The sequence below is a fragment of the Ferrimonas sp. SCSIO 43195 genome, from assembly GCF_023716685.1.
GTDB classification, from domain to species: Bacteria; Pseudomonadota; Gammaproteobacteria; order Enterobacterales; family Shewanellaceae; genus Ferrimonas; species Ferrimonas kyonanensis.
Window position 1 is genome coordinate 4647021 of the sequence record NZ_CP072679.1, and the last position, 57671, is coordinate 4704691.

General features: G+C 56.3%; 51 protein-coding genes, 3 tRNA genes and 1 pseudogene (2 of these 55 cut by a window edge). 30 read left to right on the forward strand and 25 right to left on the reverse strand.

Annotated elements, in window-relative coordinates:
- The 3 genes and pseudogenes from fdhE to selB form a co-directional block, all read left to right on the forward strand.
- Positions 1-354: the 3' end of a formate dehydrogenase accessory protein FdhE gene (fdhE, locus tag J8Z22_RS21450; protein ID WP_028111232.1), read on the forward strand. Its footprint begins 561 nt before the window's first position; 354 of the gene's 915 nt are visible here — the last part of the coding sequence; its start codon lies beyond the left edge, outside the window; it ends in the stop codon at positions 352-354.
- A 55-nt stretch (positions 355-409) separates the two neighbouring features.
- On the forward strand, positions 410-1828 hold the full coding sequence (selA, locus tag J8Z22_RS21455) for an L-seryl-tRNA(Sec) selenium transferase (RefSeq protein ID WP_252008127.1): 1419 nt from the start codon (positions 410-412) through the stop codon (positions 1826-1828).
- Positions 1825-3600, forward strand: a pseudogene (gene selB / locus J8Z22_RS22270) (selenocysteine-specific translation elongation factor); the annotation flags it as partial. The gene selA and the pseudogene selB, both read left to right, overlap by 4 nt.
- Before the next feature lie 108 nt (positions 3601-3708).
- Here selB and J8Z22_RS21465 read toward each other — a convergent pair.
- Positions 3709-3803, reverse strand: a tRNA-Sec gene (locus tag J8Z22_RS21465).
- 141 nt (positions 3804-3944) lie between these two features.
- Between J8Z22_RS21465 and fdhD the strand changes: the two genes are divergently transcribed.
- Positions 3945-4778, forward strand: a complete 834-nt coding sequence (gene fdhD, locus J8Z22_RS21470; protein ID WP_252008129.1) for a formate dehydrogenase accessory sulfurtransferase FdhD — start codon at positions 3945-3947, stop codon at positions 4776-4778.
- A 96-nt stretch (positions 4779-4874) separates the two neighbouring features.
- On the opposite strand, the gene J8Z22_RS21475 is transcribed toward fdhD, so the two are convergent.
- Positions 4875-5348: a cupin domain-containing protein gene (locus tag J8Z22_RS21475; RefSeq protein ID WP_252008130.1), complete on the reverse strand. Its 474-nt coding sequence runs from the start codon at positions 5346-5348 to the stop codon at positions 4875-4877.
- A gap of 240 nt (positions 5349-5588) precedes the next feature.
- Here J8Z22_RS21475 and J8Z22_RS21480 point away from each other — a divergent pair, with 240 nt between their 5' ends.
- Positions 5589-6341: an outer membrane protein OmpK gene (locus J8Z22_RS21480; RefSeq protein WP_252008132.1), complete on the forward strand. Its 753-nt coding sequence runs from the start codon at positions 5589-5591 to the stop codon at positions 6339-6341.
- Positions 6342-6433: 92 nt separating this feature from the next.
- Here the strand turns inward: J8Z22_RS21480 and J8Z22_RS21485 are convergent, their stop codons facing one another.
- From J8Z22_RS21485 to J8Z22_RS21545, 13 genes are all read right to left on the reverse strand, one after another.
- Positions 6434-6634, reverse strand: coding sequence for a hypothetical protein (locus tag J8Z22_RS21485; RefSeq protein ID WP_252008134.1), 201 nt, complete (start codon positions 6632-6634; stop codon positions 6434-6436).
- 805 nt (positions 6635-7439) lie between these two features.
- Entirely contained in the window at positions 7440-8429 is a 990-nt protein-coding gene (locus J8Z22_RS21490) for a formate dehydrogenase subunit gamma (RefSeq protein ID WP_028111225.1), read from the reverse strand.
- Between the two features lie 67 nt (positions 8430-8496).
- Entirely contained in the window at positions 8497-9090 is a 594-nt protein-coding gene (fdh3B, locus tag J8Z22_RS21495; protein ID WP_028111224.1) for a formate dehydrogenase FDH3 subunit beta, read from the reverse strand.
- 23 nt (positions 9091-9113) lie between these two features.
- Positions 9114-11984 (reverse strand): formate dehydrogenase subunit alpha, encoded by a 2871-nt coding sequence (locus J8Z22_RS21500; RefSeq protein WP_028111223.1) that lies wholly within the window; start codon positions 11982-11984, stop codon positions 9114-9116.
- A 12-nt stretch (positions 11985-11996) separates the two neighbouring features.
- A complete protein-coding gene (locus J8Z22_RS21505; RefSeq protein WP_028111222.1) occupies positions 11997-12194 on the reverse strand; it encodes a twin-arginine translocation signal domain-containing protein in 198 nt (65 codons plus the stop codon).
- A gap of 729 nt (positions 12195-12923) precedes the next feature.
- Positions 12924-13961 carry a formate dehydrogenase subunit gamma gene (locus tag J8Z22_RS21510; RefSeq protein WP_028111220.1) on the reverse strand — a complete coding sequence of 346 codons (1038 nt, stop codon included), beginning with the start codon at positions 13959-13961 and terminating at the stop codon, positions 12924-12926.
- 25 nt (positions 13962-13986) lie between these two features.
- The gene (fdh3B, locus tag J8Z22_RS21515) at positions 13987-14565 is read right to left on the reverse strand and encodes a formate dehydrogenase FDH3 subunit beta (RefSeq protein WP_028111219.1); all 579 of its coding nucleotides are present in this window, start codon (positions 14563-14565) and stop codon (positions 13987-13989) included.
- Positions 14566-14577: 12 nt separating this feature from the next.
- A complete protein-coding gene (locus J8Z22_RS21520; protein ID WP_028111218.1) occupies positions 14578-17442 on the reverse strand; it encodes a formate dehydrogenase subunit alpha in 2865 nt (954 codons plus the stop codon).
- 12 nt (positions 17443-17454) lie between these two features.
- Positions 17455-17655, reverse strand: a complete 201-nt coding sequence (locus J8Z22_RS21525; protein WP_028111217.1) for a hypothetical protein — start codon at positions 17653-17655, stop codon at positions 17455-17457.
- Positions 17656-17783: 128 nt separating this feature from the next.
- Positions 17784-18413: a molecular chaperone gene (locus J8Z22_RS21530; protein ID WP_028111216.1), complete on the reverse strand. Its 630-nt coding sequence runs from the start codon at positions 18411-18413 to the stop codon at positions 17784-17786.
- A 12-nt stretch (positions 18414-18425) separates the two neighbouring features.
- Positions 18426-20051 (reverse strand): 4Fe-4S binding protein, encoded by a 1626-nt coding sequence (locus J8Z22_RS21535; RefSeq protein ID WP_252010508.1) that lies wholly within the window; start codon positions 20049-20051, stop codon positions 18426-18428.
- 175 nt (positions 20052-20226) lie between these two features.
- Positions 20227-20817 (reverse strand): DUF3306 domain-containing protein, encoded by a 591-nt coding sequence (locus J8Z22_RS21540; protein WP_252008136.1) that lies wholly within the window; start codon positions 20815-20817, stop codon positions 20227-20229.
- Positions 20804-21271: a DUF3305 domain-containing protein gene (locus J8Z22_RS21545; protein ID WP_028111214.1), complete on the reverse strand. Its 468-nt coding sequence runs from the start codon at positions 21269-21271 to the stop codon at positions 20804-20806. Before J8Z22_RS21545 ends, J8Z22_RS21540 begins: the two co-directional genes overlap by 14 nt.
- Before the next feature lie 273 nt (positions 21272-21544).
- Here J8Z22_RS21545 and J8Z22_RS21550 point away from each other — a divergent pair, with 273 nt between their 5' ends.
- The 3 genes from J8Z22_RS21550 (at position 21545) to J8Z22_RS21560 (ending at position 24841) form a co-directional block, all read left to right on the forward strand.
- Positions 21545-22360, forward strand: coding sequence for a formate dehydrogenase accessory sulfurtransferase FdhD (locus tag J8Z22_RS21550; protein ID WP_035414859.1), 816 nt, complete (start codon positions 21545-21547; stop codon positions 22358-22360).
- Positions 22357-23262, forward strand: a complete 906-nt coding sequence (locus J8Z22_RS21555) for a helix-turn-helix transcriptional regulator (protein WP_028111212.1) — start codon at positions 22357-22359, stop codon at positions 23260-23262. Before J8Z22_RS21550 ends, J8Z22_RS21555 begins: the two co-directional genes overlap by 4 nt.
- A gap of 97 nt (positions 23263-23359) precedes the next feature.
- Positions 23360-24841: a hypothetical protein gene (locus J8Z22_RS21560; protein ID WP_252008138.1), complete on the forward strand. Its 1482-nt coding sequence runs from the start codon at positions 23360-23362 to the stop codon at positions 24839-24841.
- Positions 24842-24880: 39 nt separating this feature from the next.
- Here the strand turns inward: J8Z22_RS21560 and J8Z22_RS21565 are convergent, their stop codons facing one another.
- The gene (locus J8Z22_RS21565; RefSeq protein WP_028111210.1) at positions 24881-26971 is read right to left on the reverse strand and encodes a HAMP domain-containing sensor histidine kinase; all 2091 of its coding nucleotides are present in this window, start codon (positions 26969-26971) and stop codon (positions 24881-24883) included.
- Positions 26971-28344: a sigma-54 dependent transcriptional regulator gene (locus tag J8Z22_RS21570; protein WP_028111209.1), complete on the reverse strand. Its 1374-nt coding sequence runs from the start codon at positions 28342-28344 to the stop codon at positions 26971-26973. Before J8Z22_RS21570 ends, J8Z22_RS21565 begins: the two co-directional genes overlap by 1 nt.
- A 212-nt stretch (positions 28345-28556) precedes the next feature.
- Between J8Z22_RS21570 and J8Z22_RS21575 the strand changes: the two genes are divergently transcribed.
- The 6 genes from J8Z22_RS21575 to moaA are packed head-to-tail and all read left to right on the forward strand — an operon-like array spanning position 28557 to position 34140.
- A complete protein-coding gene (locus J8Z22_RS21575) occupies positions 28557-29354 on the forward strand; it encodes a substrate-binding domain-containing protein (protein WP_028111208.1) in 798 nt (265 codons plus the stop codon).
- Between the two features lie 5 nt (positions 29355-29359).
- Positions 29360-30067, forward strand: coding sequence for an ABC transporter permease (locus tag J8Z22_RS21580; protein ID WP_028111207.1), 708 nt, complete (start codon positions 29360-29362; stop codon positions 30065-30067).
- Positions 30060-30737, forward strand: coding sequence for an energy-coupling factor ABC transporter ATP-binding protein (locus J8Z22_RS21585; protein WP_035414858.1), 678 nt, complete (start codon positions 30060-30062; stop codon positions 30735-30737). Before J8Z22_RS21580 ends, J8Z22_RS21585 begins: the two co-directional genes overlap by 8 nt.
- On the forward strand, positions 30725-31336 hold the full coding sequence (mobA, locus tag J8Z22_RS21590) for a molybdenum cofactor guanylyltransferase MobA (RefSeq protein ID WP_252008140.1): 612 nt from the start codon (positions 30725-30727) through the stop codon (positions 31334-31336). Before J8Z22_RS21585 ends, mobA begins: the two co-directional genes overlap by 13 nt.
- A gap of 2 nt (positions 31337-31338) precedes the next feature.
- On the forward strand, positions 31339-33138 hold the full coding sequence (locus J8Z22_RS21595; RefSeq protein ID WP_028111205.1) for a bifunctional molybdopterin-guanine dinucleotide biosynthesis adaptor protein MobB/molybdopterin molybdotransferase MoeA: 1800 nt from the start codon (positions 31339-31341) through the stop codon (positions 33136-33138).
- A 15-nt stretch (positions 33139-33153) separates the two neighbouring features.
- On the forward strand, positions 33154-34140 hold the full coding sequence (gene moaA / locus J8Z22_RS21600) for a GTP 3',8-cyclase MoaA (RefSeq protein WP_028111204.1): 987 nt from the start codon (positions 33154-33156) through the stop codon (positions 34138-34140).
- Between the two features lie 337 nt (positions 34141-34477).
- Here the strand turns inward: moaA and J8Z22_RS21605 are convergent.
- The 3 genes from J8Z22_RS21605 to rep all read right to left on the reverse strand — a co-directional run bounded on the left by J8Z22_RS21605 (position 34478) and on the right by rep (position 36813).
- A tRNA-His gene (locus J8Z22_RS21605) sits at positions 34478-34553 on the reverse strand.
- A gap of 38 nt (positions 34554-34591) precedes the next feature.
- Positions 34592-34668, reverse strand: a tRNA-Arg gene (locus J8Z22_RS21610).
- 129 nt (positions 34669-34797) lie between these two features.
- Entirely contained in the window at positions 34798-36813 is a 2016-nt protein-coding gene (gene rep, locus J8Z22_RS21615; RefSeq protein WP_252008142.1) for a DNA helicase Rep, read from the reverse strand.
- A gap of 128 nt (positions 36814-36941) precedes the next feature.
- On the opposite strand from rep, the gene J8Z22_RS21620 reads away from it, so the two are divergent.
- The 6 genes from J8Z22_RS21620 to J8Z22_RS21645 all read left to right on the forward strand — a co-directional run bounded on the left by J8Z22_RS21620 (position 36942) and on the right by J8Z22_RS21645 (position 43339).
- Positions 36942-37217 (forward strand): accessory factor UbiK family protein, encoded by a 276-nt coding sequence (locus J8Z22_RS21620; RefSeq protein WP_028111202.1) that lies wholly within the window; start codon positions 36942-36944, stop codon positions 37215-37217.
- A 385-nt stretch (positions 37218-37602) separates the two neighbouring features.
- Positions 37603-38253, forward strand: a complete 651-nt coding sequence (locus J8Z22_RS21625) for a thiol:disulfide interchange protein DsbA/DsbL (RefSeq protein ID WP_028111201.1) — start codon at positions 37603-37605, stop codon at positions 38251-38253.
- 133 nt (positions 38254-38386) lie between these two features.
- Positions 38387-39772 carry an ATP-binding protein gene (locus J8Z22_RS21630; protein ID WP_252008144.1) on the forward strand — a complete coding sequence of 462 codons (1386 nt, stop codon included), beginning with the start codon at positions 38387-38389 and terminating at the stop codon, positions 39770-39772.
- Positions 39769-40413 (forward strand): response regulator, encoded by a 645-nt coding sequence (locus J8Z22_RS21635; protein ID WP_252008146.1) that lies wholly within the window; start codon positions 39769-39771, stop codon positions 40411-40413. Before J8Z22_RS21630 ends, J8Z22_RS21635 begins: the two co-directional genes overlap by 4 nt.
- 153 nt (positions 40414-40566) lie before the next feature.
- Positions 40567-42183, forward strand: a complete 1617-nt coding sequence (locus tag J8Z22_RS21640; RefSeq protein ID WP_252008148.1) for an Ig-like domain-containing protein — start codon at positions 40567-40569, stop codon at positions 42181-42183.
- A 178-nt stretch (positions 42184-42361) separates the two neighbouring features.
- The gene (locus J8Z22_RS21645) at positions 42362-43339 is read left to right on the forward strand and encodes an SLAC1 anion channel family protein (RefSeq protein WP_252008150.1); all 978 of its coding nucleotides are present in this window, start codon (positions 42362-42364) and stop codon (positions 43337-43339) included.
- Here the strand turns inward: J8Z22_RS21645 and J8Z22_RS21650 are convergent, their stop codons facing one another.
- The gene (locus J8Z22_RS21650) at positions 43340-44638 is read right to left on the reverse strand and encodes an MATE family efflux transporter (protein WP_252008152.1); all 1299 of its coding nucleotides are present in this window, start codon (positions 44636-44638) and stop codon (positions 43340-43342) included.
- Between the two features lie 387 nt (positions 44639-45025).
- On the opposite strand from J8Z22_RS21650, the gene J8Z22_RS21655 reads away from it, so the two are divergent.
- From J8Z22_RS21655 to J8Z22_RS21700, 10 genes are all read left to right on the forward strand, one after another.
- Positions 45026-45766, forward strand: coding sequence for an outer membrane protein OmpK (locus J8Z22_RS21655; RefSeq protein WP_252008154.1), 741 nt, complete (start codon positions 45026-45028; stop codon positions 45764-45766).
- A gap of 296 nt (positions 45767-46062) precedes the next feature.
- The gene (locus tag J8Z22_RS21660) at positions 46063-47607 is read left to right on the forward strand and encodes an FAD-binding protein (protein ID WP_252008156.1); all 1545 of its coding nucleotides are present in this window, start codon (positions 46063-46065) and stop codon (positions 47605-47607) included.
- Between the two features lie 53 nt (positions 47608-47660).
- Positions 47661-48356 (forward strand): Crp/Fnr family transcriptional regulator, encoded by a 696-nt coding sequence (locus tag J8Z22_RS21665; protein ID WP_252008158.1) that lies wholly within the window; start codon positions 47661-47663, stop codon positions 48354-48356.
- A 14-nt stretch (positions 48357-48370) separates the two neighbouring features.
- The gene (locus tag J8Z22_RS21670; RefSeq protein WP_252008160.1) at positions 48371-49063 is read left to right on the forward strand and encodes a Crp/Fnr family transcriptional regulator; all 693 of its coding nucleotides are present in this window, start codon (positions 48371-48373) and stop codon (positions 49061-49063) included.
- A gap of 98 nt (positions 49064-49161) precedes the next feature.
- Complete coding sequence (locus J8Z22_RS21675) at positions 49162-49527, forward strand: cytochrome c3 family protein (RefSeq protein WP_252008162.1); 366 nt, start codon at positions 49162-49164, stop codon at positions 49525-49527.
- 438 nt (positions 49528-49965) lie between these two features.
- Positions 49966-51495: an FAD-binding protein gene (locus tag J8Z22_RS21680; RefSeq protein WP_252008164.1), complete on the forward strand. Its 1530-nt coding sequence runs from the start codon at positions 49966-49968 to the stop codon at positions 51493-51495.
- Positions 51496-51634: 139 nt separating this feature from the next.
- The gene (locus J8Z22_RS21685; protein WP_252008166.1) at positions 51635-52330 is read left to right on the forward strand and encodes a Crp/Fnr family transcriptional regulator; all 696 of its coding nucleotides are present in this window, start codon (positions 51635-51637) and stop codon (positions 52328-52330) included.
- 1 nt (position 52331) lies between these two features.
- Positions 52332-53030, forward strand: coding sequence for a hypothetical protein (locus tag J8Z22_RS21690; protein ID WP_252008167.1), 699 nt, complete (start codon positions 52332-52334; stop codon positions 53028-53030).
- 205 nt (positions 53031-53235) lie between these two features.
- Entirely contained in the window at positions 53236-53916 is a 681-nt protein-coding gene (locus J8Z22_RS21695) for a response regulator transcription factor (RefSeq protein WP_252008169.1), read from the forward strand.
- Positions 53909-55252: an ATP-binding protein gene (locus J8Z22_RS21700; protein WP_252008171.1), complete on the forward strand. Its 1344-nt coding sequence runs from the start codon at positions 53909-53911 to the stop codon at positions 55250-55252. The genes J8Z22_RS21695 and J8Z22_RS21700 overlap by 8 nt, the downstream gene beginning before the upstream one ends.
- Positions 55253-55256: 4 nt before the next feature.
- On the opposite strand, the gene J8Z22_RS21705 is transcribed toward J8Z22_RS21700, so the two are convergent.
- The 4 genes in view from J8Z22_RS21705 to J8Z22_RS21720 are tightly spaced (at most 9 nt apart) and all read right to left on the reverse strand, a layout consistent with a single transcriptional unit that may run on beyond the window.
- Entirely contained in the window at positions 55257-56561 is a 1305-nt protein-coding gene (locus J8Z22_RS21705) for an ATP-binding protein (RefSeq protein WP_252008173.1), read from the reverse strand.
- Complete coding sequence (locus J8Z22_RS21710; protein ID WP_252008175.1) at positions 56558-57262, reverse strand: response regulator transcription factor; 705 nt, start codon at positions 57260-57262, stop codon at positions 56558-56560. Before J8Z22_RS21710 ends, J8Z22_RS21705 begins: the two co-directional genes overlap by 4 nt.
- A gap of 2 nt (positions 57263-57264) precedes the next feature.
- Positions 57265-57654, reverse strand: a complete 390-nt coding sequence (locus J8Z22_RS21715) for a DUF3019 domain-containing protein (protein WP_028111193.1) — start codon at positions 57652-57654, stop codon at positions 57265-57267.
- A 9-nt stretch (positions 57655-57663) separates the two neighbouring features.
- Positions 57664-57671, reverse strand: partial view of a MipA/OmpV family protein gene (locus tag J8Z22_RS21720; protein ID WP_028111192.1) — the final stretch only. 844 nt of this gene lie beyond the right edge of the window; 8 of the gene's 852 nt are visible here — the last part of the coding sequence; the start codon falls outside the window, past its right edge; the stop codon is at positions 57664-57666.

Genomic DNA, 57671 nt, shown 5'->3' on the forward strand with positions numbered 1-57671 from the left:
CATCCGGTGGCCAGCGTGATAGTCGATGAGCCTCGCGCAGGGTTGCGTTATCTGCACTGCTCGCTGTGTGAAACCCAGTGGCACTATATCCGCGCCCACTGCAGCAGCTGTGGTCAGGATAAAGAGATGACGCTGTGGTCGCTGGACGATCATCAGGCCAAGGTGCGCATCGAAAGCTGCGACGACTGCCATGGCTACACCAAGATGCTGTTCCTGGAGCAGGATCCGCAGATGGATGTGGCCGCCGACGATCTGGCTACCCTGGTGCTGGACGCCCAGCTCAATGAGCAGGGCTACGGTGCCACCACCGTCAACCCGTTGTTGCTGGCGCACGAAGCCGACGACCATCACTAAGTCAGCGGGAGGGCTGCGGCCCTCCCCTTTTTACACCACCAACAAGAACCAGACGATGACCCAAACACCCGATACTCAGCGCGCCCTCTACCGGGCCCTGCCTTCCATGGACAGCCTGCTGGCGCAACCGAATCTGGCACCACTGCTGCGGCAATTTGGCAAAACCGCGGTAAAACACGCCGTGGATGCCTGTCTGCAACAAGCCCGAGTCGACATTTCGCGGCAACGTAGCCTGCCGTCATGGTGTGAACAGCCACAGCGGTTGTACGAGTGTTTGGCTGATCGCCTGTCACAGCAGCATCGGCACAGCCTGGTGCCGGTTTGGAATCTCACCGGCACCCTGTTGCACACCAACCTTGGCCGAGCACAGCAGTCTCAGGCGGCCATCGATGCGGTGACCTCGGTGATGCGCTACCCGACGCCACTGGAATTTGAGTTGCAGGCGGGCGTTCGTGGCCACCGCGACAACGCCATCAGTGATTTGATTCGACGCCTGACCGGGGCCGAAGCGTGCTGCGTGGTCAACAACAACGCCGCCGCGGTACTGCTGATGTTGTCCGCGGTCGCACCGGGAAAAGAGGTTATTGTCTCCCGCGGCGAGCTGGTAGAAATCGGCGGAGCCTTTCGCATTCCCGACATCATGCGCCAGGCCGGCTGCACCCTGGTCGAGGTAGGCAGCACCAACCGTACCCACCTGCGGGATTACCAAAACGCCATCACCGACAACACCGCCGCCATCATGAAGGTGCACACCAGCAACTATCACATCTGCGGTTTCACCGCCTCGGTTGCCGAGGCCGAGTTGGCGCAGCTGTGCCAGCAACAGAATATCGCCCTGATCTCCGATCTTGGCAGTGGTTCTCTCACCGATCTGCGCCGTTTCGGCTTAAAGCAGGAACCGTCCCCTCAGGCAATGCTGGCCGACGGCGTGGATCTGGTGAGTTTTTCCGGCGACAAACTGCTGGGCGGGCCTCAATCCGGGCTGGTGGTGGGCAAACGTCACCTGATCGACCGGCTTCAGCAGCATCCCCTCAAACGGGCACTGCGTTGTGACAAGCTGATTCTGGCCGCGCTGGAGAGCACCCTGATTCACTACCTGACCCCGGAGACCCTGGATCAACAACTGCCGATACTGGCCAAGTTTTCCCGCAGCCTGAGTCAACTGAACGCCATGGGCGAACGACTGCTACAGGCACTGCAACCGCTCTTTGCCGACCGCTACCTGCTGCAACTGACCGAGACCCGCACTCAGGTCGGCAGCGGCGCCCAGCCGGATACCACCCTGGCCTCGGTGGCCCTGACGTTTATCGGCCAGGGTCCGCACAGCAGCTCCGATCTGGAACAGCATTTTAAGCGGGCAACGCGACCGATCATCGGCCGGATCAGTCAAGGCCGGCTGCTGTTGGATCTACGCGGCGTCGATGACGAAGCCGAGCTGACCGAACAACTGTTGCAACAGGGACGTTCGCTATGATTCTGGTCACCGCCGGGCACGTCGATCACGGCAAAACCACCTTGATTCGTACCCTGACCGGCATCAATGCCGATCGCCTGCCCGAAGAGCAGCGCCGGGGCATGACCATCGACCTGGGCTACGCTTTCCTGCCGATAGACAACGGCCAACGGTTGGCCTTCATCGACGTTCCCGGCCATGAAAAGTACATCAACAACATGTTGGTGGGCGTCAGTCACGCTCAGCACGCCCTGGTGGTGATTGCCTGCGACGACGGCGTGATGCCACAAACCCGGGATCACCTGCAGATACTGTCACTGCTGCCGCTGCACAGCCTGACGCTGGTGCTGACCAAGCGCGACCTGGTGACCGAGGCGCGCTGTCTGCAGGTGCAGGCCGATGCCGAAGCCCTGCTAGCGCACTTCCAGCTGAGTGCCAACCGAATCTTTGCCGTGGCCGCCCACGACGGCAACGACACCGCAACCCTGAAGCGTCATCTTCAGGCGTTGTCACCACGCCAGGACAACCCGTCCATTCCCCACAGCTTTCGACTGAGCCTGGATCGCGCCTTTACCATTAACGGTGCCGGTTGGGTGGTCACCGGAACAGTAATCAGCGGCTCTCTGGCCGTCGGCGATGTCCTGCACAGCTCCGGTCAGCGAGGCCAGATGAAGGTACGCGGGCTGCGTTGCCAGGGGCAGCAAGCTCAACAGGCCGAAGCCGGCACCCGGGTCGCCATCAATGTCACCGGTGTCGACAACCACCGACCACCGCGTCGGGGCGACTGGCTAAGTAGCCAGGTTCAGCCGGCGGCGTGCCCACGCCCAGTCGTACAGATTCGTCCATTTGAATCCCTGAGCCACTGGCAAAGCGTGCACTGCCATCACAGCGCCGACCACCTGCTGGGCCGGGTGGCACTGCTGGGACCGGCCGACGACAACGGCCACTACCTGGCGGAACTGGCACTGGACAAACCGATGTTGCTGGCGCACGACGACACCATCGTATTGCGTCATGCCGATGGCAAACGCACCCTGGGTGCAGCCCGGGTCATCGCCCTGACCAGTCCCAATCGGAAAAAACGCACCGCCGAGCGCTTGGCGCGGCTGACGCAGTTGGCCCATTGCAACACCGTGACCGCGGCTCTGACGACCCTGGCGACTCACAGCGCCCTTGATGCCAAGGAGATTCAGTGGCGCTGGCAACTGACCGACGCCGGGCTGCAGCAAGCCGTGGATTGTGCCGGCCTAAGCCAACTGGGTGACCATCTGGTTGGCCCAGCTTACCTGCAGCAGCAACAGCAATTGCTGCTCACCCATCTGGGTCAGTACCACCAGTCTCACCCGGACCAATTAGGGCTGGGACGACAACGACTGTTGCGCATCAGCCATAGTCCGCTTGCCGATAGCCTGGCCAATCGCTTGCTCGCCATCTGGTGCCAGCAGGGCAGCCTGTGCCAACGAGGCTCACTGCTGCACCTGCCAAGCCATAGTGCCACCCTCAGCGCAGAAGGCGAGGCGCAGTGGCAAACGCTGAAACCGCTGTTGGCTGCCAGCCGTGCACCGGTGTGGGTCACCGAGATGGCGCAGTGGCTGTCGGTGTCGGCGGCCGATCTGCGGCCACTGTGCGTGCAGCTAGTACAGCAGGGGCACCTGACAGCCATCATCAAGGATCGTTACTTGCTGACCACCACCCTGTGTCATTACGCCGACGGCATTCGCACCCACCTGCAGCATCAACCGCAGCTGGAGACCCGGGAGTTTAAGACGATGATCGGCCTGGGGCGCAAAGTCAGCATTCAGTTATTGGAGTTTTTTGATCGCAGCGGCTTTACCCGCCGCAAATTTGGCGGCAGTCATCGAGAGATTCGTGATGGGGAGCTGTTTCAAAGCGAGCAGAAGTGGCGGAAGAACATAGGAGTCGAACCTACCTGGGACTGCTGGCAGCCCCACCCGGATTTGAAGTCCGGACGCCTCACCGGAGACGACGTTCTTCCATCTGAAGACGAGGTGATAATAAGAGCAGACCTCTAAAATAACAACCGCAATTTATATATTAGCTTGGATTTGAGATCGCGATCTCAATTTAAAATCCGAGCCAGACACTTATTACCTAAATTTGAATTCAGGACTGGTTTATGACTTATTTTAAAGATGTCATAAGTAAAAAAGAGATTATTTTGGTTGAGCATAAAGGCACCTCCAAATTAACCGACTTTGTCGCCAATGAAGTGCGTGTTGCCCTCGTCTATAATGGCATTGCCCACACCGTTATGCTCGCCAGCCCCAGGGATCTCGAAGCCTTTGCCATCGGCTTCAGCCTATCGGAAAGAATTGTCTCGAAAATTACTGATATCAAGAGTGTAGAAATTGAGCACGTCGAAGAAGGGGTGATCATTCAATTGGAAATCACCCAACGTTGCTTTATGGCTCTGAAACATCAGCGACGTAATATGGCAGGGCGTACCGGCTGCGGCCTGTGTGGTGTGGCGCAACTGGAAGAAGCAGTAAAGCCAGTAATAAAGTTAGAGTCCGATGTTAGTTTTGATATTCAAAACCTGCAAACAGCACTTGCGGAAATAAAGGACAATCAGAGCCAATTTGAATTAACCGGGGCCACTCATGCCGCCATGGGGCTCGATAACAACGGCACTATTATTGATGCCTATGAAGATATTGGCAGGCACATCGCTCTGGATAAACTCATCGGCGCGAGTGCCAGCCAGTCCATCCGTCCCCCCACCGCAGTGCTGCTCACCAGTCGCGTCAGCTTTGAGATGGTTCAAAAGGCCGCCAGCGCCAACATTCAGATTCTGTTTGCCTTGTCGGCCGTCACCTCGCTGGCGCTGGAACTGGCCCAGCGTAGCAACATCACCCTGGTGGGCTTCTGCCGCCAGGGCCGTGCCACCGTCTACAGCCATGGCCATCGCCTCAACCTGGAGCGACAACCACGCCTGTCCCAAGTGATCTAAGCGACTTCCATCAATGCCCCAGGCCTGTTTTACCGGCCTGGGAAACTACCCCGCCACGGTCGACTCAGCGGGTCAGCGGGTCAGCGGGTCAGCGGGTCAGCGGGTCAGCATTTCAATGATGCTGTGGTGCTGCGGGTACTGCGCCAGTAACTCCGCCCGTTCAAACAACTCGAAATCACCAAAAGTGAATCCGGGCGACACCATGCAACCCACCAGGGAATAGCCCGGGTTGTTCATGGCCGACCCAAAGATCACCCCTCTGGGCACCAACACCTGAGGCCGCTCTCCCGCTGCCAGATCCATTCCCAGTTGCACCTGCTGCAGTCGGCCGTCCGGGTGAATCATGCTAATGGTCATCGATTCACCGCCATGGAAATACCACATTTCATCGGCGCTCAAGCGATGAAAATGAGACACCTCGCCGCACTTAAGCAAGAAATAGATGCTGGTCCACAACCCTCGCTGCTCATCAAACGGGCGGTCGGAGGCGAAACTGGGGGCATAGTAACCGCCCTCCACATGGGGCTGCAGTTGTAACGACTGAATCAGGGCATCGGCGGTTGGCTTCATGGGGCTCTCTCTGAGTTTGCAAACGAGTCAGGGTAGGCCAACCGCACTCAAATTGCCATGACGCATAACAAGCCACTGAACTGCCGGAAAAAACGAAATACCGTCAATCACGAAATCTCTCAGTATTCGCCCACCCGGTAATTACGAAATACGGTGAAACGGCCGTTTTATTCAGCAATGGCCGCGCTGGTATACAACTTGCGCTGTCCGGCCTCACGATTAACGACAACAGGACAATCAATGACACGCATACGAAGTGGATGGGCAATACTGGTGGCAACACTGGCCGTTTCCGGCAACCTGGCTGCCAGTGGCATCACCGCCGCCGAGGTGGGCTATATGGGCTTCACTCAGGCCACTCTGAATCGGAACCCCGGCGCTTTTGATCAACCCTACCTGCTTCTCAACTACCTGAATGCCCAGGACCAACACCGCCTGTCCGCTTCACTGAAGCTGGAGAATCCGGGGGCGACTGCCCACAACCAGCAGCATCAGGCCGGCCGCCAGGCCGCCAAGGTCTCCGCCCGCTACCAGGGTAACCTGGCCTCAGTGCCGGCACAGTTGTGGCTGCAGCACTTCTCCATGCTCAGCGACGCCCTCATCGAGAACAACCTGTTTATGGGGCTGCGACGGGATGGCCACTGGCAGGGATTGGGATTGGGTATGGGCGCTGGCGCCCACTACTCCTTTGGGCGTTCGGACTTTACCGATCAGCATTACGCCGACTGGAGCGGCATGGTCACCAACATTCAACTGAACTGGGCGAACCGATCCACCCGACTCAGCCTGGATTGGATGGGACACTTTTTCCGCAGCGACGCCCACGCCTCCACCTTTGGTTACACCGGCACCGGCCAGCAACTGACTCTGCTGGCACAGCGGCAACTGTGGCCGGACTGGAGTGTTCAGGGCAAGCTGGTGGGGTATAAGAGCCTGGGCGCCAACCCCAACGACGGGCTGGAGTACTCCATGGGTGTCAACTACCAGTTCTGACTCGAGGCCAGCGCCCCCTTAAGGCCGGACACACGGCCAGCCCGGATAAACGCCTCCGAGGCTGGCCGACACAAGCAGAAATACCACCACAGTCACGGTGACGAGCGATCCCCTCGGCCTGTTCTTAATCGAACGCCGAAGAGTTTCAACGTCACCCCACAAAACGCCAACTGGAAGAAGAACATCATTCTTTCCAGATCCAACTCGCGGCCGAAATACTGATAGCCATAATAGATCACGAAGAACAACATCGTGTTAATAAAGGCCGCCAATAGTGCTTTAAAAATGTCCATATCTGTCCTTTAGCCTCTACACACTGCACGCCATGGATAACCTCAGTTCTCGCACATTTCCACCACGATCTCACCTGCAGATCCGCCAATACCGGCAGCACCAATTAAACCCCCGGCTCCCGTCATCGCTACCACTCCAGAAAAGGCGCCTCCTACTGCGGCCCCTAATGCGCCACATCCACTTGGCCCTCTACCTCCAAATGCTGACCCCACTCCTTTGCTGAAGAAGTACCCTCCTAAGCCCGCTGCAGCTCCGGCAATACCCGCACCGACAAAGTGCAAAAAGCCACCATTAACCGAACAAATCTCACTCTCAGTTAGTGTTCTCATGCTCACTCCTTGAACAAAAATTACATCATCACTAATAACTATAATCACCGCCGCCGCATTTATTGCCTAGGTTGAAATATTGCCAAATCGAAGTGACTGCAATGACAAGCGCTAGGGCTTTGTCTCTTTTAGGGAATCCGTTGCCTACTGAACATTATCAACCTGACGGTCGCGGCTTCTGCTGACACCCAATGACTAAAACAACTGACAGGTATCAGGTTAGGTGTCTCAAACTTTGCCACCGTGACACGAAAAAAGCCCCGTGCGCGATGCAAACCGGGGCTTTGGGTTTTCCCTTCCGAGGAAGTGGGGGACCGCCGAAGCGAACAGCGGGTGAAGCCTCCTGACCTGCTCCACCGATGCCGTATCGCGACAGCAGTCCAATCTGAGTCGTTGACCCTGACTTCCGGTGACCGTTGCCACCAGAGGCCAGGACGGTGAGTTATCGATCACCCACCCCGCAGCATTGGTCTAATTAAGACTTGTACTCCAGGGTGCCGTCGGCTTTGATTTCGTCGTACCACACATTGTGGTGTTGCTTGGCCCAGTTCTCATCACAGTAACCGGACTTCATGCACTCCATACCGCCTTCAGACATCACGGTGGCCATAAAGATGTGCACAATGGAGAAGGCACAGATGATGATCGCCGATGCGCCGTGGGCGATGATCGCCAGCAAGCTCAGGGTACGGCTGGGTTCAAAGACGGTCGGGAACAGCAGAACCAGACCCGAGGCCACAATCACACCGCCAAACAGCACAAAGAACCAGAACCACATCTTCTCACCGGCGTTGGCAAAACCCGCATCCGGGTGCTTGCCCTTAAACGGACCGAAGTTGATGTAGCCGCCCACCACCAGGAACCAGTCCAGGTCGTACTTGGCGGGAATCTGATTTTTGGCCCACTTCACGGTCATCAACGCCCATCCGAGAATGAACGGAATCGCCATGTAATCGTGGATAGGCTTCATCGCCGCCATCAGGGTGGCGAAGGTGCTCTGTCCCAGGGTTGGCTCAAAGAAATGACGACCGGCCATCAGCATCAATCCGGTCAGGATCAGCGTCAGGCAGGGAATGGCCCCCAGCCAATGAATCGCCACGTCGGCTTTGGACCAGCGCAGCACCATCTTACCGGAATAGCCGTCGTGCAACTTCGAGATGCCGTTAACCAGCACAAACAGCACAAAGATGCCGATCATACCGAACAGTGCCAGCATCAGTCCTGGAGCCAGAATCTGCTCCCGCAACGGAATAATGCGCTCATCGTAGGTGTTGATGGCCTGAGCATGGAATGGGCTCTGAGAGGTGGTGTACCCCTCCTGCCCCTGCTTCAACGCCTCCCACACCACCTCGGTCTGATTGCCAGCCTGTTGGGCAACAGTGCCGGGATCGTCGGCGGCAACGCCAACCAGAGGCAGTGCCAGAGCGACCAGCATCAACAGAGGACGTAACAGAGTTTTCAACATAGGTTGCTCCAAACGAGGAAAGGGGCACGGGCCGGAAAACCGGTTCGTGCCCCTTGGCCGATGCTACTTAAGCACCTGTCTTGGTGTTAAACACGAAGGCCTGGTTGCCACCACGGTTTACCACACGCTCACGGAAGATCTCCGATACGGTGTTGGCATCACCGGCCAGCAGCGCCTTGGTAGAGCACAGCTCGGCACACATAGGCAGCTTGCCTTCCGCCAGACGGTTGGCACCGTAGAGCTCACGCTCCTTGGCACTACCGGCTTCGGTGTTCGGGCCACCGGCACAGAAGGTGCACTTGTCCATCTTACCCTTGGAGCCGAAGGTCGACTGTTTCGGGAACTGAGGGGCACCAAACGGGCAGGCGTACAGGCAGTAACCACAACCGATGCAACGCTCTTTGTCGTGCAGCACGATGCCGTCGTCGGTCTTGGAGAATACGTTCACCGGGCACACCGCCATACAAGGGGCATCGGCACAGTGCATGCACGCTACAGACAGAGAGGCTTCTTTGCCCACCTGACCATCGTTGATGGTCACAACGCGGCGACGGGAAATGCCCCACTCCAGCGCGCTGTCGTTTTCGTTCTTACAAGCGGTGACACAGCCGTTACATTCGATGCAGCGCTTGGTATCACACATGAATTTCATGGTCGCCATTAGGCTAATCTCCTTTAACGGCCTTAAGCTTTAACAATCTGACACAGGGACACTTTGGTTTCCTGCATCTGAGTTACCGGGTCATAACCGTAGGTCATGGCGGTGTTGGCGGACTCACCCACAACGTATGGCTTGGTGCTGACACCGCCACTTTCTGGGTACTTCAGCTCTTCGCCTTCAAACACACCCGCAAAGTGGTATGGCATGAAGGTCTCACCTTCGATGACGCGCTCGGTTACCATCGCCTGAATGGTCAGTACTGCCCCTTCAGGAGATTGCAGCTTAACGGTATCGCCGTCACGAATGCCGCGGTCGGCCGCATCGGCAGGGTTGATCTCAACGAACATCTCCTGCTGCAGTTCCGCCAGCCATGGGTTGGAGCGAGTCTCTTCACCACCACCCTCGTACTCAACCAGACGACCGGTCGTCACCACCAGAGGGAACTTCTTATCCAGATCCTCTTTGATGACCTTCTGCTGAATGGACTTGTACAGGGTCGGCAGACGGTGAACCTGACGGTCATCGTAAGTCGGGTACTTGGCAATCAAGTCGCGACGTGGGGTGTACAGAGGCTCACGGTGCAGAGGAATCTCGTCCGGGAAGGTCCATACACGAACACGGGCCTTGGCGTTACCGTAAGGGATACAGCCGTGCTTCATGGCCACACGCTGGATACCACCGGAGATGTCGGTCTTCCAGTTCTTGCCATCGGCGTGCTTCTTCTCTTCGGCAGTCAGTTCATCCCACCAGCCCAGCTGCTTGAGCATGTCGGCGGTGAATTCCGGATGACCGTCACCCAGCTCGTTACCCTTGGAACCCGGGTCTTCGGCCAGAATGTTGACGCCATTGTGCTCAACACCAAAGCGGGCACGGAAGTTACCGCCGCCTTTCATGATGTGCTTGGAGGTATCGTACAGGATGTGAGTACCCGGGTGTTTCACCTCAGGGGTACCCCAACATGGCCAAGGCAGACCGTAGGTTTCGCCTTTAGCCGGACCACCAGGTGCAGCCAGGTCTTCCCAGGAGAAGGTGCCCCAGTTTTCCTGATGGGTCTTCAGACGCTCAGGGGACTGACCGGTCATGCCGATGGTCCACATGCCGCGGTTCCACTCACGAGTAGTGTCTTCCACGTTAGGCTGGTTGTTCTGAACCTTAATGCGCTTGGTGAACTGCTCAGCAAAGCCCAGTTTCTTGGCCAGAAGATACATGATCTCGTGGTCAGGCTTGGCTTCGAAGGCAGGCTCAATCACCTGGGAGCGCCACTGAATGGAGCGGTTCGACGCTGTCACGGAACCGTAGGTTTCGAACTGAGTCGCCGCAGGCAGCAGATACACACCGTCTTTACGCTGGTGCATCACACCGGCCATGGTTGGGTATGGGTCAACCACCACAATGGCATCCATCTTGTTCAGTGCTTCACGCACTTCACGGCCACGGGTTTCGGTGTTCACCGACTGACCCCAGAAGAAGGCCATGCGGATGTTGTCTTTCTGACCCAGTTTCTTCGGATCTTCCATCACACCATCGTGCCAGCGAGAACACGGAATGCCCGGGGTGTTCATTGGCGTCTTGCCCAGGTACTGACCCTGGTCGAAACGGCTCTTAACCCAGTCGTAATCCAGATCCCATACGTTGGCCCAGTGCTTCCAGGAACCGGTCTTCAGGCCGTAGTAACCTGGCAGGGTGTCAAACAGCAGACCGATGTCGGTCGCGCCCTGTACGTTATCGTGACCACGGAAGATGTTGGCGCCGCCGCCAGAGGTACCCATGTTACCCAGAGCCAGCTGCAGGATGCAGTAAGCACGAGTGTTGGCGTTACCCACAGAGTGCTGGGTACCACCCATACACCAAACGATGGTGCCAGGACGGTGCTCGGCCAGAGTCTTGGCCACGCGCTTCATCTGCTCACCGGTTACGCCGGTAATGTTCTCAACTTCCGCAGGGTGGTAGTTCTTCACTTCATCGCGGATCATCTCCATGCCGTAAACGCGGCGACGGATGAAATCAGGATCTTCCCAGCCATTTTCGAAGATGTGCCACAGCAGGCCGTAGATGAAGGGGATGTCGGTACCTGGACGGATGTGCACGTACTCGTCAGCGTGCGCTGCAGTACGGGTGAATCTAGGGTCGACAACGATCATCTTGGCGCCGCGCTCTTTACCAGTCAGGATGTGCTGCATCGCGACAGGGTGAGCTTCAGCAGGGTTAGAGCCGATGAAGATCATGCTCTTACAGTTGTGCATGTCGTTGTAAGAGTTGGTCATCGCACCGTAACCCCAGGTGTTGGCAACACCGGCTACTGTGGTGGAGTGACAGATACGAGCCGAGTGGTCAACGTTGTTGGTGCCCCACATGGCCGCAAACTTACGGTACAGATAACATTGTTCGTTGGAGAACTTGGCTGATCCCATAAAGAACAGAGAATCCGGACCGGACTCTTCACGAATCTTCAGCATCAGATCGCCGATCTCTTCGATGGCGGTATCCCAGGACAGCTTCTTCCACTTACCGCCTTCCAGCTTCATCGGGTACTTCACCCGCTTTTCGCTGTGGCCGTGGTGACGGATAGACGCACCCTTGGCACAGTGGCCGCCACGGTTGATGGGGTGATCGAAAGCCGGCTCCTGACCAGTCCAGACACCATTCTGTACTTCAGCGTAGATACCGCAACCCACGGAACAGTGGGAACAGATGGTACGCTTCACTTCAGTCGGTGCATTGGGATCGACAGCCTGAGAAGCTTCAGCCTTGCGAATCATACCGGCGCCCAACATGGAGGCAGCGGCAATGCCACCGGTAGTCACACCGGCATTTTTCAGGAATTGACGACGGTTAAGGCCTAACCCGACCTTTTTCTCTGCCGCGACAACCTTGGATTGACGTTCCAGTTTCATCTAAAACCTCGCTTATTGGCCACGCAGAGACGCGTAGTAGCTGCGGACATGATCAGACTCGCGGTAACCGCTGGGCTTCTCATCACTGTGGGCAGGGGTGGCAGCAACCGCCTGGGTGCTGGTCACGGCCGCGGCGGCAGTGGCAGCAGCGGTGCCCAATCCCAGATTTTTCAGAAACGCGCGTCGCGTCTGCTGGGTCTTGTTGGTCATTTGTTACCTCTTTCGTGGTAGCGGGGCCGAATGTGCAATTTGGAAACAACGCGCAGCGCCGCCTCAACAACCATCACACTCCGATCCATTTTTTGATTTTGCTCACATTGGCATTGGCGATTATGCCAACAAAGAGGCGGAAAAACGTGATTCAAATCAACTTTGTTTCAGTATGATTTTCCGAGAAAAACAAACAGATATGGGACATATTGGCCACAGTTGTAATCAGATTGTGAACAAGTGGACAGAGTGGGACAAATGCCCCCATAACCACAGTGGTTGAAGGTCATAACAGCGGCATATGGGTCAGACTATTTCTTCACCATCGCGAAGAATGCTTTCCAAAAAGATGTGATTTTTTTGACCTCGAACGGCCCAATTGCGGCTTTTTTGACCTTGGGCGGTGCTCAAAAAGCCATCGATTCGACCGAGATCACAAAACAAGGGTGGGAAATCAAAGTCAGGCGTTTGATAACCGACGTCCCAGGGTGGCTCAAAAAAGGGCCCCATCGGGGCCCTTTTGAGGGTTAGTTAGACTCAATCAGGTCCGGTACTCGCTGGAGCCGTCATCCTTGATTTCGTCGACCGGAACACGTTGCTGGTGCTACTCAGCGCCGCGCTCACAGCAACTATCATCAAGAACGGTACTCAATCGAGCCGTCAGCCTTGATTTCGTCGACCGGAACACGTTGCTGGTGTTACTCAGCGCCGCGCTCACAGCAACTATCATCAAGAACGGTACTCAATCGAGCCGTCAGCCTTGATTTCGTCGTACCACACATTGTGGTGCTGCTTGGCCCAGTTCTCATCACAGTACCCAGATACCATGCACTCCATTCCCCCTTCAGACAGCACCGTGGCCATAAAGATGTGCACCACGGTAAAGCCGGTGAGAATAATGGCACTGAGGCCATGCAGGGTGATGGCGATCAGACTGGTGGTTCGGGTCGGTTCCATCAGATTCGGGAACAACATGATGACCCCGGAACCAATGACAATCAGCCCAAAGAGGGTGAAACTCCAGAACCACAGCTTTTCACCGGCGTTGGAGAAGCCGGCATCCGGGTGCTTGCCTTTGAACGGCCCGAAATTGATGTAGCCCCCCACCGACGCAAACCATTTCAGGTCATAGCCTGCAGGAATGTTGTGCTTCATCCACCGAACCATCGCCAACACCGCCGCAATGGCAAAAGGGATCGCCATATAGTCGTGTATCGGCTTGGCCATGGCCGCCATGGCGCCCACCGCTTCCGGCCCCAACCAGTCGCCGAACACATACCGGCCAGCCAACAACATCAGCCCGGTAATGATCAGCAGCAAGCAGGGAATCGCCATCAGCCAATGGATCAGCACATCGGTCTTCGGCCACCGTTTCACCAGGGTATTGGAAAACCCCGCCGACAACTTGGCCGGACCGTTGACCAGCACAAACAGGGCGAACACCACAATCATGCCAAACAGGGCCAGGGTAAGAACCGGTGCGGTGGTGTCACTTCGCGTCGACACCAGCGCCGGATCATAGGCGTTGATCAATTGCCCGGCAAAAGGCCCCTGAGCACTGGTACGGCCGGACTCTCCGGCGCGCACCGCGGTCCACAGGGGATCGGGCTCATTGGTGGCTGAATCTGCAGGCGCCGCCTGCAACTCCGCCGCCTGGGCCGCCATCAACGCTTTGCCCGCCTGCTCATCGGCGTCTGGAGTGGCAGCCTGCACCACCCCAACGCTGAACAGCAGTGCCAACAGGGGCAATCGCCACCATCGGCTCATATTGCAACTGCGCATAATGATCTCCTTAGCCGTCCCAGCCGCCTTCCGCCGCACCCCGCTGTGCCACCCGCTGACGGAACACCTGAGACACCGTTTCGGCATCACCGGCCAGCAGCGACTTGGTAGAGCAGACTTCGGCACAAAATGGCAGTTTGCCTTCGGCGATGCGATTGGCCCCATAGAGCTCGCGCTCCTTTTCCGATCCCGGCTCGGCATCCGGACCACCGGCACAATAGGTGCACTTGTCCATCTTACCTTTAGAGCCGAACACCGACTGTTTCGGGAACTGCGGTGCCCCAAACGGGCAGGCATAGAAGCAGTAACCACAGCCGATGCACTTGTCCTTGGAATGACGAACAATGCCGTCGGCGGTCCGCTCGAAACAGTCCGCCGGACACACCGCCATGCAAGGCGCATCGGAGCAGTGCATGCACGCCACCGAAATGGAGGCTTCCTTGCCCACCTGCCCGTCGTTGAGGGTCACCACCCGGCGGCGCTGAATCCCCCACTCCAGAGCAGAGTCGTTTTTACTCTTACACGCGACCACGCAACCGTTACATTCGATGCAGCGTTTGGTGTCACACAAGAATTTCATCGTAGCCATCAGACTTCCTCCTTAAGCTCGATTAATCTGGCAGATGGACACCTTGGTTTCCTGCATCTGGGTCACCGGGTCGTAGCCATAGGTCATGGCCGTGTTGGCCGACTCCCCCTGGATGTACGGCACGGTTCCGTCCGGATAGCGAGGCACCAGACTTTCGCCCTCGAAAATGCCGGCAAAGTGATACGGCATAAAACACTCGCCGGGAATCACCCGTTCGGTCACCAACGCCGTAATGTGCAATACCGGTCCCTCCGGTGAATGCAGGGTCACGTTGTCGCCGTCACGAATGCCGCGGTCGGCAGCGTCCGCCGGGTTGATCTCCACGAACATCTGCTGCTGCAACTCCGCCAGCCAAGGGTTGGATCGGGTCTCTTCACCGCCCCCTTCATACTCCACCAGGCGGCCAGTGGTGACGATCATCGGGAACTTCTTATCCAGATTCTCGGCAATCACCTTGTCCTGAATCGATTTGTACAGGGTTGGCAATCGGTGCACCTGGCGGTCATCCAGGTTGGGGTATTTCAACACCAGATCCCGCCTTGGGGTGTACAACGGCTCCCGGTGCACCGGCACCTGATCTGGGAAAGTCCAAACCCGGCAACGGGCACGGGCATTGCCGTACGGAATACAGCCATGCTTCATGGCTACCCGCTGAATGCCACCGGACAGATCGGTCTTCCAGTTTCGACCTTCGGCCGCCTGTTTCTCCTCGGCAGTCAAATCGTCCCACCACCCCAATTGCTTGAGCATATCGGCAGTGAATTCCGGATGACCGGCTCCCAGTTCGTTGCCCTTGGAGCCGGGATCCGCCGCCAACAGGTCCTGCCCTTCAAACTCGACACCAAAGCGAGCTCGGAAGTTACCGCCGCCCTCCATGATGTGCTTCGAGGTGTCGTACAGGATGTGGGTTCCGGGATGCTTGAGCTCAGGGGTACCCCAGCACGGCCAGGGCAGTCCATAGGTATCGCCCTTGGCGGGCCCCCCTCTGGCGGCCAGATCTTCAAACTCGAACGTGCCCCAGTTCTGCTGATGCATCTTCAAACGTTCCGGCGACTGACCGGTCATGCCGATGGTCCACATGCCGCGGTTCCACTCACGGGTAATGTCTTCCACCAGCGGCTCATTGCCGTTGACCTTGATGTTCTTGCACAGCTGCTCGGCAAAGCCGAGTTTCTTGGCCAGCAGGTACATGATTTCATGGTCGGGCTTAGACTCAAACACCGGCGCCACCACCCGATCCCGCCACTGAATGGAGCGGTTGGAGGCGGTCACCGAGCCAGAGGTTTCAAACTGAGAACAGGCCGGCAGAATGAACACGTTATCCTTACGGGTGTGCATCACCGCCGCCATGGTTGGGTAGGGATCCACCACCACCACCGCGTCCATCTTGTCGAGGGCGTCGCGCACCTCGCGACCGCGGGTTTCGGTGTTCACCGATTGTCCCCAGTAGAACGCCATGCGGACATTGTCTTTCTGGCCCAGCTTGGTGGGGTCTTCCATCACTCCATCGTGCCAACGGGAGCAGGGGATGCCCGGAGTGTTCATGGGTTGCTTACCCAGATAGGTGCCCTGGTCAAAGCGACCCTTGACCCAGTTGTAATCAAGATCCCACACTCGAGACCAGTGCTTCCAGGCCCCGTCCGACAGGCCGTAATACCCCGGCAGGTTATCGAACAACAGCCCCAGATCGGTGGCGCCCTGTACGTTGTCGTGACCACGGAAGATGTTGGCACCGCCACCGGAGGTGCCCATGTTGCCCAGCGCCAGCTGCAAAATGCAGTAAGCACGGGTATTGGCGTTGCCGACGGTATGCTGAGTTCCCCCCATGCACCAGACAATGGTGCCAGGGCGGTTGTCCGCCAGCATCTTCGCCACCTTGTACATCTGGGCTTCCGGCACCCCGGTGATGTTCTCTACCTCCGCAGGCGGGTAGTTCTGCACTTCGGCCTGAATCGCTTCCATGGCCCAAACACGACGATCAATGAAATCCTGATCGTGCCAGTTGTTGGCAAAAATGTGCCACAGCAAGCCATAGATGTAGGGAATGTCGGTACCGGGGCGAATGTGCACGTACTCGTCGGCATGGGCCGCAGTACGGGTGAACCTCGGGTCGACCACGATCATCTTGGCGCCGCGTTCTTTACCAATCAGGATGTGCTGCAGAGAAACCGGGTGGGCCTCGGCTGGGTTAGAGCCAATAAAAATCATACTCTTACAGTTACGCATATCGTTGTAAGAGTTGGTCATGGCCCCATAGCCCCAGGTATTGGCAACCCCGGCGACCGTGGTGGAGTGACAGATCCGTGCCGAGTGGTCGATGTTGTTGGAGCCCCACATGGCGGCGAATTTTCGGTACAGATAACAGCCTTCGTTGGAAAACTTGGCCGAGCCCATAAAGAACAGGCCATCGGGGCCGGACTCCTTACGAATCTTCAGCATCAGCTCACCGACCTGATCGATCGCCTCTTCCCAACTGAGCTTCTTCCATTTCCCCCCCTCCAGTTTCATCGGGTACTTGACCCGTTTTTCACTGTGGGTGTGATGAATCAGCGACGCCCCCTTGGCGCAGTGAGCACCACGGTTGATGGGGTGATCGAACGCCGGTTCATGACCAACCCAGACGTCATTGCTGACCTCGGCATACACCCCGCAGCCCACCGAACAGTGGGAGCAGATGGTTCGCTTAGTTTCCACGGTACCGGATGCATTGCCACCTGCGGCTTCGGCCTTGCGAATCATGCCGGTGCCCAGCATGGACGCTGCCGCAATGCCGCCGGTAGTGACGCCCGCCCGCTGCAGAAACTGACGCCGATTCAACCCCAGTGAGACAGCCTCACGTGCGGATGCATTGGCGTGTGAATTGCGCATGAGTTTCATACTCGCCCTCCGTCAGTCCTTTAAGGTCTGGTAGTAGGATTGAACATGAGCCGTCACCTTGAAGCGGGTGTCGGGCTGCGCATCGGGTGGGGAAGCCTCGGCCGGGGAACTGGCCTGGGCTCTAACGCTGCCGCTGGCCAAAGCCAGGGCCCCTGCTCCCAGGCCAAAGGCCTTGAGCAGACTGCGTCGCTGTTGTTGTTGCCTGTCTTTCATAACACCTCCAAGGTGTTAGTGGATTAAGGTGGGGCTACTGCAGGCTGCCCCACCGCCGGGTGTTTCCGGTCTTACGGAATCGCTGGTACTGGCTATTCAGTGTAGAACAGCCTGTACACTTCACTCCTTTACAGGGTGCCCTCCTGCACCGGGGTCTCCAGGGTCAGGGCTGCAAACTCATCCTTCTCCTGAATAAAGAACTGCTCCGCCAGATGGGCCACGGCGGCATAGAAAGCGGCACCCTGGGCATTAGCCAGGTCGCTCCAAAGCCGATCGGCCCAGGGCTTCAAGTGCTTCTGCCAGAAGCTCAACTGCACGTGCTGAGGGTTTTCCAGCAGCAGTACCGACATCACTTCACACAAGGCGGCGATGTGATCTTCCGGCTCCTTGACCGCGTCTTCCCGGGCAAAACCAAGGCGCACCAGATCCTGGCGCAACTGCACCAGTTGAGTGTCCATCAAGGTCCCGGTCATGTACCAACTGGCGTAGGGAATCACCTCGCCATGGCCCAGACCGATAAACAGGTCGGTGTACTCCTGAGTCACGGTTTCCACGCTGTAGGTCTGCGCCGCCAGCTTAAGGCTGCTCCAGGCTTTGACCATCTCGCCGTCGTCGTCGCTGTTAACCTCAAGATTACCCAGAAAATCCAGCAGCTCCTGAGAGGGAGCGTCCCGCAACAGGCCCGCCAGCAGCTGATAGATGTCGGCGCGAAACTGTTGAATTTCGGAAACCACTCGATGGTGTTGTTGTTCTGTCATGATTACCTCTGTTTAGACGCGCAACTGTTTTTCTGGATCGTTCATGATGTCTTCAAACATGTCTTTAACTCGACAGTCTTCACACATCTGAATCCGCTTAAGGGCATCGCCGGCGAAGGCGCTGTGGTTCTCCATCTGAGTGGTGATCTTGGTGATCACCGCCTTGGTGGCAAACGGCTTGCTACAGCGAATGCACTCGAAGGGCTCCTCTTCGTGCAGCACTCTGGACTGCTGGCGATGCTCCCGATCCAGGGTCACCTGGCTGATCAAGGTGATCGCCTGCTCCGGGCAGGCCTTTTCACACAAGCCACACTGCACGCAAGCTTGCTCGGTAAAGTTCAGCGCCGGCATGTCACCGCCATCCATCAGGGCCCGGGTCGGGCACAGGGCGGAACAGCTCTGACACAAGGTGCACTTTTCAGCATCCACCACCACCGCGCCGTAAGGCAGGTGCGGAATCGACAGGGTCTCATCATTGGCGGCGGCACAGCCGTTTAGATGATCCAGGCCGTTGTAGAAGGCGTCCCGCTTGGGCAGGTTGGACGGGTAGGCAGCGATGGCCAGTTCCGGCCAGCTGGCACTCTGTTCCACCAATGCTGACAGGCTGTCCAACTCGGCGCTAGACAGCATCTGAATCCGATCTTCCAGACCGATGGCCTGCAGCAGATCCGACGCCAGCTTGTGCTCGCGCTGCAACAGGGCCATCAAGGTCGGCGGCGTCACTTCGGTGGTCAACACCACCACCTGGCGAGCGCCCCAGGCCAGTGCCGACATCCAGCTGTCGGTGGCGGCAACGGCAATCTCTTCCAATGCCACCGGCAGCACCGCACCCGGCAAGGCCTGCAACGCTTTTAACGCCTCATCGCCGGCGGTCATGTCATGAAACAGCACCACTGGACGGCTGTCGGCCAGCTCGATGTAACGGGTCACCAGGCGCTTCAGGTAGTCCTGCAACACCGTGGGGGACGGCTGATCATAACTGATGGCACCGGTGGGGCAGGCGTTGGAGCAACTGCCGGCACCGTGGCACAGGTTATGGTCTACCTCAATTTTGTGGTTTACGCTGGCAATGGCGTCCGCCGGACAGAAGTTCAGACAGCGATTGCAGCCATCGATGCCACTGCCATGGTGCGCACAAATGTCGGCGTTAATCTTCACGTATCTGGGCTTAGAAAACTCTCCGACCAGCTCGGGCAACTGCGCCACCGCGCCGGCCAGCTTGTCGGCATCGTCGGCGACATGAAAATACCCCGGTGGCAACAGCTCCAGCGTCAGGCTCGGTTGCTGGCCCAAATCCAGCACCAGATCGTAGTGGGGACGACGCACCGCCGCCGGTGCCAACTCCAGCTCTTTGCCGCTGTCGTCTTTGATGAACGCCTGGTACTGACCCAAAAAGCCTTTCACCTTGACCTGTTTGCTGTAGTAGCTGGGCAGAGTTTCAGTTTGTTCAACCGCCCGCATCACCTCGGCCAGATGTGCCTCATCCTGGCTGGTAATGGGGTCGGTGGCCACCAAGGTGATGCTGGCCATGCCATCGAGGCTGGCGGCGGCCAAACGAATGGCGTCTTCAGCACCGATGATCAACAGATGACCAGCGGTGGTATAGGTGACCGTTTGCGGAATCAGGTTCTCCAACATCTGAACCTGAGCCAGCGCCTGTTCGGCTACGGCGTGTTGAGGGTTGCTCACTGTGCGTTCCTGTTTTCTGTTGCCATCGCCATCGTCTCATGCAGCGGACGGGGTCGTGGCTGGTGGTCGGTAAGTTGCAAGGCCTGTACCAAGGCCTGGCGCCTATGGCTGACGGAAATGCCGGTCAGCTCTGCTGTTCTTTGCCGATGTCCGGATCGGATGGGTCATTTTGTCCATCCTCCTGGGCAACGATGGGTAATTCTGACGGTTTTTCGTCCAGTGCGGGCGCCTCGGCACGCGCCTTGGCCAACGCCTCCTGACGTCGCTCTTCCTCCAGCTTGGCATCCAGATGTCGGAACACCTTTTTCGCCACCTCTTTGGCCACCTGAGTGCTGAGCTTGGGCTGGTTGCTGTAATCCAGGGCGTACTCGGCCATGCCGTCGGTGACGTTGTACTGAGGCTGACGCCACAACGCCTGCAGGGCGCTCTTTTTCTTGTCCGGATCGATCCCTTCCGCCAGGAACTGGGCAAAACTGCCTCCCTCCTCAATGGCGTCGGGATCCGGCAGAGCGTCAGTCTCGACGGCTTCACCGCTGTCGCTGACCGACTCGGTCTCGGCCTGCGCCACAGCATCGGGTCCATTGTCCTCGGCGGGAAGCTCAACCTCGGCGGGCGCCGGCTGTTGCAACGACGCCTCCAGTGCCTGCTCCTCCTCCTTGACCTTGGTCAGGCGCTGCTGCCAGCGGGACAGCAAGCCGGATTTAGTATCGCTCATCGCGCTTCTCCCGCTTGGCCTTCAGCTCACCACGCACGTCGATGTGCTTGCGTCGATGAGCACAGATCGGCTGCTCGCCATGACGAGTAATATAGGCTTCAATCCAGCAACCAATGGCCTGAGGAATGGGGCAGGTAAACACCGGTTGATCGCTCTCCAGGCAACCGGCAGCGATGTTCTGGTTCGCGGTCACCAGCATCGGAACTGGCTCCCCAGCTTCGGTTTCATCGCACACCACAAACAACAGCGGGTTATCCAGATCCAGGTTCAACCGGTAGTTAGAGCGTTCGTCTTTAAACAGCTCCAGACCCACGATGGTGGCGCCCTCGATGGGATCCGCCGACGCCGGCAGCAGCTGATCCACCTCCCAGGTGGTCTGGCTCCAGCGGCCCATGGTGACCTGTTTTGATTTCAGCTTGACCTGCAGAGGCCAGATATTGTCGGTTCGTTGCATCGATTTTGTGCCCTAGATTGGGAAACCCGCAATAACAAAGCAAAAAGCGTTCCAATAAAAATAGCCTGTTTTTCGTGAACCGAGTCACGACTTTGGCCATCGGCAGGACATTTTGTCCCAAGCCCTTACCCGCAGTGGGTCATTGTGTTCCTAATCCCGTGACCCAGATCACGCCATCAGCGGCAAACACCCGGGTTATGGCTGGAACGAATTTTGCTAGTCTAATGCACTGATTCATTGTTTATTCCCTTACACGCGTAATTGAGAGCCCCTATGCCCCAGTTCAGTCGCACCGACACCGACGCTCCACTGACCAAGTCCGTGGTTGCCATCGACGCCAGTGGCCAGCCACAGGAACGTCAAATCGCCTGCGAACGCCCGTTGACCCTGTATCTTAACTGGCAACCCATCGTCACCCTGATGACCTTGGGCGCCCGGCCCGAAAAACTGGCCCTGGGCTATTTGAAGAACCAGGGTTTTATCAGCGACATCGACAAAGTTGAATCGGTGATTGTCGATTGGGACGTGAACTCTGCCGCGGTGATCACCAGTGAATCCACCGACGGGCTGAAAGAGAAACTCAGTGAGAAGACCGTCACCTCCGGCTGCGGCCAGGGCTCGGTGTTTGGCAGCTTCATGGCCGGCCTGGATGAGATCCAACTGCCGGTGCCCGCCATCAAACAATCCACCATCTACGGGCTGTTGAAAAACCTCGGGGAATACAACGAAACCTATAAAAACGCCGGTGCCGTGCACGGCTGCGGTGTCTGTCGCGACGCAGAAATCCTGTCATTCGTGGAAGACATCGGCCGCCACAACGCCGTAGACACCCTGGCCGGGGAACTGTTTCTGGGACGCCAGAACGGCGACGACCTGATCTTCTACACCACCGGTCGACTGACGTCGGAGATGGTGATCAAGGTGGCCAAGATGGGCATTCCGGTGCTTGTGTCCCGCTCCGGCATAACCGAGATGGGGCTGGAACTGGCACAAAAGATGGGCATTACCCTGGTCTCCCGGGCCAAGGGCCGCCATTTCCTGGTGTACAACGGCGCCGATACCATTGATTTTGACGAGGTCCAAGCATGACGACGGAACGCGATAACCTGTTTATGAATGCCAAGGAGGTGGCCGAGTATCTCGACCTGAACGAGAAAAAAGTCTACGCCATGGCCAACGAGCAGCAACTTCCCGGTACCAAGGTGACCGGGAAATGGCTGTTCCCCAAGCCGATGATCGACCGCTGGGTGATGGAGTCCTGCCACTTCGGCATGCTCAGCGACCGCCTGATCATCACCGGCAGCGACGATCCGCTGCTGCAGTGGGTAATCAACCGACTCGGCCGTCGCATCGAATCTGCCGGCCTGGTGAACTACTGCTCCACCGGCTCCCGTCTGGGCCTGAATCAGCTGGCCCGGGGCCATGCCGACGTCTGCGCCCTGCACTGGGGAGACGAAGCGGAGCGGGATCTGCGCCACACCGCCTTACTGAAGCGTCACCCGCAGTTTAAGCAGTGGGTGATGGTACACGCCTGCAGCCGTGAATACGGCATCATGCTGCGCAGCGAACACCAGCACCTGTGCCACGATCTGAATGAGACCCTGGCACTGCGCTACCGCTGGGTCACTCGTCAGGAGGGGGCAGGTGCCCGTCACCATTTCGACAACTGGCTGACCCGCATGCACCGCACCAGCACCGACCTGAATGTGGTCAGTACCGCCTACAGCGAGCGAGAGATGGCCGGGATGATCGCCCGCGGCGAGGCCGAGTTTGGTATGGGCTGCCAGGGCATTGCCGGCGAGTTCGGCCTGGCCTTCGTGCCTCTGGGGAAAGAGTCGTTCGATCTGGTGATGCCGCAAGGGGTGTACTTCCGCTACCTGCTGCAGCAGATGTTTGAGCTGATGCAGACACCCGACACCCTGGCGTTCGCCCAGCGTCTTGGCGGTTACGACTTGTCCGATTGCGGTCGTATCATCTGGAGCCCAAGCTAGCAGGCATAAGGCGGGCGCATGCCCGCCTTTTTCAACAATATCAGTGACTTTTACTAGATCCCTCCTTATGCTGGTCCTCCCATTCTAAGGAGGTCGCATGAAGTACCGCGTCGAACTGGAAGAGTTCACTACCACCCCTGAAGTCCTACTGATTGAGCCACAGCCCGATGGCAGCGAGCGGGTGATCTGGCACCTGGCGATGAAGACTGACGAAAAGTTGATTCTCATCGAAGTGGTGAACGACACCCACCTGGTGATCGCCGACTGGTATGGCAATCTGAGCCTCTATCACATTCCCAGCCGTCGCCAACAAGCCCAGCACAAATTTGACGCCCGCATCGCCATGAGCGCCCGGGTCAGCCTGGACGGACGCCAGATCCTGGTGGCCTACTGCGAAGAGTCCAACGGCCTGCAGGAGGTGCTGGAGGTCCTGGAGATCCCCACCCTCAAACCGGTGGCCCGGCATCTGCTGCCGGATTGGGACCAGATCGACGACGACTGCGACGCCGAGATTGAGCCAGACGTCCGCCTGTTTCAACAGCCCATCAACGGCCAAGCCTGGTTCTACTGCTGCGGCGCCAACTGCAGCTGGGAACTGCCGGAGTCCCACGGCTACTACCAGCTGGATCTGACCAATGGCCGCGGCACGTTTCGCTCCCTGCCCGGGCTGGGCAACGCCGATGACGACCTGTGCCGCCCCGCCCTCAACCTGGAGCTGGGCCTGGGGGCGATGCTGGACTGGTCCAGGGTCACCCTGGAATCTCAGCAAGATGGCGAACCAGGTGCACCGCTGTCGCTGCTGCTGTTCTCCCTCGACAGTTTCGAGCCGGTGGGCACCCTGACCGCCCGCGTCTTTTCAGACGAACAACTGGACGACCTGGAGCAACTTCAGGCCGGTCCCGAAGCTGACGGCAAAGCCTACAGCCGCGCCCAGCACGACCTGATGGAGCAGCTGCAGCAACTGGAGTGGCAGGGAGACAAGTTGGCCATGACGTTCATGGACCAGCAGCAATGGCAGCTGGATCTGCAAGGCGGCCTCACCGAAGTTAAGACCGAAGAAGAGAATAAGCCAGAGCGCAGTTGGAGCCCGGAAGCGGAGTTCAGCGCCCGTATTCAGGGACGCATTCCGCTGACCGTCAAAGAGAACATTGCCGACACCCTGAAGTGGATGGTGTCATTGTGCGCTGACATCGACCGCCAGCGGCGAGGCAAACGCTTCGCCTTTATGTTGACCGACTCACAAGGCACAGAACTGGATCAGGCCGAGTTCTTCCGCCAAGCGGCCCTCAGCCACCCGCAGCCACTGCTGGAGATGCTGGTTCACTTTACCCAGTATGAGGACGCCGAGGTGCTTTATGACGATCTCAACTGCGGCTACGCCGCCCTGTGTCACCTGGTGATGGGGCTGGTCAAAACTGGCAATCCCCTCTACTTGCCGGCGGTACACGCCTGGGTCAATGAGTTAGACCTGGACCACGAACTGTTTGTCCAGGAGGAGTTACTGGGAGCACTGCAACATCAGTTCGGTCGCGACCACCCCGAGGTCGAGGCCATCGTCGACTACACTACCGACTGGTAAGCCTCTGCCACAAAAAAGGGCGCCTGTCGGCGCCCTGTCTTACCCCTCGAGTCCGCGCAGATTGACGGACAGGGCGTCCTCTTTCAGCAACACGTCCGACGGCAAACGGATGGTAAAGGTGGTGCCTTCACCCAGCACCGAATCCACATCGATGTGGCCGCCGAAACGACGAATAATGCCGTAGCTCAGAGCCAGCCCCAGGCCGGTACCGGTCTTGCGGGTGGTAAAGAAGGGATCGAAGATTCGCGACAGCAGCTCAGGTTCGATGCCGACACCGGTGTCCGCCACCGCCAGCGTCACGCCTTTGACCTTGCCATCGTCGTCGAGCCAGTTGTCACTGCTGACTCGAATCTGACCCCGATCCTCCATGGCATGACTGGCATTGATCACCAGGTTGATCAGCACCTGCAGCAACTGCTGAGAGTTCACCACCACTCGAGCATCCGCCTTCAGATCCAGCGCCACATCGATGGCCTGTTTCTCGATGGAGTGGCGCACCAGTACCCGCATCTCTTCAACGATGGGGTTGATCTGCTGCCGCTCCAGCGGTGCATCAAAATCGCCTGGGCGGGCGTACTGCAGCAGAGATTGGATGATCGCTTTGATCCGCTGTACCTGCTGCAGCACCAGCTCGATCTCCTCCTCCACGTCGTCGGCACGATCGCCAAGCTCAAATTTCATCAGCTCCATGTTGCCGAGGATCACCGCCGTGGGGTTGTTGATCTCATGAGCAATACCGGCGGTCAACTCTCCCAGTGCCACCAGCTTTTCGTTGGTGACCATCTGCGCCCGGGTCTCTTCCAGCAATTTGAGGTTCTCTTTCAGCTCCTTGGTACGCTGTTTCAGGCTGCGGGTACGCTCATCCACCTTGAACTCTAACTGTTCGGCAGCGGCCTTAATTTCGCGGTTGCGTTGCTGCAGCAGATCCAGCATACGGTCAAACTGACGGGCCAGCTGTGACAACTCGTTGTCCGGATCCAACCCCAGGTTGCCGATGCGTCGCTCCTTGCCCGCCTGCATCGCCTGCACCACGGTATGAATGCGATCCAATGGCTTCAGCAGGCCGGTGGCGCCCTTGTATACCGCCAGCCCGGACAGGAACAGCACCACCATCAGGATGAACCCCAGCTCCAGAATGTTGAGCAGGTAGTTGTGGATGAACGGCGCTTCGGTGAAACCGGTGTACAGCATGCCGATGCGGCGGCCATCGATGTCGTACAGGGGCGCGTAAGCCGAGATGTACCAGTCATGGAACACGAAGGCACGGTCGATCCATACCTGGCCCCGCTCCAGCACCTTCATCTTCACCTGATCCGACACCAACGAGCCGATGGCCCGCCGTTCACCGCTGTCGCCACCGGGAACGTTGGTGCTGATGCGCACGTTATCCAGGAACAGCGTCACGGTCCCCACCGCCCCGTTGGGCAGGGTGCCCGGGGCGTACAGCAGATCGCGAATGTTATCCACCATGTCGCGGTTGCGGTTCAGCAACACACCGCCATCGAGGTAGCCGACCACGGTTCCATCGGTGTCTTTGACCTTCAGCAGGGTGCGCATCACCATGCCGCGGCTCTCCATCCCCTGAACGCTGTCGGCGGCCATCGGTGTCGATTGGATTGGCATCTGCGCCTGCCGCGCTAGCACCGGCCCCAGATCCGCCAGCTCCGGCTTGTCCAGCACCTGAATGCCGGAGCGGGCCCGCTCATGCTCCGCCGGAATCAGTTTACGAAGGCGTGGGTCCACCGAGGCCTGCGGCAATGAAATCAAGCGCAGAAAATCCAGACCCAGCAACTCGCGGTTGCGTTCCAGCAACTGATTGATGGCCACCCCATGGGAATCTTTGGCCCCCAGCAGGCTCTTCAGGCGCCAGGCACTCTGAACCTGAGAGATCACCTGCTCCTGATCATTGAGCTGCTCCAGGATCACCCCCTGAGCCACGCCGAGATCCGCCCGCACCTTCATAAACAGCTGGCTGCCGGTGTAGGAGACGTTCCAGTAGATGGTAATGAACACCAGGCTGGCCAGGGTCAGCAGCACCGGCAACAGCATCAGCACCAGCAAACGGTAACGCACGGTGCTGGTCAGCAGCCGCACATCCCCTTCGATTCGATCGCGCCAGGAGGACAGCATCACTCCTGCAAGCCCCACTCTTTGAATTTACGATCCAGGGTCTTGCGAGACACTCCCAGCACTCGGGCAGCGGCCGATTTGTTGCCTTGTTGACTGTCCACGACCTGCATCACGTGCATCCGCTCCACCTCTTTCAGCGGCATCTCGTTAGGGTAGCCACTCTCGGTAGCCTCGGCCGACGCCACCGGCACGCTCTGCTGCTGACGCCAGTACTCCGCCGGCGGCTTGCCCAGCAACAGGCAGCGCTCCACCAGGTTTCGCAATTCACGAATGTTGCCCGGCCAGTCGTGGCGAGTCATCAAATCCAGGTCTTCGTGGCTCCAGCTGACCTCTTTCAGGCCCAGTTCCGACGACAGTTGACGGGTAAAGTGATGCACCAGCTCAACGATGTCATCCTGACGCTCCCGCAGGGCTGGGATGCGCACGTTGAGCACGTTCAGTCGATAATACAGGTCGCGTCGGAAGCGGTTTTCATTGACCTCATCCATCAGCTCACGGTTGGTGGCGGCGATCACCCGCACGTCCACCGGCGTCTCCTTTTCCGAGCCTACCGGCCGAATGGCCCGCTGCTCCAGCACCCGCAACAGTGCGGTCTGCATCTGCAGCGGCATTTCGCCAATCTCATCGAGGAAGATGGTACCGCCGCTGGCAAAGCTGAACAGCCCTTCCCGTGCACTACGGGCACCGGTAAAGGCCCCGGCCACATGGCCAAACAACTCACTCTCCAGCAACTCCGGAGCGATGGCGCCACAGTTCACCGGCACGAAAGGCCCGCTGCGACCGGACTTCTGGTGCAGCATCCGCGCCACCAACTCCTTGCCGGTGCCCGACTCGCCTTCGATCAGCACCACCGAATTGGTGGGGGCGACCCGGCCAATGACGTCCTTCACCTGCGCCATGGCGTCGCTGATGCCAATCAGGGTGTTGTGGCCGACGTGGCTCTGCTCCACTTCCCGCTTCAGCAGCAAGTTTTCCCGGCGCAGCAACCGTCGCTCCAGGCAGCGATCCACCGCCTGCATCATCTGCTCCAGATGGAAGGGTTTCAGAATAAAGTCGGCGGCGCCGGCCCGCAGGGCGCGAATGGCGGTTTCCATGTCGGCATAGCCGGTCATAAAGATGATGTCCGAACGACGACTGCCCGGATCCAGCGCCTCGTTCCACTCGATGCCATCGCGGCCCGGCAGGCGAATATCGACGATCAACAGATCAAAATGGCAACGGCTGCGCAGACGCTCGGCGTCCTCGACACTGCCAGCAGCTTCCACCAGGGCAAACCGCTTCGACAGCGCTTTTTTCAAAAATGAGCGCATGCCCGGCTCATCGTCCACAATCAACACCGATAACGCCGGAGCCTGAAACGATTCTTGAGTCATAATCTCTTCTTTTCTCGAGGCAAATGGAGCCAATATGTCGCAAACTAGGGCATTTTGGCTAAGGCACCACAAAGGGTGCGTCATTTTGACCTAGTTGACCAGCCAAATCCTGTGACCTGGGTCATATTTTCCACCCGATACAGGTTGGCACCCTCCTTGCTATGTATTTTGAGTAGAACACAGCAACATCTATTCAAATGACGGAGAAATTGATGAAGCGCATACTGACTGGCTTGTTGGCCTTCACCCTTAGCTTTGCGGTTTTCGCAGCGCAGGACATTAAACTGGCCACCACCACCAGCACTGACAACTCAGGCCTGCTGGCTTACCTGCTGCCTACTTTCGAAAAAGACAGCGGTTACCACGTTCAGGTGATCGCCACCGGTACCGGTAAGGCCCTGCGCCACGGCCGTAACGGCGATGTGGATGTGGTCATGACTCACGCCCCAGGCGCCGAGGCTAAATTTGTCGAGGACGGTTTCGGCCGCATGCCTCGTCAGATCATGGCCAACGACTTCATCATTCTCGGCCCGGACAGCGATCCAGCCAAGCTGGCTGACGCCAAGGGCATCGTCGATGCCATGAAGCGCATCCACGACAGCAACGCCATCTTCGTATCCCGTGGCGATGAGTCCGGCACCCACATGAAAGAACTGAACCTGTGGAAAAAAGCCGGTGTCACTACCGACTACGACGGCTACCGCGCCATCGGCCAGGGCATGGGTCCAGCACTGCTGACCGCCAACGAAATGCAGGGTTACCTGCTGGCAGACCGCGGTACCTACCTGGCTTTCATGCACAAGCTGAAGCTGAAGGTACTGTTTGAAGGCGATGCGTCGCTGATGAACCCTTACCAGGTGATTCTGATCAGCGATAAGAAGTACCCTGATCTGAACCACGAAGGCGCCAAGGCATTCAGCGACTGGCTGGCCAGCGACAAAGGTCAAAAACTGATCGACGCGTTCCGCGTTCAGGGTCAGCCTCTGTTTAGAGCAACCTACAATAAGTAGCGTGAATGAGTAGTACTCTCGAAACCCTACAGCAGGCCATTGGCCTGCTGCTTAGCTTTGACCCGAAAGTCTGGAGCATCATCCTGGTGTCCTTTTCGGTGTCCGTCAAAGCCATGGCCCTGTGCCTGATACCCGCCATCCTGGCGGGTTTCGTGCTTGCACAGGGGCGCTTTTTTGGCCGTGCCACCCTCATCGCCCTGTTTCAGACCCTGCAAGCCATCCCAACGGTGGTGGTGGGTCTGATGGTCTACCTGTTGCTGTTCCGTCAAGGACCGCTGGGCGATCTGCGGTGGCTGTTTACCCAAAACGCCATGATGCTGGGTCAGATATTTCTGGCCACCCCGGTGCTGGTGTCCACCAGTTATGCCGCCTTCAGTGCCGGCGACTGGCGCGCCTGGGAAACCGCCCGTACCCTGGGTGCCACCAAGCTGCGTGCCTTTATCACCTTATGCCATGAATTGCGGGTACCACTGATGGTGGCTATCATTGCCGCCTTCAGCCGCATCATCACCGAAGTGGGCAGCTCCATGCTGGTGGGTGGCAACATTCAAAACCTGACCCGAAACATGCCCACCGCCATCGCCCTGGAAACCAGCAAGGGCGAGTTCGCCCAGGCGGCAGCACTGGGAATGGTGCTGGTGTTTTTGGCGCTATTGCTAAACTTTTCTCTGAGCGCGCTGCGCGGCAAACAGGAGCACCGACAACATGGTTAAAGTTTCGCTGTCGGACCTGCTGATCAGCATCGATGGTCGGCCATTGCTCAATATCGACCACATCAGCATCGGCAGCGGCCAGAGTGTCTGGCTGCGAGGCGCCAATGGCGTCGGCAAAACCACCCTACTGAAAACCCTGGCCGGACTGCGAAAACCGGACCGCGGCAGTCGCCAAGTGGACGGGGCCAACGGCCCCTGGTGGCGACTGCGCATCGGCGCCGGTCAAATTGTTTATCTGCACCAGACTCCCTACCTGTTCGACGGCAGCGTCCAGCAGAACCTGGCCTATAGCCTCAGCCTGCAGTCCCTCAGTAAAGAGGAGCAGCAACGGCGAATCGAGCAAGCGCTGGAGGTAGCCGAACTGGCCCACCTGGTCGATCGTCCCGCCCAGGTGTTGTCCGGCGGTGAGCGGCAGCGACTGGCATTGGCCCGCGCCTGGGTGGTGCGGCCGGAGATTCTGATGCTGGACGAACCCACCGCCAACCTGGATGACCACTCCATCGAGGTGGTCGCCAAGATGGTGACTCAACTGCAACAACAGGGGTGCGGCATTCTGGTTACCAGCCATCAAACCACCGAGGTCACTAAGCTGTGCCGGCAACGCTGGCAGTTGCATAATGGTCACCTGCTTCAATCTGTCAGCGAGGAACCCTACGCGTGTCAGCAATAGATCAACGTATTACCCTTGCGGTACTGGCCGGTGGCCGGGCCCGTCGCATGGACGGTGAAGACAAAGGTCTGATCACCGTCGCCGGAAAGCCCATGGTCAGCCATGTTCTGGATCGCTTCGCCGACGACGCGGCCCAGGTACAGATCATCGCCAACCGCAACCAGGACCGATACCGGCAACTGGGCTACCCGGTTCATGCCGATGACCTGGAAGGCTTTCAAGGGCCGATGGCGGGCATGCGCACCGCGCTGGCCCACTGCACCACTCCCTATTTAATGGTACTCCCCTGCGATGTCCCCATGGCCCCCCGTGACCTGGTTCACAAACTGCTCGAGCAATTGCAAGCCACCGATGCAGAGATCGCCGTAGCCTGCGACGATGAGCGCGAGCACTCCGTCATCCTGCTGATGAAAGCAAACCTGACGGACTCCATTGATGCCTTTTTGGCCAATGGCGATCGCAAGATTTTACTTTGGTACAACCAACATCGAGTCACCAAAGTGACCTTTGCAGGCCAAGCGCAGGCCTTTGCCAATATCAATACAGCCGAGCAGCGAGATCAGCTAGAGCAACTGCTGCTGGCAGATAAGGATTCGTAACTATGAATGTGGATCAAATCCTGGCGGATTGCCGGGTTCCGGTTCTGGGTATCTGTGCCTACAGCGGCACCGGTAAAACCACGCTGCTGAAAAAACTGATTCCTGAGCTCAACCGCCGCGGCAAGCGTCTGGCGGTGGTTAAGCACGCTCACCACAACTTCGATGTCGACATTCCCGGCAAAGACTCTTACGAGCTGCGCAAAGCCGGCGCCGAGCAGATGCTGGTCGCCTCACACGTACGCCGCTGCCTGATGGCGGAGAAAATCACCGACGGTGATCCGGACCTGAAAGAGTTGCTGGCGATGATCGACCAGAGCCGGGTCGACATGATTCTGGTGGAGGGCTTTAAAAAGCTGCCTCTGCCGAAGCTGGAACTGCACCGCGCCGAAGTCGGCAAGCCGTTCGTTTACACTCAGGATGACGCCATTCAGGCCCTGGCGGTGGATGCCGAGACTCAACTGCCTGCGGATCTGAGCCTGCCGGTGATGGACATCAACGACGTCGATGCCATCGCCAACTTCATCGAATCTTTCGTCGCCGACTGGAAACCGGTGGGCTACGCGCCACTGGGTAGCTGTGGTTGCGACGACGTCGAGCGCAAACAGCTGTCGGTTGCCCAGGGCATCGCCCGCATTCTGAAAGAGGTCAAACCGGTGTCCAGCACCGAAACCCTGTCGCTGCTGGATGCTCAGAATCGAGTGCTGGCACAGGACATGGCCTCACCGATCAACGTGCCTCAGCACACCAACTCCGCCATGGATGGCTACGCCATCTGTCATGACCCTCAAGCCAGCCACTACACCGTGGTCGCCGAGGTACTGGCCGGATACGGCTACGACGGCACGCTGCAGCCGGGCCAGGCGGTGAAGATCATGACCGGCGCGCCGGTTCCTGCGGGCACCAACGCGGTGATCATGCGCGAAGTGGCCGATCAGCAAGGGGATCAGGTGTGCTTCCAGACCGAGATCGAGCTGGGGCAGAACATCCGCAAGGCCGGCGAAGACATCGCCGAAGGCGCCTGTGCCCTGACCGCCGGCAAGCGCATCGGCCCCGCCGAATTGGGCCTGCTGGGCTCTTTGGGTCTGGGACAACTGCCGGTATTGCGTCGCCCTAAAGTGGCGGTGTTCTCCACCGGCGACGAGGTCTGCCAACCCGGTGAACCGCTGAAGCCCAACTGCATCTTCGACTCCAACCGATTCACCATTCAGGGCATGCTGGCCAAGTTGGGCTGCGAGGTGATCGATCTGGGTATCCTCGAAGACACCGAAGAGGCGATGGCGTCTGCCCTGCAGGAAGCCAGTGAAACCGCCGACGTGGTATTGACCTCTGGCGGCGTCTCCGTCGGTGATGCCGATTTCATCAAGCCGGTGATGGAGCGACTGGGCAGCATTGATTTCTGGAAAATCGCCATGCGTCCGGGCCGACCGCTGGCCTTTGGCAAGATCAACGACACCCTGTTGTTTGGCCTGCCGGGCAACCCGGTAGCGGTAATGGTGTCCTTCATGCAGTTTGTCCAACCTGCCCTGCGCAAGATGATGGGCGAGCCAAACTGGAAACCACAGATGATGCGGGCCACAACTTGTGAACCGCTTCGCAGTAAAGTCGGTCGAACCGAATTCCAGCGTGGCATAATGCAGCTCAACGCCCTGGGCGAACTGACGGTGACCACCACCGGCGCCCAAGGCTCCGGCATACTCAGCTCCATGGTAGAAGGCAACTGCCTGATCGTGGTCGAAGAGTGCCAGGGTGACGTCGCCGCCGGCGACAGCGTTTGGGTACAACCCTTCGCGGATCTGTTGTAGAGCGAGGAACACAGAATGAGCCTGATAGACGGCTTTGGACGCAAAATCGATTACCTGCGGCTGTCGGTCACCGACCGCTGTGACTTCCGCTGCGTCTACTGCATGGACGAGAATCCCACCTTCCTGAGACGGGACGACGTCCTGACCCTGGAGGAGTTGGGTACCATCGCCCGCGCCTTCACCGAACTCGGTGTTGAACGCATCCGCCTGACCGGTGGCGAGCCACTGGTGCGCACCGACCTGCCGGTGCTGGTGCGCAAACTCGGCAAACTGCCCGGACTGAAAGATCTGTCGATGACCACCAACGGTTCTCGACTGACCAAGTTCGCCCATGTACTGGCCGGCAACGGTCTGCAGCGCCTCAATATCAGCCTGGACACCCTGGAACCGGAACGCTTCACTCAGGTGACCCGCAAGGGCAACCTGGAGCGGGTATTGGCCGGCATCGACGCCGCCTGTGACGCCAATTTTGAGCGGGTTAAGCTCAATGCCGTGGTGATGAAAGGCAAGAACGACCACGAAGTGCTGGACCTGGTCAACTTCGCCCGTGACCGCAACATCGACATCAGCTTCATCGAAGAGATGCCGCTGGGCGCCTTCGACACCGATCGCCGTGAACAGACCCTGTGTACCAGTGAAGAGGTGCGAGCGCTGATTGAGCCAACCTACCCGCTGATCCCCAGCAGTGAGCGCACCGGCGGTCCGGCGCGTTATTACCGCATGGAAGGCAGCGAGTCGCGCATCGGCTTTATCTCTCCCCACAGCCACAACTTCTGTCATGAGTGCAACCGGGTTCGGGTCACCGTGAAAGGGGAACTGCTGCTGTGTCTGGGCAACGAGAACTCGGTGGATCTGAAACAGGTACTGCGGGACAACGACGGTGACGTAGAAGCGGTGAAGGCCGCCATCGTGACCGCCATGAAGGTCAAACCGGAAAAGCACCTGTTCGGCCACGACGACGGCACTCAGATTCTGCGCTTTATGAGTCTGACCGGCGGCTAACCCCGCCTTTGCCGATCAAAAAAACCGCAGTGCCATCGGCCTGCGGTTTTTTATTGCGCCCAACAAACGAAATCTCCCACATAGTGAGGCATTATGAAGCGATTCGTATGGGCGGTTTCCCAAGGCCATGAGCCTCAGTTTCCAAAGCCAGAAACCAAAAAAGCCAGTCTTTCGACTGGCTTTTCAGAATATGGGGTGGCTCCCGGGGATTGACCCACCTCGGCCCGACTCACAATCCGGGGCTCATTCGATTTGGCCTACAAGCCCCGAAGCGAAAGCTCCAGTTTCCAAAGCCAGAAACCAAAAAAGCCAGTCTTTCGACTGGCTTTTCAGAATATGGGGTGGCTGATGGGGATTGAACCCACGACAACCGGAATCACAATCCGGGACTCTACCAACTGAGCTACAGCCACCATAGAGATTTTTTTCGTCATGCCACGCGCAAAGAACATGGCGCGCCCAGGAGGATTCGAACCCCCGGCCTCACCCTCCGGAGGGGTGCGCTCTATCCAGCTGAGCTATGGGCGCTTCCTTTTGACGGCGGCCATCTTACGGTGAACGCCCGCCAACGTCCAACAATTTTTCAAGAAAAACCGTTCAACCGAGCAAAAAATAGCTAACCCGGCGCTTTTTGTCACTGACTCCGTTCGCAAAACCCTATTTTCCCTTCAACATCGCCCGCAACGCGGCAATATTGGCCTTGCCCGCCTGCTGCCGCTGCTGCTCGCTCTGACGCTTTTTGCCTCGATCCCATTCCAGATCATCCTGGGGCAATTCCGCCAGAAACCGGCTGGGCTCACAACGGATCTGTTCACCGTACTGGCGCCGTTCCCGACACAGGGTGAAAATCAGCTCTTTCTGGGCCCGGGTGATGCCGACGTAGGCCAGTCGCCGCTCCTCCTCGACGTTGCCTTCATCGAGGCTGCTCTGGTGCGGCAACAATCCCTCCTCCATGCCCACCATGAACACATAGTGGAACTCCAATCCCTTGGAGGCGTGCAGCGTCATCAGTTGCACCTGATCGGCCTCCTCCTCCTCCTGGTTGCGTTCCATCATGTCTCTCAGGGTCAGCCGGGTCACCACCTGAGGCAGGGTCATCGGCTCTTCCAGCTCATCGCCTTCGAGCATGTCGGTGATCCAGCGGTACAACTCGGAGACGTTCTTCATCCGCATCTCGGCGGCCTTGGGGCTGGGCGAGGTGTCGTAGAGGAAATCTTCGTAGTTGATCTCTCGCACCAGGTCCTTCAGCGCCGCCAGGGTATCGCCGCGCTGAGCCCGATCCGCCAGCTCCACCACCCAACGGGTAAACACCATCACCGACTCGGCCGCGCCCTTGGGCAGGTGCTGCTCCATGTCCGGCTCAAATGCCGCCGCAAACAGGCTGATCTGACGTTTATTGGCCAAGCGCCCCAGTTTCTCCAGCGTTGCCGGTCCCAGCCCGCGCTTGGGCACGTTGCAGATCCTCAGAAAGGCGTTGTCGTCATCGGCGTTCACCAGCAGTCGCAGGTAACCCATGATGTCTTTGATCTCCGCCCGGGAGAAAAACGAGGTGCCGCCAGACAGTTTGTAGGGGATGCGGTTGGTCATCATCGCCTTTTCAAACAGTCGCGCCTGGTGATTGCCCCGATACAGCACCGCGTATTCCTTGTAGTCGGTGCGATTCACAAACTTATGCCGAATCAGTTCGGCCACCACCCGCTCGGCCTCATGGTCCTCGTTGTTGGCACTGAGCACCTTGAGGGTGTCGCCATAGCCCAGCTCGGAGAACAGGGTTTTCTCGTACACGTGCGGGTTGTTGGCGATCAGAATATTGGCCGATTTCAGTATTCGCTGGCTGGAACGGTAGTTCTGCTCCAGCTTAATCAGATTCAGTTTGGGGAAATCCTTCTGTAACAGCACCAGGTTCTGCGGCTTGGCACCACGCCAGGAGTAGATCGACTGATCGTCGTCCCCCACCACGGTAAAGCGGGCTCGGTTGCCCACCAACAGCTTCACCAACTGATACTGGCTGGTGTTGGTGTCCTGATACTCGTCCACCAGCAAGTAACGAATGCGGTTCTGCCAGCGATCCCGCACCTCTTCGTTGCTGGCCAGAAGCAAGGTCGGCACCATGATCAGGTCATCGAAATCGAGGGCATTGTAGGCCTGCAGATGATCCCGGTAGCGCTGATACAGCTGAGCAAACAACGCCGTTTGTGCATCCTGGGCCAGTTCGGTGGCCTTGGCCGGCAGGATCAGATCGTTTTTCCAGTTGCTGATGGTACTGATCAGCTGGTTGAGCAGGTCCTTGTCTTCCTCCAGCTCATCGGCGGTCAGCTCTTTGAGCAGGGCCAGGCTGTCCTGATCGTCAAACAGGGTAAAGTTGGGCTTGAGTCCCAGCGACTTGTGCTCACGGCGAATGATCTCCAACCCCAGGGTATGGAAGGTCGACACCCACAGCCCCCGAGCCTCTTTCTTGCCCAGAGTCTGCGCCACCCGCTCCCGCATCTCGCGGGACGCCTTGTTGGTAAAGGTCACGGCAGCAATGTGCCGAGCCTGATAACCGCACTGCTGCACCAGGTGGGCGATCTTATTGGTGATCACCCGGGTTTTGCCACTGCCGGCACCCGCCAACACCAGACAGGGGCCGGATACGAACTCCACAGCCGCCTGCTGACCAGGATTAAGTCTCATTGTTGCTCCAAACCAAAATACCGCGTCATTCTACCTAAAACGACCGCTCAGCGCCGCAACCGAACAAAGGGGGAATCCCCAGGCAAACTTTGTTACCATAAATGCAAGCGTTACGGAGTAATGAAACCATGATCAATACGGATAAACTGGAACAAATCGCCAAGCAGATGAACGACGCCCTGCCCTCCGGTATCAAGGCCGCCGCAGACGACTTCGAAGCCAAGGCCAAAACCATTCTGCAAAGCCAGCTGTCCAAGCTGGACATGGTCAGCCGCGAAGAGTTCGATCGTCAAACGGCTGTGCTGGCCAAAACCCGCCAGATGGTCGAGGCACTGGAAGCACGCCTAGCAACCCTGGAAGGCCAGCCGACCGTTGACCAGGACGACCAACAGCCTCAAGCCTGATGGCCGCCACCACTGGCAGCGGGGTGGCTATCTAGTCAGCACCGACCGCTGCCGGTTGAATCGGCAGGTTATCCACCACTGCCTGAGTTAGGACGACTGATGTTGGCCACGGTCGATGCCCACAAACGCGACCGTGCTCTGGGCCTCGGCCCCAGCGCCCCCAACCGCGGTCGAAAAAAACCCTTCCCCAACCTGTACCACTCACTCGTTAAAACGCCAAAAAGTTCCGCCTGAAACCGAAGAGTTGGCAAAAAGCGAACCAGTTCAACATTAGTGCAGATTGAAAGCGATATTTATTGACCTTGCAGTAGCTCCATAGGTTAGCTTAGGCCCCTGAACGGTTCCCCCACTTATTTCTCCTGTAGAGACAACGAGGACACACATTGTGAGCAAGCGTATCGCCCTAGCCGTCGCCCTGATGATCGCCCCCCTGGCGACCTGGGCAGCCCAATTTACCGAAGGCACCCACTACAGCGTAGTGAGCCAGGGTCCAGCGACTGAGCAACCAACCATCAAGGAGTTCTTCTCCCTGTACTGCCACAACTGCATCACCATGGAGAAGCGCTACCTGCCGCTGATCAAACCCGGCCTGGACAAAAGCATCGACTTCCAACAGGCGCACGTTGATTTCATGAACAGCGACATCGGCAACGAGGTGATCCTGTCTTTGGCTGTAATGCAAGAGATGGGCGTGACCGACAAGGTCAAGATTCCGATGTTCGACATCCTTGCCGGCGGTGCCCACGATCACGCCCCGGGCGCCCACGACGCCGAGAAAGAGGATAAAATCAAGACTCGCGATGACATCAAAAAGGTGTTTACCGATAACGGCGTCGACGTCAGCGATTACGACAAGATCGCCACCAGCAAAGCGGTACAAAAGAAGGTGATGACCTGGATGATGGAACAGCAGAAGTTTCGCATTCAGAGTGTACCCACCTTCATCATCAACGATAAGTACATGATCAACATGCGCAACATCGAAACTCTGGGACAACTGACCGACCTGATGAACTACCTGGCTACCCAGAAGTAAATCGAAACGCCTCTTATTCCAGTAAAAAGCCTCCACCCGTGGAGGCTTTTTTGTGATCCTTACCGGCCTTTTTGCCCCCAGAACCCCAGAGCGGTCACAGCAGACACCTCAGGAATTGGCTAGCCTTTAGCCGATGAAAGAGCTGATCCTGTTCAATGTTTACCTGTTCTACGGTCTGGTGTTCTTCACCATCGGCTGCGTCATCAGCTTTCGTAACCTCAAATTCAGTAAGCTGGCCATCGCCTCGGCGCTGCCGGCGCTGGCATTGTTTGGCTTTACCCATGCCTTCCACGAATGGTCCGAACTGTACCTGAAACTGGTGGGCGGCGAACTGTCTCAGCAGTGGTGGATACAGGTGAAATTGCTGCGTATCGCCAAACTGCTGATTTCGTTCCTGGCGCTGGTGTGGTTTGCCTGGCAGATGCTGGACATCCTCGCGGCACCGCACCGGCGCTGGCTGAGCTACCTGGTGCCGATACTGCTGGCATTGTATCTGTCCGCCACCCTGATTCATCTGCTGATCTTCCCCGTGGAACGCTCACTGCTGCTGTCGGTGCAACTGACCCGCTGGATCTTCGGCCTGGCCGGCGGCAGCCTGGCCGGGGTCGCCATGATCTACTACGCCCGCGAACTGTCCGCCAACCATCATCAGGGGGCCCAGTGGTTTGGCTATTGTGGCGTGGCCCTGTTGTGCTACGCCATCGCTGCCGGTCTGCTCTCTTCCAACTGGGGCATCTGGGTGCCCATGGTGCGCATGCTCAGTGCCTTCGGCCTGCTATTAGGGCTACTGCAGGCGCTTAAGCTGTTTGATTTGGAATACCAGCAGCAGATTGAGGAGCAGCAACGACGGGTAATGCGCGGCGAAAAACTGCGAGCCATCGGAGAGTTGGCCTCCGGCATCGCCCATGAGATCAAGACGCCATTGAGCTACGCCACCCTGGGCTGCGACCTGCTTGAGCGCCAACTGCAACCGGATGAGGCTCAACAAAAACAGTTACAGCGCATTCGTCACGGCCTCAACCGGGCCAATCACATCAGCCAGGAGGTGCTGCACTTTGCCCGCAACAGCACCGCCGAAGTTCAGCCCGTCGATCTGGGTCAAGTCATCCATTCGGCCCTGGATCTGATGCAACATCGACTCAAGCCGTTTCAGGTACAGCTGGATCTGGAACCGAACCTGCGGGTGATGGGTGACGAAATCAAGCTGGAAGAGGTGATCATCAACCTGGTCAGCAACGCCATCGATGCCAGTAGCGACACCCTGAAACTGACCATCAGTGCCACTGCCGGCGCCAACGGCATTGAGGTACGGATCAGTGACTGTGGCAGCGGCATGACCCCCGCGCTGCTGACTCAGGCATTGAGCCCGTTTTTCACCACCAAACCTCAGGGGCAAGGCACCGGCCTGGGGCTGACCATCTGCCAGCAAATCATTCAACAGCATCAGGGCGAACTGACCCTGAGCAATGGAGACACCGGATTGGTGGCTCAGTTTACTCTGCCAAGGAGCGCTTCATGACCCTGTCGATTCTGCTTGCCGAAGACGACGTCGAACTCAACAGTGCTATCGAAGAGGCCCTGCACTGCGAAGGCTTCACCGTCGTCAGTTGTCACAGCGCCGAACAGGCGTTGGATCAGGCCGAACAGCAAAAATTTGATATTGCGCTGCTGGATCTGGTGATGCCGGGCATGACCGGAGTCGATGCCATCGCCGCCCTGCGGCGACTGCAACCCGGCATTGGCATCGTCATCACCACCGCCTTCGCCACCGTCGATACCGCCGTCGATGCCATGAAACGGGGCGCCGATGACTTTGTCACCAAACCCTTTAACCTGACGACCCTGGCCACCACCCTCCGACGGGTTCAGGCCCAGCGGCAACCGGCACTGTCGCTGCCGGAGGAGGAGGCCAACAAGGTGTTTTCGGCGCTGTCCAACCCCATGCGCCGGGCCGTATTGCAACAACTGTCCCTGCACAAGAAGCTGCGCTTCATGGATCTGTGCCGCTTGGCGGGCGTCGACAACCACACTCAGTTCAATTTTCACCTGCGCCAATTAAAGCAGAGCGGACTGGTGGAACAAAATGCGAACAAGATCTACTTTTTAACAACTCACGGCCAACAAATGGTGCAATTTATTGCCGCCTCATCCGACGAATAAATCCTTATAAAACATCACCCTGAATCAGTTCTGATAACAAAACTTATCAACCCGGTTCAGGGTGACAACTTCCCTAATCTGGCGACAAAAATTCACACATTCGATACTCCTTGCAGGATGTAGACAGTGGTCCACCACTGCAGGAGAATGATGATGAAAACCCACACCCGGCTTTTAGCCACCCTGATTGCAGCCAGTCTGATGACTGCCTGTAGCGACGACGATGACAACACCGTGGTCGTGCCCGATCCAAATACCCCACCGGTTGCCGCCGATCTCAGCGCCGAAACCACCGCCAGCGAGGCCATCAGCATCGATGTACTGGCTCAAGCCACTGATGCCGATGGTGATACTCTGACATTAAGCAGCGCCGTCGCCGATCAAGGCGTCGCCAGCATCTCCGACGGACTGGTGCACTACGACCCGGACGGGTTCGTGGGCAGCGCCACCATCGATTACACCATCAGTGACGGCAGTGATGACGCCAGCGCCAAGGTGCGAGTCACCGTCACCGAAGACGGTCAGGTCAGCCTCAGCTACGTGGGCTCCGAAGCCTGTGGCAGTTGCCACGCCCAGGAATTTGCCACCCACCAGTTAACCGGACATAACTTCAAGATCAGTGAAATTGACGGCGAAATGCCCGAGTTTCCCTACACCAACATGACCGGTGCACTGGAGATGGTCGGTAACGACGGCAACGGCAGCAACAACACCCTGGGAATCCCCGAAAGCTACGACGACGTGACTTACACCTCCGGCGGCTATGGCTGGAAGTACCGCTGGTTCGATAAAGACGGCTACGTCGTCACCGGCAGCGCGGTGCAATACAACATCCACGCCGAGAACCTGGGGCTGAACGATCAGGTGATGGGCGCCTACAAGGGTGACAAGTTCGACTACGCCTACGGTTGTGGTAACTGCCACAACACCGGCTGGAAACCCTTTACCGGCACCGAAGAGGGCAGCCTGAACCCCCACAAGCAAGATGACTTACCCGGTATCATGGGCACCTATGCTTACGCCGGAGTGCAATGTGAAGCCTGCCACGGCGCCGGTTCCGAGCACATTAAGGCGCCGTCAGCCGACAACATCGTCAAGACTGCGACCCCACGGACCAGTGAGCAACTGCGCGCCGATGACCAGGGCTATGGCCTGCCGGTGCACTGTTCTGAGTGTCACACTCGCGACGGTAACCGTACTCACAGCAACGACTACACCAACCCATACAAAACCGCCTTCCCCGAAGGAGAAGAGTTTGGTGGCCGTATCGCGGTCTCTGGCGGCTTACCCAAGCACCACCAGGGCCACGATGAGCTAATGGGCATCGACCCGGACAACGGTGAAGTGATGGGCGCACACTACAAGCTGGGTATGAGCTGCAACAGCTGCCACAACCCGCATAAATCAACCCTGAACCAGGACCAGCCGGAACACGCCGGTGCCGTCACCAAAGTCTGCTCCGACTGCCACGGTGACAAGCCAATGGAAACCGGTGGCATGCTCAGCCTGCACAACAACATGGAGTGCACCACCTGTCACATGCCAGACGCGGTGAAGAACGCCACCTACGTCGAGAAAAACGGGGTTAAATTCGGTGACGAGATGATTCACCTGTTTAAGATTGATTTGTACGATGATCGCGGCCAGTTCACCGAAGATGGTCACTTCATGTACCCCTATCTGCAGGAAGGTTTCGCCTGCGGTCAGTGCCACGAAGTCGGCGAGAAACTGGATCGCCTGACCGAGCTTGGCGGCAAGATGCACCAGTAACACTCATCATACGTCAAACCTGCAAGCCGCCCCTCGGGGCGGCTTTTTTGTGGATTCGGGGCAACCGTCGTCAGTTCACAGATTTACCAACTCGCAGCAAAAACTGTCCTATCGGTACTGGACTTGAATGTCGGTCAGGCATAGCGTATTAGAATATTCTAAATTACGGATGATGATTATGAATCAGCAAGCGGAACTCTCTCGCTCCTCGCAACTGGCGTATTTCCCGGTTTCGTTCTTTGCCATGATCATGGGCATGAGCGGGTTAACCCTGGCCTGGGGCAAGGCCGCACAGGTACTCGGCGCCCCGTCAATCATCAATCAACTGTTGTTGATTTTGACCCTGGTGCTGTTCACCGCCCTGTGTGGCAGTTACCTGATGAAGCTGTTCACCCAGCCCGAGGCGGTACGCGCCGAACTCAACCACCCCATTAAACTCAGCTTCTTCCCTACATTCTCCATCAGCCTGCTGCTACTCAGTGCCGCGTTATTGCCGCTGTCCAAGCCATTATCACTGGCACTCTGGAGCGTCGGGGCGGTATTGCACCTGTTATTTACCCTGTATGTGCTGACCCAGTGGATTCACCACCCCAAATTTCAGATTGCCCACAGCACCCCAGCCTGGTTTATTCCCATTGTCGGCAACATCATCGTCCCCATTGCCGGTGTGGAACATGGCTTTATGGAGATCAGCTGGTTCTTCTTTTCCATCGGCTTATTGTTCTGGATAATACTTAAAGCATTGATTTTGAATAGAGTTATCTTTCATGACCCTCTGCCAGAGAAGTTGCTGCCCACCCTGTTTATCTTCATCGCCCCGCCGGCAGTCGGTTTTACCGCCTATCTTAAGCTCACTGGCACCATCGATACCCTGGCCCAGGTGCTGTTCAACGTCGCCATGTTCCTGGTACTGCTGCTACTGACTCAGTTTGCCCGCTTCTCCAAGATCCGCTTCTATGTCTCCTGGTGGGCCTACTCATTCCCACTGGCTGCCGCCAGCATCGCCGCCCAAGTGATGTACAGCGCCACCTCCAAGCCACTCTATGGATACCTGTCGTTTGCCCTGTTGTCATTGGCGTCACTGGTGATTCTGGTGTTGCTGATGAAGACCTTTGCCGCCGTCTGGCGTAACGAAATCTGCCAGCCAGAGGGATAGTTATAGGTTGGCGGGTATCAGATACCGGGTCTGAACCCGCCTCAGAGCCAGAACAATCACTACCGCAAAACCGGCGTTCACTGCAGCCTGAACACTGATCGCCTCCGCAGGACCGACTCTCGACAAGACCATCAGAAAGGCGGCCACCAACATCAGGTTCCGTGAAACAGTCAACCTCAATACCGCGGAGCCTCTTCCAAGCACCTGAAGAATCTGTGATGCCATTATGCCTAGGGCGAGTAAGGGATAACTCCAGATCAAGCGCTCGGTGATCTCTCCGAGCACGATTCTCACTCCCTGATCGTCAGTCACATAAGGCAAGAGCGAGTCTGCATACCAATACCCCAAGGCAGTGAGTCCCCCCTCGATCAACAAGACATAGCAGAGCCCACGTACAATCATCCCATTCACCAACTCCACCCTCCCGGCCCCATAGGCCTTCGGCAGACAGGACATCATGCCGCCACACAGGCCATTGACGGGAACCAGCAATATGACTTCTACTCGTGTCCAAATTCCGGCACAGCTACCCCAGAACGGCGACACCATGGTCAGCAAGGAAACCAGAACCAGCTTGAGCAATGTCGGCTGCACGCTATTTGCCATCACTGCCGCCGCGCGCCGTGATTGTGCTCTGGTCAGCTTCCACCACTGGCCCGGCAAGGGCCATCGTTGTGGCCATAGCCTCAACTTCCGGCAGAAAAGCATCGAGATAATCAGAGACAGGGTCGAGCTCAACAAAAAGGACCCAGCGGTCCCTATCAGCCCCATTTTCAACCAAACAACAGCCAGAAGATCGAAGAAAAACACTGCCGCTGCCGCAATAACCATGAGGCACAAATAGTGATTAATGTAACCACTGCTTCTGAGGCTCTGACTGAGCACCGAGGATACCGAAAGTGGCAGCAACCCAGGCAGCCACAGTAACAAGTATTGGCCACTGAGCTGAAAACCATTCCCGGGTGATAAAAACACGACCCCTTGGGACACCACGATGGCCAACATCACTAGGCCAAGGGTCATCAGGGTCATCAGGGTCACTGTAATCAAACCTAACGCCAGGCAGTCTCTCGCTCCCTGCGAATTCCCTTTCCCCATCAAACAGCCCACTTCCACGGCGCAGAAAATGGCAAATCCACTGACAAAAGAGCTCAGTAAGCTTGTCAACGGAATCACCGGCCCCAGATAGAACAGTTCATCCGGTTGCCATACACCCAGTAGTACCACCGAACCCAACTGCGCCACCATCATCACCAGCAGAGCTAGAGAGTTTTTCAGTGCGTTCCCAAATAAATGCATGGTCCGAATCAGCCGATATCAAATCAGGCTTAACACTAACAACATTCAGTTGGCTATCCAGCCTCTCGGGTGCCCCAAGATGCCAGCAAATGGTTACCCATCTCCCCTTTGCTCATCTTCAAAGTAAAATATATGAACCAGTTCTCAACCTTGGTGTTTCTATGAGCTTTAGCCAGATTCTGAAGGATTTTCAGACATCATAATAATCACCTGGGTGACACAGTTTACCCCCAGGTATCACCCGACTCACCATTTATTAAGCATTGGATATACTGTCACTTCTTATTTAACAGCCACTCAAACATTGTTGTATTTGAATTCCAGGCTGTATTCCATTTTCATCTAACCGAAACATCAAACTTAAAAATATAAAAGAGAGTGATCGAGATGAAATCAAATAAACTCCTCGTTGGCCTGTTGTCCTTAGCACCACTGGTAACAAATGCAGCGGATTTCTACACCGAAGCCGGCCTTATCGACTGGGACAACAATCACGAACAGATCTTTGGTAAACAAAGAAGCGAAAACACCTTTGTCAGATTAGTGGGAGTCAACGGCACAGACTTCGGTGATATCTATGGCAACATCACCATAGAAGACATTGACGACAGTGCGGAACTGGGCATTGAAGCCATCCTTATTGGGCAAGCGAACCTTGGCAGTTCCGACTTTAATCTCTATGGTCAGGTGTTTGCCAAAAATGAACCGGATTGGGCCGAAACCATGGTGTTACCGGGCATCAGCTGGGATAAGGTGCTGGATAATGGCCTTTACCTACAAGGTGCACTGGCAGCCAATTTTATCATTGCCGATTATCGGGGACTGGGCACTGAATGGGAAAATGGCTATAACGGTGGCTACCTGTTCTTATGCGCAGCCAAAGGCTTTTCTGCCTTTGGCCAGGACTTTAACCTAATGTGGAATCAGGAAAACTTCGTTGGCCGAGACGACATCTATCTTGAGGTCACCGGTGACAAAAAAGACTTCGGTTTCAATGGTTGGTTAACTCTGGATTGGTTTGCTACTGAAAACGTCGCCCTGTCTCTGTCCTACCGCTACAGTCAAAACAATCTCGGGGTAGCCGATTATGCCGATGCCATCTTCTACTCGGTAAAGTACAGCTTCTAAGCTAATCAGTAGTATTCTTCTGAAGATCCAAAGAATGAGGGCGGCAATGAATATTACCGCCCTCACTTTTATTTTTCTTGAAAACGGTTTCATTAAAATTCTACATTTTATCTAGGCACAGCTCACAAACCCAACAACTCTTTAAATACCGCCCTTTATTTAAGCCTCTGTTTTTAAGGGACTTTACCTTCCATTGCGATGACCATCACCGACATGTGTCCGTATTTCCTTCCAGCCCTGAGTTTTATTGTTTTCTCGAATTCACACATAGGTGTTCCAACAACAAGGGAAACTCAATGAAACTAAAATCAATCGCCTTAACACTGGCAGCATGCACTTCATTTCACGCCTTTGCCATCACCGAATACAATACCGATCTGGTCATCGTTGGTTCTGGTGTCGCCGGTCTGACCGCCGCCGCTTATGCTGAGGAGAATGGTGTCGATACCATCGTTTTGGAGAAACTGGCGACTCCAGGCGGCCAGCTTTATCTCATCGAAGGCACCTACGCCGTAGAAACACCATTGCAAAAGCGAGAGATGGTCGGCCTGACCAAAGAAAAGTCTTTCCAAGAAACCATGGACTACGCCGGCTGGAAGGCCAATCCCGCTCTGGTTAAAAGAATCATCGATGACTCTGATGGCAACATCAAATGGATGATGGACCGCGGCATCAAGATGGGGGGATTAATCACCGATACGCCCGATGGCAACAGAACCTACCACACCTACCACGATCATAACCCAGGCGCCCAAACTGTTGAGGTGCTGACGAAGATCATCAGCGACAACGGCGGCCAAATCTTCACCGAAACTCCGGGCACCAAGCTGGTGACCAACGGTAAAGGCGAAGTTACTGGCATCTGGGCGGACAGTGCCGACGAAGGAGAAATCAAAATTAATGCCAAAGCGGTGTTGATGGCCACTGGCTCCATCTCTCACAACAAAGAGCTGTTGGTGAAATACAACCCTGAATTGCTCATTGCCGGCGCCGAACCAATGAAGTCCAACGCCCTGAAATCCAATACTGGCGACGGTATTATCATGGGCCAAGCGGTAGGAGCCGATCTGGCCAACCTGGATATGGTCATCAGTGAAGCCCTGGTTCCCACCAACACCGACTACAAAGAGATCTACACCTCCGACGTTATGTTGGATGCCTACATGATGATGAAAGCTCACTCTCTGTGGGTAAACACTCACGGGGATCGGGTGATGGATGAGAGCCTGGCCGGTGACTTTACCGTAGTACTCAATGTACTGAAGAATTTTGGCAATCAGGGCGTCGTCATTATGGACGACGCCAAGCGCAAAGACATGATGCAAGGCAGTGGCTCCGACACCAACTACTTCACGCTGTACGATACCGGCCGCAAGGTAGTGAATTTTGACAAAGTCATCAAAGATGGCCAGAAGCGTGGTTACGCCTTCAAAGCCAATTCCATCCGTGAGTTGGCCAAACAACTGCAGATCGACCCCGCAACTCTGCAAGCCAGCGTCGACCGCTATAACACACTGGCAAAAGAGGGCGCGGATACCGACATGGGCAAAGACGCCCAATACCTGAGCTCCCTGCTAACCCCACCTTTCTATGCCTTGAAAGGAGATACCACCATCTGCGACATGGGGGGTGGTCTCAAAATTAACCACAAATCTCAGGTAATGCACTTGAAAGGCAACGCCATCAAAGGCCTGTATGCAGCCGGAGCTACCGCCGGCGGAATGTACGGCGACAACTACCCCTACATCGATCCTGGTTTCGCCAGTGCCGCCGCTATCGCCACCGGTCGATTTGCGGTTCAGGACGTAGCTGAAAAATTCTTAAATAAGACACTCGACTAACCCACAACAACCGGGGCCAACACCACGGCCCCGTTTTTCAGGAGCTACCCACCATGATGAGCCCTTCCGATCACAAGCATACCGCTCCCTGGATCCCACCAGAGGCACCTTGCCCCCTTCGCTCCCTGTTCTACGAACACGCCACCCTAATTACCGTCAGAAAGGGTGAAAAGGTGATCCACCGGAACCGGTTCCATCAGCACCCCTATCAACATTCATTGATTTTCTTAATACAGGGTCTTCTGGGCAGAAGTAAATCCACCAGCAACATCAACAAACAGCTTATCTCCACTCTACTGCTGCCAAATCGAGTCTATGGCCCTTCGAGCTGTCTTCTCGACACGAATGATGAAGACACCCTTGTGGCCTTACGGAAGTCTCAGATCATGATCCTCTCGCCAAAACGACTGCAGGAGTGCCTGAGCAACAGCCCGGACCCAAAACTGAGAAAGGCCATCAACGACTACTTTCTTAATTGTCTTGAGTCCGAACACCGAGGGATGTTCATTATTGCCACAGAGGAAACTCAGGGACGGCTGGCCAAGCTGTTTAAATCGCTAATCTACGCGACCGATGGCAAAGATCAGGGCGACCGTTATGAAGTCCCCATTCGACTCAGCAACGAAGAGCTTCGCAAGTTGGTCTACACCACAAAGAAAACCATAAATACCATCCTTCCAGGCTGGAAAAGGAAGGGGTTATACTTTCAGAAAGAACAAGCTACCGTCATAAGTAAGTCGATCATCTAAAAGGAGCCATCATTATGTCGAACTACTATGACACCACGCCTTGGGTAATACCGGCCACAGAAAAGTCGATTACCGAATTGTTCCTCTGTTTCGGTGAAAGAGTGAAGGTTAAAAGACGCGAAACCGTCGCCGGTCCGACACTGTGCGGCAACAAACTCAACTCCGATAAGATGCTCTACCTGCACTCTGGACTGCTCGCCCAAACCTATGTCACCCACGATGCCAACAAGCCCTACGCCATCAGCCTGGTCCTTCCCGGCAGGGTAATCAATTATTGCGGCTATATGGGAATAGACACCTGCTCAGAGTCAGTGATTGCTCTCAGGGACTCTGAGGTGTTCATGCTCCCCATCGACGAAGTTAGAAATCGAGTTAAAGAAAGAACCGAGCTTGAAAACGAAATCCAATCTTACTGTATGTCCTGCATTGCATCCGATTATGATGCCTTCACCTGCATGTTCACCTGCGATACCGAGAAGAGACTGGCACATCTATTTAAGTCTTTAGCTCAAAGTTTCAACTGCGATCTAAAAAATGAGTGGATAAACATTCCACTAAAGCTGTCTTATAGTGAATTAAGTTATGTGATGTACACCACAAAAAAGACCATTGAGAGAATTCTTCCCAACTGGAGGGAAAGGGGCATAGTTCGTGACTATAAAAATGGGTTCGAGATCAATTCCTGGGAATTGAATCATCTGCTTTAACACAATTGCAGACATATGTCTGTGGATCAAGTTAGTGACAAATAAAATAATTGGAATCTCATCATAACGTATCTCCAATTATTTTCCGGACACTAACCATGTTTAAGAAAACGGTCTTCTCACTATTATTGCTCTCCACCCTTTCATCCACGGCTTTTATCGCAACTGCTGGCCACTCATTGAAGAGCCCCCACCAGCAAGCAGGACTGGAATGTAGCGACTGCCATAAGAACACGCCTCCAAAACGTAAGGCTTCCCAGAAAGCCTGCCGCAATTGCCACTCAGATATGAAAGACGCAGCCGCATCAATTCTCAGCGAAGGTGCCGATCGCAAAATAGAGATGAATATCCACGATACTCATGTCGGCGATCTCCGCTGTACTGTATGCCACTCCGCCCATCGTGAATCCAAACTGTACTGCAACGAAGCCTGTCACCACAAGTTTGACATCGAGACGCCGTAGGGCCCGCTCTCTTCTTACTTTCTGGCTGTCTGGATTGAGTCATTCACCCTGACCCTAAACTGCACTCCAGGCGGCCTTTTTCGCCCCTTGTCATCAAAAATTTCACCTCAGTATATCAGCCGCTCAACTCCCAAATTGACGGATTGTTTTTTTACCACTATCAACTTTCACCAAACATCAGTGGCGTGAATCACACCTTCCAAAAGATGCCTTTCTCATAGTGAGAGATTTACATGACCCGGCTCAAAAAAAGCCACACGATTTCTGAATGGCCTATTTCCGATTAGGTCAACGATGAGTAGCGCACCTCATATATCTTAAACAAAAACTTCACCCTGACATATGTCAGTTCCAAACCTCACCCTGCGCTATAAAATAATTCCAGATGATCATCAAGAAATAATTTTAGTATTTTATTATTCCAATATTAGGAAGAAAATGATGAAAGCGAACAGCATACTTTTGGCTATGTCACTGTGCATGTCGACCACAGTAATGGCAATGGACGAATATTCCACCGAACTGGTTATTGTCGGCTCAGGTACAGCGGGCCTGACTGCTGCGGCCTATGCAGAAAGCATCGGAATTGACACCATCGTTCTGGAAAAACTGGCGACTCCAGGTGGGCAGCTATACCTGATTGAAGGTACCTATGCTGTAGAAACACCGCTGCAAGCAAAAAACATGGTCGGTAAAACTCGAGCACAGTCTTTTAAAGAAGCCATTGAATATACAGACTGGAAAGCCAACCCACGACTGGTAAAGCGTATTGTTGATACCTCTGCCGACAACCTCAAGTGGCTTGAAGATGCCGGTGTCGCCTTCGGCACCACACTGGTGACTGACACCCCTGACGGCAATCGGGTCAATCACACCTATGCAGACCATAATCCCGGCAAGCAAGCCGTTGATGCGCTGTCTAAGGTCATCTTTGATAATGGTGGTAAAATTCTAACTGAAACCGCAGGTGCTGAACTGATCACCAACAAAAAAGGGGATGTTGTCGGTATCTATGCCGACAGCGAAGATGAGGGACGTATCAAGATCAATGCCGACGCCGTATTAATGGCTACAGGCTCAATCGCTCAAAATAAAAAATTACTGATGAAGTATGCACCTGAATTGATGGTTGATGGTGAGCCCATGAAATCGATCTCCCTTACCTCTAATACTGGAGATGGCGTGATTATGGGTGAAAAGGTAGGTGCCGAGATGGCTGACCTTGGCCTGGTTATCGGTGAGTCTTTTGTACCTCGCAATACTCTATACAAAGAGATGTACTCCTCAAACACCATGCTCGACGCCTACATGATGATGAAAGCACAGTCTCTGTGGGTAAACTTTAAAGGCGAACGTGTATTTGACGAAAGCCTTTCTGGAGACTTCACCAAGGTCCTGAATGCATTCAAAAACCATGGCAACCAAGGCATTGTTATCATGGACGACGCCAAGCGCCAGGATTTGATGGAGGGGGCAGGTTCTGATACCAATTATTTCACCATGTATGATCGAGGAAGGAAGATCGTCAACTTTGACAAGGCAATTAAAAATGGTGAAAAGCGGGGTTACGCTTTCAAAGCAAACTCTATTGAAGAATTAGCAAAGAAAATGGGCATTGATGTCACTACGCTAACCGCCACCGTCAGTCGCTACAATGAACAGGCGCAAAAAGGAGAAGATATCGATTTTGGCAAAAAAGCACATTTCGATCCCCTGCTCACTCCTCCGTATTACGCCTTATGGGGGCATTCTACTATCTGTGACATGTCCGGCGGCCTTAAGATTGATCATAACGCTCAAGTAATCGGCAAGAAAGGACTTCCAATCAAAGGGTTGTATGCAGCAGGCGCCACCGCTGGCGGAATGTATGGAGGCAAATACCCCTATATTAACCCTGGTTTTGCCAGCGCCACAGCCATCGCCACAGGTCGATTCGCAGTGGAACATGTTAAATCCGAACTAAAGTAAGCATTGAGTTGGCCATGGCTCACACCATGGCCGACTGAGACAACCAGTTATGGTCTAATCCAGTCTCAAAGGAGCGGTGCATTTGTGCCAATCAGAGAGCGTAATCCACCATGGCACCTGAGATAATGGGAAAAGATGAATGAACAGATTTTACGACACAAATCCTTGGGTGATTCCAGCCGCTCCAAAACACATCGCGGATTTTTTCATCAACAATGGAGAGAGGCTGTCATTTAAAAAAGGTCAAGTTGTATCCGGCCCAACCGCTCGGCGCAAGTTGCAGGATTACATGATCTACAACCATAGTGGAATTATGGCACAGTGCTATCTAACACATGATGAAAATAAACCGCAAGCAATAAGCCTAACCCTACCAGGACGTGTAATTAACTATCTGGGGTTTATTGGTATCAATATTTCCAAAGAAACCATTATGTGTCTTAGGGACACAGAGGCCTACATTCTTCCCATTACCTTCCTCAAAGAATATGTGTCCAAACACGAGTCCATGCGCGAAGAGATCTACGGCTACATACATAAATGCATCGCCACTGACTATGATGGATTCACCCTAATGTTCACCTGTGACACCAGCATTAGATTGGCTTATTTCTTTCTCGCATTGGCCAATAACTATAACGAACGGTCAAACGATGAAATCCAGTGTATACCTCTCAAGCTTTCCCATGCCGAGTTGAGCTATGTGATGTTCACCAGTGTCAAAACCATTGACAGGATAATGCCAACTTGGAAATCACAAGGGGTTATTGAGACCAGAGCCGACACCACCATAATCAATCGGCATTTGCTGGTTTCAATGATAAGCGAGCAATGATATGCGTACTGGAGCCTCCACTCTGCCACACTCTTCTCCTTGGATTCCGCCAGAAGCTCCCGCTTTCTTAAGAATGGCCTTCTATGAAAAATCCGCTCTAATAACCGTTAAGAAGGGCGACTCCGTCGTCCACCGCAATGCACTGCATCAGCACCCTTATCAAAACTGCTTAATACTGGTTCAGCGCGGACTTTTAGGCCGGCGAAAGTGCACCAATGATATCAACAAGCAACTGTTTACCACGTTGCTATTGCCCAACAGAATTTATGGCTATTCTGGCTTTCTTCGCTACAGTGAAGCGGAAGACACTCTGGTGGCACTTCGAGAATCGCAAATTATGGTTCTCCCCATCACCCACTTGAAACAGAAGCTTGCCAACAACTGCGACTCTCGTCTCAAACAGGAAGTCATCACCTATTTCCTCAGTTGCCTGGAGGCTGAACAAAAAAGTCTGTTTGTCATCGCTACCAACGATACTCAGGACCGACTGTCAAAGCTGTTTAAAGCGCTGATTCATTCTACCCTGGGTAAAGATCATGGCGATAAATACGAGGTCCCAATCAGATTAACCAATGAAGAAGTCCGAAAACTCATTTACACAACAAAAAAGACCATCAATACCATTCTTCCATACTGGAAGAGGGAGGGATTGTACTGTCAGAATGAACACTCCACCCTTATTAGCAAATCAATAATATAGCTTTTAATCAATAGTATACGCTTTATATTCCACATTGTATCAACCGGAAATAGCCTGCCTGTTCAGACATTCATACCTGACAGGATCGCACCCCAGCGTAAATCAACTGCCGCAGATCACTGTAAGGTGATGTAAGAGCACTAGGGTATCGCCGCCCCTATGGGTACACTTGATCTCTGGAAAATTGTCGACTGAGTGAACCAAGGTGGCCAAAGCCAAAATTTTGATCGTCGAGGACGATGCCGAGATCGCCCGACTGACTGCCATGTATCTGCAGGCAGAGCAATATGACACCCGGATTGTAGACCGTGGGGATGATGCCCTGAACGCCATCCGCGAGTTTCAGCCGGATCTGGTGGTACTGGATCTGATGCTTCCAGGCTTAAGTGGCATCGAGGTTTGCCAGCAGGCACGCACCTTCTATCAGAAGCCGATCATGGTGATGACCGCCTGTGACGATGAGTTCAGCGAGATCAGCCTGCTGAAGATGGGCGCCGACGACTACCTGACGAAACCGGTTAAACCCCATGTCATGGCAGCCCGCATCGAAGCGTTGCTGCGCCGGTGGCACCCGGTCAACGTCGACAGCATCAACTGCGGCAAGGTTGTCATTCACCCCCGCCAACAGCGGGTGCAGTTCGATGGCAACCCCATCGACCTCACCGAATCGGAATACCGAATGTTACTGCTGCTGGCCGAGCACACTGGCCAGGTGGTGACCCGCGAAGCCTGCTGCAAGGCACTCAGAGGCATTAACTACGACGGCCACGATCGCTCGGTTGATATGCGCATCAGCGGTCTGCGCAAAAAGCTCAACGACGATCGGGCACCTTACAAGATGATTCTCACCGTTCGTAACCGCGGGTACATGCTGGTTCATGACTAAGCTGATTCCACCGCTGTTCACCCGCCTGTACCTCAGCATGATTCTGGCTCTGGTGGGCAGCATCGTGCTGACCCTGAACTTTGCCTCGCTGGTGTTGGACGACAGCGACACCAAAGACTTCTACGCCGATACCCACGCCGCCTATTCGTTTCTGTACAACAGCTGGCGCCTGCAGCCACTGCCGCCGGCCGAGTTTTTTGACGCCCTGGATTTGTGGAACTTCCCGTTTGAAGTACGCTGGCAGGTGGTGCCGACGCCGCCCTGCACTGAGTGCGACCTGGTGGCTAAGTTTGACCTGGCCGATGTCTACCGCTTTCGCGACAATGACGACCTGCTTGCCAGTTTCAGCATGGAAGGCAGCGAGGGCCGGTTGCTGCTGATCGATCATCTGGGCGCCTCAGGCATGCCCGCCGATCTGGAAGCCGCCTGGGAGGACGATCCCGAAGAGTTCTTCCCCTACCTGTTGTTCCTGATGGCCATTTTGGCCATGGGCGCCGCCCTGTACGTGCCGGCACGGCAGCTACAAACTCAGATCCAGGCCCTCACCGACACCCAACAGCGCTTCGGTCAAGGCCAGCTGGATGCCCGGGCAGAGGTGCCGGACGCGGAACCGGTTCGGCAATTGGCCAACAGCTTTAACACCATGGCGTCCGCCATCAGCACCTCGGTTCATGAAAGCCGCGTGTTTGCCCAGGCGGTCCCACACGAACTGCGCACCCCGCTCAGCCGCATTCAACTGGCCAACGGCTTGCTGCGCAAACAGTGCTCCAACGCCGATCAGATCGCCCTGCTGGACAACATCGATGCCTACGTCGAAGACATGGATCAGCTCACCAACCAGGTGCTGACCCTAGTCAGGCTGCACTCCCTCGACCGCCAGCCAGAACAACAACTTCAGGACCTGTCTCAGCTGCTGGAGCAGCGCCTGGCCTGGTTCAAAAAACTCGACGCCCTGCCGCTGCGCTGCTTTGTGAAACCGTTGCCACAGTACGCCGTTGACGGCAGCTGCTTTCGGCTGCTGTTCGACAACCTGGTCAGCAATGCCCAGCGCTATGGCCACAGTCAGGTTCAGGTCACCGCAGAAGCAATGCCGGACGGCATTCAAATCGCGGTTGAAGAAGACGGTCAGGGCATCAGTGCCGAAGACCATGAGCTGATCTTCCTGCCCTTTTCCCGCCTGGATGCCAGCCGCAATCAGGCCACCGGCGGGTTGGGGTTAGGCCTGGCTATCGCCCAGGCGGCCGCCAATCGAATGGGGGCCAAGATTCAGGTCAGTGACAGCCCCTTGGGCGGAGCCAAATTTACCGTGTTCGTTCCCACCAGCGCTGCGCGCTAACGCCTCATCGGCGGTCGTCCTGAACGCTGGCGATGCACAGCGACATTCGAGCGCCGCCCAACTTGGGCGAGCGACCGATGTGCAGCGTCGCCCCCATCCACTGACCGATACGGTCGACAATCGCCAGTCCCATGCCATGGCCAGCGTTGCCCCGACTGTGCTGGCCACGGACGAAGGGTTTGATCACCTCTTTCGCTTCTTGTTCATCAATGCCCTGGCCATCGTCATCGATGTGAATCCACACACCGCCATCGGTCTGTTCCAACACCACCTCGATGTTTGAACGACCAAAACGTCTGGCATTACTCAGCAAGTTATTGACCTGCATCGACAGGTATTTGGGGTCACTGCGAACCGTCACCGGCGTCGGTGCCGGGTTGAAGGTCACCGAATGCTGCGAGTCCGCCGTGGCATCCAGTCGCTCCTGCAACCAGTCGTTGAGCTCGATGGAGTGCCAGTCCGGCTGAATGTTAGCCTGATCCAGCCGAGCATAACTGAGCAGCGTCGCCACCAACTCCTCCATGGCATCCAGATCCCGGTTCAGTCGTTGGAAATACTTGACCCGCAGCGTGTCGCTGCGGGTCTCCTCCAGCGCCTCGATGCCAAATCTCAACCGGGCGATGGGGGTTTTCAGATCATGAGACACCGCCCGACTCAGCAATTTGTTGTCATCCAGCAGCTGCTGAATGCGATCGGCCATGCGGTTAAACTCGGTCTCGATGGAACGGATGTAGGAGGTGCTGCTGATGTCGATGCGCTGCTCCATCTGCCCCATGCCAAAGGCCTGGGTCACCCGGCTGAGGTTCAACAGCCGCCGAATCAGCGGCGATACCCACACCAACAGAATCAACACCACCCCGCCGTAAAACACCATGGTGTACAGCTCATTCAGACTCAGGGGCGGATCGGCAGGAGTAATCAGGGCGGTCGTGATGTTGAGTACCTGGCCGGTCTCCGGCAACCGGTAGTGCAAAGAGATCCCTTCGTCGGACTCCAGCAGCAGCGGTTCGCCGGCATCAAACTGCTGCCGCAACGGCGCCGGTAACCCAAACTGGTCTTCGGTCACCAACGACAGCTGTTCGGCATTGCGTCGGTTCCAGTTGTCGATAAAGGGGTCGCTACTGGCCTCGTCGTTGTCCAGGCTCAGCGCCAGCGACTCCCCCACCAGCTTCAGTGCCGCGATGCGACTGGCCACCCCCGGCGTGTCATCCTGCTGAGTCTGCAAAGCGGCAAACTCACTGATGGACCAACCCAACCCGGCAATGGACGCCAGCACCACCAGCACCAGCGACACAATCAGCTTTCTCATTGAGCGGGCTCGCTGTCATCCCGGCAAAACAGGTAGCCCTTGCCACGGACGGTTTTCACCCTGTAGGGCTGGCTAGGGCCCTCCTGCAGTTTTTTACGCAGACGGGAGATGCGAATGTCCACCGAGCGATCCAGGCCATCGTACTCGATGCCCCGCAGCTGCGACACCAGTTCGACCCGGCTGACGATGGTGCCAGCCTTCAGCGCCAACTGCCACAGCACGTCGAACTCATTGGCATTGAGGCCGATGGGCTGATGATCGATGGTCACCGACTTGGCGGTGGCATTGAGCACCAGGGCGCCGAACACCAGTTGCTGTTTAACCTCTTCATCACTGGCGCGGCGCAGCAGCGCCTTGATTCGGGCCAGCAGCACCTGGGGGCGAATGGGCTTGGTCAGATAGTCATCGGCACCGACTTCCAATCCCTGAATCTCATCCCCTTCTTCGCTGCAGGCGGTCATAAACAGAATCGGGCCGGAATAAAACGCCCGCGCCTCCTGGCAGACATCGAAGCCATTTTTTACCGGCATCATCACATCCAGCAGCACCAGGTCCGGCAACTCCTCGGCGATCATCTCCAAGGCGTAATCCCCCTGGCTGGCCACGGTCACCCCGTAGCCGTGATCCAGCAAATAGTCGCTGATCCACTCCGCCAGCGAGGCGTCATCTTCTACCACCAGTATCTGTTTGGCGACCGACATACTCAGAATAACCTCCAGCCAGACCGACTCTGTTTCGGAGCCTTATACACCCAGGTTACCACCACTTTCACCTCCGCCAGAGGCCGCGCTTCATCGTCGCGGATCAGGCTGAAGGTGGTGGTCTTCTCACCCTCAAAATTGTACTGATATTGCTGCATGGCGTTGCCGTTCCAGCAGGTCAGTTGTCGACGGTTGCGATTTAGCACCAGGCAATACTGACCGCTGTCCGGAGTCTGCCAGCGGAACTGCACCTCCTGGTAGCACGTCTGCCCTTTGTGCAGGGCAATGCAACGTTCCGGGGTGGCGGTAAAGGCCACCGACTCGTCCAGGCTCCAGGCCGTCAGCGGCAGCCCCAGCAGGACCACACCCACACATTGACTGAGTCTGTTCATGCCGCCCCCCTAAAACA

Bases quoted from the DNA above. Each gene is read 5' to 3' on its own strand.
- J8Z22_RS21485 (WP_252008134.1), bottom strand. From the start codon at position 6,634: ATGGACATTTTTAAAGCACTATTGGCGGCCTTTATTAACACGATGTTG.
- fdh3B (WP_028111219.1), bottom strand. From the start codon at position 14,565: ATGGCTACGATGAAATTCTTGTGTGACACCAAACGCTGCATCGAATGT.
- fdh3B (WP_028111224.1), bottom strand. From the start codon at position 9,090: ATGGCGACCATGAAATTCATGTGTGATACCAAGCGCTGCATCGAATGT.
- J8Z22_RS21680 (WP_252008164.1), top strand. From the start codon at position 49,966: ATGATGAAAGCGAACAGCATACTTTTGGCTATGTCACTGTGCATGTCG.
- J8Z22_RS21505 (WP_028111222.1), bottom strand. From the start codon at position 12,194: ATGACCAACAAGACCCAGCAGACGCGACGCGCGTTTCTGAAAAATCTG.
- J8Z22_RS21640 (WP_252008148.1), top strand. From the start codon at position 40,567: ATGAAAACCCACACCCGGCTTTTAGCCACCCTGATTGCAGCCAGTCTG.
- J8Z22_RS21635 (WP_252008146.1), top strand. From the start codon at position 39,769: ATGACCCTGTCGATTCTGCTTGCCGAAGACGACGTCGAACTCAACAGT.
- J8Z22_RS21490 (WP_028111225.1), bottom strand. From the start codon at position 8,429: ATGTTGAAAACTCTGTTACGTCCTCTGTTGATGCTGGTCGCTCTGGCA.
- J8Z22_RS21500 (WP_028111223.1), bottom strand. From the start codon at position 11,984: ATGAAACTGGAACGTCAATCCAAGGTTGTCGCGGCAGAGAAAAAGGTC.
- J8Z22_RS21565 (WP_028111210.1), bottom strand. From the start codon at position 26,971: ATGCTGTCCTCCTGGCGCGATCGAATCGAAGGGGATGTGCGGCTGCTG.
- J8Z22_RS21700 (WP_252008171.1), top strand. From the start codon at position 53,909: ATGACTAAGCTGATTCCACCGCTGTTCACCCGCCTGTACCTCAGCATG.
- J8Z22_RS21520 (WP_028111218.1), bottom strand. From the start codon at position 17,442: ATGAAACTCATGCGCAATTCACACGCCAATGCATCCGCACGTGAGGCT.
- J8Z22_RS21530 (WP_028111216.1), bottom strand. From the start codon at position 18,413: ATGACAGAACAACAACACCATCGAGTGGTTTCCGAAATTCAACAGTTT.
- J8Z22_RS21650 (WP_252008152.1), bottom strand. From the start codon at position 44,638: ATGCATTTATTTGGGAACGCACTGAAAAACTCTCTAGCTCTGCTGGTG.
- J8Z22_RS21560 (WP_252008138.1), top strand. From the start codon at position 23,360: ATGAAGTACCGCGTCGAACTGGAAGAGTTCACTACCACCCCTGAAGTC.
- J8Z22_RS21575 (WP_028111208.1), top strand. From the start codon at position 28,557: ATGAAGCGCATACTGACTGGCTTGTTGGCCTTCACCCTTAGCTTTGCG.
- J8Z22_RS21480 (WP_252008132.1), top strand. From the start codon at position 5,589: ATGACACGCATACGAAGTGGATGGGCAATACTGGTGGCAACACTGGCC.
- J8Z22_RS21510 (WP_028111220.1), bottom strand. From the start codon at position 13,961: ATGAGCCGATGGTGGCGATTGCCCCTGTTGGCACTGCTGTTCAGCGTT.
- J8Z22_RS21630 (WP_252008144.1), top strand. From the start codon at position 38,387: ATGAAAGAGCTGATCCTGTTCAATGTTTACCTGTTCTACGGTCTGGTG.
- J8Z22_RS21580 (WP_028111207.1), top strand. From the start codon at position 29,360: ATGAGTAGTACTCTCGAAACCCTACAGCAGGCCATTGGCCTGCTGCTT.
- J8Z22_RS21545 (WP_028111214.1), bottom strand. From the start codon at position 21,271: ATGCAACGAACCGACAATATCTGGCCTCTGCAGGTCAAGCTGAAATCA.
- J8Z22_RS21585 (WP_035414858.1), top strand. From the start codon at position 30,060: ATGGTTAAAGTTTCGCTGTCGGACCTGCTGATCAGCATCGATGGTCGG.
- J8Z22_RS21595 (WP_028111205.1), top strand. From the start codon at position 31,339: ATGAATGTGGATCAAATCCTGGCGGATTGCCGGGTTCCGGTTCTGGGT.
- fdhD (WP_252008129.1), top strand. From the start codon at position 3,945: ATGACTTATTTTAAAGATGTCATAAGTAAAAAAGAGATTATTTTGGTT.
- selA (WP_252008127.1), top strand. From the start codon at position 410: ATGACCCAAACACCCGATACTCAGCGCGCCCTCTACCGGGCCCTGCCT.
- J8Z22_RS21620 (WP_028111202.1), top strand. From the start codon at position 36,942: ATGATCAATACGGATAAACTGGAACAAATCGCCAAGCAGATGAACGAC.
- J8Z22_RS21690 (WP_252008167.1), top strand. From the start codon at position 52,332: ATGCGTACTGGAGCCTCCACTCTGCCACACTCTTCTCCTTGGATTCCG.
- J8Z22_RS21710 (WP_252008175.1), bottom strand. From the start codon at position 57,262: ATGTCGGTCGCCAAACAGATACTGGTGGTAGAAGATGACGCCTCGCTG.
- J8Z22_RS21670 (WP_252008160.1), top strand. From the start codon at position 48,371: ATGTCGAACTACTATGACACCACGCCTTGGGTAATACCGGCCACAGAA.
- J8Z22_RS21535 (WP_252010508.1), bottom strand. From the start codon at position 20,051: ATGTTGGAGAACCTGATTCCGCAAACGGTCACCTATACCACCGCTGGT.
- J8Z22_RS21705 (WP_252008173.1), bottom strand. From the start codon at position 56,561: ATGAGAAAGCTGATTGTGTCGCTGGTGCTGGTGGTGCTGGCGTCCATT.
- rep (WP_252008142.1), bottom strand. From the start codon at position 36,813: ATGAGACTTAATCCTGGTCAGCAGGCGGCTGTGGAGTTCGTATCCGGC.
- J8Z22_RS21645 (WP_252008150.1), top strand. From the start codon at position 42,362: ATGAATCAGCAAGCGGAACTCTCTCGCTCCTCGCAACTGGCGTATTTC.
- J8Z22_RS21655 (WP_252008154.1), top strand. From the start codon at position 45,026: ATGAAATCAAATAAACTCCTCGTTGGCCTGTTGTCCTTAGCACCACTG.
- J8Z22_RS21555 (WP_028111212.1), top strand. From the start codon at position 22,357: ATGACGACGGAACGCGATAACCTGTTTATGAATGCCAAGGAGGTGGCC.
- J8Z22_RS21675 (WP_252008162.1), top strand. From the start codon at position 49,162: ATGTTTAAGAAAACGGTCTTCTCACTATTATTGCTCTCCACCCTTTCA.
- J8Z22_RS21570 (WP_028111209.1), bottom strand. From the start codon at position 28,344: ATGACTCAAGAATCGTTTCAGGCTCCGGCGTTATCGGTGTTGATTGTG.
- J8Z22_RS21540 (WP_252008136.1), bottom strand. From the start codon at position 20,817: ATGAGCGATACTAAATCCGGCTTGCTGTCCCGCTGGCAGCAGCGCCTG.
- J8Z22_RS21525 (WP_028111217.1), bottom strand. From the start codon at position 17,655: ATGAAAGACAGGCAACAACAACAGCGACGCAGTCTGCTCAAGGCCTTT.
- J8Z22_RS21475 (WP_252008130.1), bottom strand. From the start codon at position 5,348: ATGAAGCCAACCGCCGATGCCCTGATTCAGTCGTTACAACTGCAGCCC.
- J8Z22_RS21660 (WP_252008156.1), top strand. From the start codon at position 46,063: ATGAAACTAAAATCAATCGCCTTAACACTGGCAGCATGCACTTCATTT.
- J8Z22_RS21685 (WP_252008166.1), top strand. From the start codon at position 51,635: ATGAACAGATTTTACGACACAAATCCTTGGGTGATTCCAGCCGCTCCA.
- J8Z22_RS21665 (WP_252008158.1), top strand. From the start codon at position 47,661: ATGATGAGCCCTTCCGATCACAAGCATACCGCTCCCTGGATCCCACCA.
- J8Z22_RS21550 (WP_035414859.1), top strand. From the start codon at position 21,545: ATGCCCCAGTTCAGTCGCACCGACACCGACGCTCCACTGACCAAGTCC.
- moaA (WP_028111204.1), top strand. From the start codon at position 33,154: ATGAGCCTGATAGACGGCTTTGGACGCAAAATCGATTACCTGCGGCTG.
- J8Z22_RS21715 (WP_028111193.1), bottom strand. From the start codon at position 57,654: ATGAACAGACTCAGTCAATGTGTGGGTGTGGTCCTGCTGGGGCTGCCG.